The sequence below is a fragment of the Pseudomonas sp. R43(2017) genome (assembly GCF_002112345.1).
Lineage (GTDB): Bacteria > Pseudomonadota > Gammaproteobacteria > Pseudomonadales > Pseudomonadaceae > Aquipseudomonas > Aquipseudomonas kribbensis.
In genome coordinates this window covers 227,379-285,049 of sequence record NZ_NEHJ01000004.1, presented here as the reverse complement: position 1 = coordinate 285,049, position 57,671 = coordinate 227,379, and the positions used below count along the sequence as shown (strand labels likewise).

General features: G+C 60.7%; 41 protein-coding genes (1 of these 41 only partly in view). 15 read left to right on the top strand and 26 right to left on the bottom strand.

The window, feature by feature from the left end:
- A protein-coding gene (locus CAG02_RS13270) for an ATP-binding protein (RefSeq protein WP_085709462.1) crosses the window boundary here: on the top strand, positions 1-520 show its 3' portion. 1,256 nt of this gene lie to the left of the window's left edge; the window shows 520 of its 1,776 coding nt (coding positions 1,257-1,776); its start codon lies beyond the left edge, outside the window; it ends in the stop codon at positions 518-520.
- Positions 510-1,898: a sigma-54 dependent transcriptional regulator gene (locus CAG02_RS13265; RefSeq protein WP_085709461.1), complete on the top strand. Its 1,389-nt coding sequence runs from the start codon at positions 510-512 to the stop codon at positions 1,896-1,898. The genes CAG02_RS13270 and CAG02_RS13265 overlap by 11 nt, the downstream gene beginning before the upstream one ends.
- Positions 1,899-1,935: 37 nt before the next feature.
- Here CAG02_RS13265 and CAG02_RS13260 read toward each other — a convergent pair whose 3' ends face one another.
- Together CAG02_RS13260 and CAG02_RS13255 are read right to left on the bottom strand one after the other, a co-directional pair.
- Positions 1,936-2,601 carry a DsbA family oxidoreductase gene (locus CAG02_RS13260; RefSeq protein WP_085709460.1) on the bottom strand — a complete coding sequence of 222 codons (666 nt, stop codon included), beginning with the start codon at positions 2,599-2,601 and terminating at the stop codon, positions 1,936-1,938.
- A gap of 50 nt (positions 2,602-2,651) precedes the next feature.
- Complete coding sequence (locus CAG02_RS13255; protein WP_085709459.1) at positions 2,652-3,686, bottom strand: alpha/beta fold hydrolase; 1,035 nt, start codon at positions 3,684-3,686, stop codon at positions 2,652-2,654.
- A gap of 210 nt (positions 3,687-3,896) precedes the next feature.
- On the opposite strand from CAG02_RS13255, the gene CAG02_RS13250 reads away from it, so the two are divergent.
- A complete protein-coding gene (locus tag CAG02_RS13250) occupies positions 3,897-9,437 on the top strand; it encodes a dermonecrotic toxin domain-containing protein (RefSeq protein WP_085709458.1) in 5,541 nt (1,846 codons plus the stop codon).
- Between the two features lie 43 nt (positions 9,438-9,480).
- Here the strand turns inward: CAG02_RS13250 and metE are convergent, their stop codons facing one another.
- Positions 9,481-11,793 (bottom strand): 5-methyltetrahydropteroyltriglutamate--homocysteine S-methyltransferase, encoded by a 2,313-nt coding sequence (gene metE / locus CAG02_RS13245; RefSeq protein WP_085709457.1) that lies wholly within the window; start codon positions 11,791-11,793, stop codon positions 9,481-9,483.
- A gap of 111 nt (positions 11,794-11,904) precedes the next feature.
- Here metE and metR point away from each other — a divergent pair, with 111 nt between their 5' ends.
- Entirely contained in the window at positions 11,905-12,822 is a 918-nt protein-coding gene (gene metR / locus CAG02_RS13240) for a transcriptional regulator MetR (protein WP_085709456.1), read from the top strand.
- On the opposite strand, the gene CAG02_RS13235 is transcribed toward metR, so the two are convergent.
- The 4 genes from CAG02_RS13235 to CAG02_RS13220 all read right to left on the bottom strand — a co-directional run bounded on the left by CAG02_RS13235 (position 12,806) and on the right by CAG02_RS13220 (position 15,863).
- Complete coding sequence (locus CAG02_RS13235) at positions 12,806-13,336, bottom strand: GNAT family N-acetyltransferase (protein ID WP_085709455.1); 531 nt, start codon at positions 13,334-13,336, stop codon at positions 12,806-12,808. The genes metR and CAG02_RS13235 overlap by 17 nt on opposite strands.
- 2 nt (positions 13,337-13,338) lie before the next feature.
- Positions 13,339-13,977: a LysE family translocator gene (locus CAG02_RS13230; RefSeq protein ID WP_085709454.1), complete on the bottom strand. Its 639-nt coding sequence runs from the start codon at positions 13,975-13,977 to the stop codon at positions 13,339-13,341.
- Positions 13,978-14,000: 23 nt separating this feature from the next.
- Positions 14,001-14,435, bottom strand: a complete 435-nt coding sequence (locus CAG02_RS13225; RefSeq protein WP_085709453.1) for an NUDIX domain-containing protein — start codon at positions 14,433-14,435, stop codon at positions 14,001-14,003.
- Positions 14,436-14,507: 72 nt separating this feature from the next.
- Positions 14,508-15,863 carry an HD domain-containing phosphohydrolase gene (locus CAG02_RS13220; protein WP_085709452.1) on the bottom strand — a complete coding sequence of 452 codons (1,356 nt, stop codon included), beginning with the start codon at positions 15,861-15,863 and terminating at the stop codon, positions 14,508-14,510.
- Positions 15,864-16,111: 248 nt separating this feature from the next.
- Here CAG02_RS13220 and CAG02_RS13215 point away from each other — a divergent pair, with 248 nt between their 5' ends.
- The 5 genes from CAG02_RS13215 to CAG02_RS13195 are packed head-to-tail and all read left to right on the top strand — an operon-like array spanning position 16,112 to position 24,036.
- Positions 16,112-17,986: a bifunctional diguanylate cyclase/phosphodiesterase gene (locus CAG02_RS13215; RefSeq protein WP_085709451.1), complete on the top strand. Its 1,875-nt coding sequence runs from the start codon at positions 16,112-16,114 to the stop codon at positions 17,984-17,986.
- Positions 17,983-19,857, top strand: a complete 1,875-nt coding sequence (locus CAG02_RS13210; protein ID WP_085709450.1) for a bifunctional diguanylate cyclase/phosphodiesterase — start codon at positions 17,983-17,985, stop codon at positions 19,855-19,857. Before CAG02_RS13215 ends, CAG02_RS13210 begins: the two co-directional genes overlap by 4 nt.
- A 41-nt stretch (positions 19,858-19,898) precedes the next feature.
- A complete protein-coding gene (locus tag CAG02_RS13205) occupies positions 19,899-20,822 on the top strand; it encodes a cytochrome-c peroxidase (RefSeq protein WP_139831878.1) in 924 nt (307 codons plus the stop codon).
- Complete coding sequence (locus CAG02_RS13200) at positions 20,822-22,636, top strand: DAHL domain-containing protein (protein ID WP_085709738.1); 1,815 nt, start codon at positions 20,822-20,824, stop codon at positions 22,634-22,636. The genes CAG02_RS13205 and CAG02_RS13200 overlap by 1 nt, the downstream gene beginning before the upstream one ends.
- Positions 22,633-24,036 (top strand): ATP-binding protein, encoded by a 1,404-nt coding sequence (locus tag CAG02_RS13195; protein WP_085709448.1) that lies wholly within the window; start codon positions 22,633-22,635, stop codon positions 24,034-24,036. The genes CAG02_RS13200 and CAG02_RS13195 overlap by 4 nt, the downstream gene beginning before the upstream one ends.
- A 2-nt stretch (positions 24,037-24,038) precedes the next feature.
- Here CAG02_RS13195 and CAG02_RS13190 read toward each other — a convergent pair whose 3' ends face one another.
- Both CAG02_RS13190 and CAG02_RS13185 read right to left on the bottom strand, forming a co-directional pair.
- Positions 24,039-25,364 carry an APC family permease gene (locus CAG02_RS13190; protein WP_085709447.1) on the bottom strand — a complete coding sequence of 442 codons (1,326 nt, stop codon included), beginning with the start codon at positions 25,362-25,364 and terminating at the stop codon, positions 24,039-24,041.
- 117 nt (positions 25,365-25,481) lie between these two features.
- Entirely contained in the window at positions 25,482-26,303 is an 822-nt protein-coding gene (locus CAG02_RS13185) for a carbon-nitrogen hydrolase family protein (protein ID WP_085709446.1), read from the bottom strand.
- A gap of 125 nt (positions 26,304-26,428) precedes the next feature.
- On the opposite strand from CAG02_RS13185, the gene CAG02_RS13180 reads away from it, so the two are divergent.
- Entirely contained in the window at positions 26,429-27,229 is an 801-nt protein-coding gene (locus tag CAG02_RS13180) for a LuxR C-terminal-related transcriptional regulator (RefSeq protein WP_085709445.1), read from the top strand.
- 38 nt (positions 27,230-27,267) lie between these two features.
- Positions 27,268-28,887, top strand: a complete 1,620-nt coding sequence (locus tag CAG02_RS13175) for an FMN-binding glutamate synthase family protein (protein WP_085709444.1) — start codon at positions 27,268-27,270, stop codon at positions 28,885-28,887.
- A gap of 74 nt (positions 28,888-28,961) precedes the next feature.
- Here the strand turns inward: CAG02_RS13175 and CAG02_RS13170 are convergent, their stop codons facing one another.
- The 8 genes from CAG02_RS13170 to CAG02_RS13135 all read right to left on the bottom strand — a co-directional run bounded on the left by CAG02_RS13170 (position 28,962) and on the right by CAG02_RS13135 (position 38,446).
- Positions 28,962-30,365, bottom strand: coding sequence for a glycosyltransferase family 39 protein (locus tag CAG02_RS13170; protein WP_170931595.1), 1,404 nt, complete (start codon positions 30,363-30,365; stop codon positions 28,962-28,964).
- Positions 30,366-30,410: 45 nt separating this feature from the next.
- The gene (locus CAG02_RS13165; RefSeq protein ID WP_085709442.1) at positions 30,411-31,352 is read right to left on the bottom strand and encodes a lysylphosphatidylglycerol synthase transmembrane domain-containing protein; all 942 of its coding nucleotides are present in this window, start codon (positions 31,350-31,352) and stop codon (positions 30,411-30,413) included.
- Complete coding sequence (locus CAG02_RS13160) at positions 31,349-32,089, bottom strand: SDR family oxidoreductase (protein WP_085709441.1); 741 nt, start codon at positions 32,087-32,089, stop codon at positions 31,349-31,351. The genes CAG02_RS13165 and CAG02_RS13160 overlap by 4 nt, the downstream gene beginning before the upstream one ends.
- On the bottom strand, positions 32,086-33,402 hold the full coding sequence (locus CAG02_RS13155; protein ID WP_085709440.1) for an FAD-binding oxidoreductase: 1,317 nt from the start codon (positions 33,400-33,402) through the stop codon (positions 32,086-32,088). Before CAG02_RS13155 ends, CAG02_RS13160 begins: the two co-directional genes overlap by 4 nt.
- Complete coding sequence (locus tag CAG02_RS13150) at positions 33,399-34,871, bottom strand: UbiA family prenyltransferase (protein ID WP_085709439.1); 1,473 nt, start codon at positions 34,869-34,871, stop codon at positions 33,399-33,401. The genes CAG02_RS13155 and CAG02_RS13150 overlap by 4 nt, the downstream gene beginning before the upstream one ends.
- A complete protein-coding gene (locus CAG02_RS13145; RefSeq protein ID WP_085709438.1) occupies positions 34,868-35,242 on the bottom strand; it encodes a GtrA family protein in 375 nt (124 codons plus the stop codon). Before CAG02_RS13145 ends, CAG02_RS13150 begins: the two co-directional genes overlap by 4 nt.
- A gap of 108 nt (positions 35,243-35,350) precedes the next feature.
- Entirely contained in the window at positions 35,351-36,856 is a 1,506-nt protein-coding gene (locus tag CAG02_RS13140) for a glucosyltransferase domain-containing protein (protein ID WP_085709437.1), read from the bottom strand.
- A 171-nt stretch (positions 36,857-37,027) separates the two neighbouring features.
- Positions 37,028-38,446 (bottom strand): amino acid permease, encoded by a 1,419-nt coding sequence (locus CAG02_RS13135; RefSeq protein WP_085709436.1) that lies wholly within the window; start codon positions 38,444-38,446, stop codon positions 37,028-37,030.
- A 496-nt stretch (positions 38,447-38,942) separates the two neighbouring features.
- Here CAG02_RS13135 and CAG02_RS13130 point away from each other — a divergent pair, with 496 nt between their 5' ends.
- Both CAG02_RS13130 and CAG02_RS13125 read left to right on the top strand, forming a co-directional pair.
- On the top strand, positions 38,943-42,086 hold the full coding sequence (locus tag CAG02_RS13130) for a transglycosylase domain-containing protein (protein WP_085709435.1): 3,144 nt from the start codon (positions 38,943-38,945) through the stop codon (positions 42,084-42,086).
- Positions 42,087-42,236: 150 nt separating this feature from the next.
- Positions 42,237-47,261 carry an NEL-type E3 ubiquitin ligase domain-containing protein gene (locus CAG02_RS13125; protein ID WP_085709434.1) on the top strand — a complete coding sequence of 1,675 codons (5,025 nt, stop codon included), beginning with the start codon at positions 42,237-42,239 and terminating at the stop codon, positions 47,259-47,261.
- A gap of 54 nt (positions 47,262-47,315) precedes the next feature.
- On the opposite strand, the gene CAG02_RS13120 is transcribed toward CAG02_RS13125, so the two are convergent.
- The 7 genes from CAG02_RS13120 to CAG02_RS13090 form a co-directional block, all read right to left on the bottom strand.
- Entirely contained in the window at positions 47,316-48,569 is a 1,254-nt protein-coding gene (locus CAG02_RS13120; protein ID WP_085709433.1) for a hypothetical protein, read from the bottom strand.
- A gap of 45 nt (positions 48,570-48,614) precedes the next feature.
- Positions 48,615-49,118: a CS1 type fimbrial major subunit gene (locus CAG02_RS13115; RefSeq protein WP_085709432.1), complete on the bottom strand. Its 504-nt coding sequence runs from the start codon at positions 49,116-49,118 to the stop codon at positions 48,615-48,617.
- A gap of 119 nt (positions 49,119-49,237) precedes the next feature.
- Positions 49,238-49,738: a fimbrial assembly protein gene (locus tag CAG02_RS13110; RefSeq protein ID WP_085709431.1), complete on the bottom strand. Its 501-nt coding sequence runs from the start codon at positions 49,736-49,738 to the stop codon at positions 49,238-49,240.
- Positions 49,739-49,752: 14 nt separating this feature from the next.
- Complete coding sequence (locus tag CAG02_RS13105; RefSeq protein WP_085709430.1) at positions 49,753-50,496, bottom strand: pilus assembly protein; 744 nt, start codon at positions 50,494-50,496, stop codon at positions 49,753-49,755.
- A gap of 43 nt (positions 50,497-50,539) precedes the next feature.
- On the bottom strand, positions 50,540-51,760 hold the full coding sequence (locus CAG02_RS13100; RefSeq protein ID WP_085709429.1) for a hypothetical protein: 1,221 nt from the start codon (positions 51,758-51,760) through the stop codon (positions 50,540-50,542).
- Between the two features lie 4 nt (positions 51,761-51,764).
- On the bottom strand, positions 51,765-54,287 hold the full coding sequence (locus CAG02_RS13095; RefSeq protein ID WP_085709428.1) for a TcfC E-set like domain-containing protein: 2,523 nt from the start codon (positions 54,285-54,287) through the stop codon (positions 51,765-51,767).
- A 103-nt stretch (positions 54,288-54,390) separates the two neighbouring features.
- Positions 54,391-54,882 (bottom strand): CS1 type fimbrial major subunit, encoded by a 492-nt coding sequence (locus CAG02_RS13090; protein WP_085709427.1) that lies wholly within the window; start codon positions 54,880-54,882, stop codon positions 54,391-54,393.
- 504 nt (positions 54,883-55,386) lie between these two features.
- On the opposite strand from CAG02_RS13090, the gene CAG02_RS13085 reads away from it, so the two are divergent.
- Both CAG02_RS13085 and CAG02_RS13080 read left to right on the top strand, forming a co-directional pair.
- The gene (locus CAG02_RS13085; RefSeq protein ID WP_085709426.1) at positions 55,387-55,962 is read left to right on the top strand and encodes a PadR family transcriptional regulator; all 576 of its coding nucleotides are present in this window, start codon (positions 55,387-55,389) and stop codon (positions 55,960-55,962) included.
- Positions 55,959-56,744, top strand: a complete 786-nt coding sequence (locus CAG02_RS13080) for a siderophore-interacting protein (RefSeq protein ID WP_085709425.1) — start codon at positions 55,959-55,961, stop codon at positions 56,742-56,744. The genes CAG02_RS13085 and CAG02_RS13080 overlap by 4 nt, the downstream gene beginning before the upstream one ends.
- 18 nt (positions 56,745-56,762) lie before the next feature.
- Here the strand turns inward: CAG02_RS13080 and CAG02_RS13075 are convergent, their stop codons facing one another.
- Complete coding sequence (locus tag CAG02_RS13075; RefSeq protein ID WP_085709424.1) at positions 56,763-57,401, bottom strand: Pr6Pr family membrane protein; 639 nt, start codon at positions 57,399-57,401, stop codon at positions 56,763-56,765.
- A gap of 1 nt (position 57,402) precedes the next feature.
- Positions 57,403-57,633: a VF530 family DNA-binding protein gene (locus CAG02_RS13070; protein WP_007956650.1), complete on the bottom strand. Its 231-nt coding sequence runs from the start codon at positions 57,631-57,633 to the stop codon at positions 57,403-57,405.
- Positions 57,634-57,671: the final 38 nt, after the last annotated feature.

Genomic DNA, 57,671 nt, shown 5'->3' with positions numbered 1-57,671 from the left:
CCTGATCACCGAATTTCTCGACTTCGCCAAGCCCAGTGCGCCACTGCGTTCGACCCAACTGGCACGGCCATTGGTGGATGAACTGGTGGGCTTCTGCGCCCCGGAACTGGCCAGCCACAACATCGACGTGCAGATTGAAGACCGCGCGCCAGGTGCGACCCTGTACGCCGATGCCCGGCAACTCAAACAGGCGGGCCTGAACCTGATCGTCAACGCCATCGACGCCATGCCCGACGGCGGCCGCCTGACCCTGGGCATCCACAGCGATCAACACAACACGGTCATCAGCATCAGCGACACTGGCCAGGGCATCGAAGCGGACATGCTCGAGCGGATTTTCACGCCGTTCGTCACCACCAAGGCGTCCGGCACCGGGCTCGGTCTGGCCAAAGTCTTCTCGATCATGGAAAACCATGACGGGCGCATCGAATGCGTCAGCGAAAAAGATGCCGGAGCCACCTTCAGCCTGTACATTCCGGCCAACGGTGAAGATTTCGACGAGGACAGCGATGACGCATAACGTACTGGTGGTGGACGACGAGCCCAAGCTCTGCGACCTGCTGGCATCGGCCTTGAGTCAGAACGACATTGCGGTGTTCACCGCCGGCAACGGCCTGCACGCGCTCAAGGTGCTGGAGTCCGAGGACATCGATCTGGTGATCAGCGACTGGCGCATGCCCGGCATGGACGGCCCGCAACTGCTGGCGGAAATCAGGAATCGTTACCCGCAGTTGCCGGTGATCGTGATGACCGCCTACAGCACGGTGAAGAATGCCGTGCAGTCGATGCGCAACGGCGCCTTCGATTACATCGCCAAACCCTTCGACATCGATGAGCTGGACATCACCGTCAGCAAGGCCCTGCAGTTTCGCGACATCCTCAAAGACAACCTGCGCATGCGCGCCGAACTTGACGAGCACCAGCAGATCGACAGCCTGGTGGGCGACAGCCCGAGCTTTCGCCGGGTCCTGAGCGCGATCGATTCGGTGCGCGAAAGCAACGCCACCATTCTGCTGACCGGCGAAAGCGGCACCGGCAAGGAAATGGTCGCCCGGGCCATCCACAAACACGGCAACCGTGCCGACAAGCCGTTTGTCGCGGTCAACTGCGCGGCGATCCCGGAAGGGCTGCTGGAAAGTGAAATGTTCGGCCACCGCAAAGGCGCGTTCACCGGTGCGGTGGCGGACCGGGTCGGGCGTTTTCAGCAGGCGGACAAGGGCACGCTGTTTCTCGATGAAATCGGTGAAATGCCTTTGGCGTTGCAGGCTAAAATCCTCCGCGCCCTGCAGGAGCGCATCATCGAGCCGGTAGGCGATCCACGCGAGCGCAAGGTCGATGTGCGGGTCATCGCCGCGACCAACAAGAACCTGCTGGACGCCGTGGCCAACAAGGAATTTCGCGAAGACCTGTATTACCGCCTCAACGTGTTCCCGATTCCGTTGCCGGCCTTGCGTGAGCGGGTCGAAGACATTGCCCCGTTGGCCCGGCATTTCGCCCACACGCTGGGCGCTGCGGCGGGCAAGCGCTTCAGCGGTTTCAGTGCCGAGGCGTTGCAGGCGATGGCCCGTTATTCGTGGCCGGGCAACATTCGTGAACTGCAGAACTGCGTCGAGCGCGCCACCATCGTGGCGTCCGGCGCGGAGATTGAAGAACAGGATTTGCCGGCCTATCTGTTCGCCTCACAACCGACCCAGCCGGGAGCGCTGGTCGCCGAAGGCAGCGTGCCGGCGGACCTGGAAGCGGCGCTGGCTGAAGTTGAAAAAGCCTACATCCTCGCCGCGCTGGCCCAGAGCAACGGTGTGCAGGCTGCGGCGGCGCAACTGATCGGGATTTCCGAGCGCAGCTTCTGGTATCGCCTGAAGAAACTGGGGATTCACGTCGACAAGATCGTCCGCTGATCCGGGTTCCCGGGCCGTGCCCGGGAACCTCGCGGCCTCAATTCACCGTGCCGCCCTTCGCCTCGCTCATGATCTGCCGGATCGCCCCGACAAAGGTGTCCACCGGCTGCCCGCCAGTCACCGCGTATTGCCCGTTGAACACCACGGTCGGCACCGAACTCACGCCCCGCGACAGCCACAGTTGTTCTTCCTTGCGCACGTCGCTGGCGAACTCGTCGGACGCCAGAATCGCCTCGGCACGCTGTCGGTCCAGACCCACGCTTTCGGCAATCTGTGCCAGTTGTCCGTGATCCGACGGGTTGCCGCCATCGGTGAAATACGCCTTGAACAGCGCCTCTTTCAACGGCAACTGCAAGCCCTCCTCCCCGGCCCAATGCAGCAGTCGATGCGCATCGAAGGTGTTGTAGATGCGGCTGTTGGAATCGGTGCGGAAGGCGAAACCGACATCGGCGCCACGGGCGCGGATCACTTCACGGTTCTTCTGTGACTGCTCCGGGGTCGAGCCGTATTTTTCCTGGATATGCTCGCCGATGTTCTGCCCTTCGGCGCCCATCTTCGGGTTCAGCTCGAACGGCTGGAAACGGATCTCGGCCTGCACCTCGTCACGCAGAATCTCCAGCGCCCGCAGCAAACCGTACAGACCGACGACGCACCACGGGCAGGACACGTCGCTGACAAAATCGATTTTTAGGGCAGAACTCATGACACACCTCGCGCGTTCAATCGGGGTCAAAGACCTGCACGATACACCCGCTAGAGCAGGTTGCGCTCGCCCACCGGTTCGATCTGCGCCCAGTGCGAGGTGTCTTCACGGTGCTGCTGCAAATATGGCAGCACCGCCGCCAGCAACGGCGCCTTGAACGCCTCCTGAAAACGATGGGCCAGCCCCGGAATCAGCTTCAACTGGCTGCCGCGAATGTGCGCCGCCAGATGTACGCCGTGCATCACCGGCAGCAACGGATCGGCGGTGCCGTGCACGACCAGGGTCGGCACCCGCAACTGGTTGAGCAGCGCGACCCGGCTCGGTTCGGCGAGGATCGCCATGATCTGGCGCTTCACGCCTTCGGGGTTGAACGCCCGGTCATAGGCCACCGCCGCCTGATGCAACAGCATCTGACGATCATCGGTAACCATCGGACTGCCCAGCGCTGCCAGCAAATCCGCCTGTTGTTCCAGCGCCACTTCGCGATTGGGCGCGCCGCGCCGGGACAGCAGTTGCACCAGTGCCGCGCTCGGTGCCGGCAGGCCTTCGGCGCCGGAACTGGTCATGATCAGCGTCAGGCTCTCGACCCGCTGCGGCGCCATGGCCGCCAGGTGCTGGGCGATCATCCCGCCCATGCTCGCGCCGAGCACGTGGAATTGTTCGACGTGCAGCGCGTCCATCAGGCCCAGCGCATCGTCGGCCATGTCGGTCAGGCTGTAAGGCGCCGCCACCGGCAGGCCGAGTTTGTAGCGCAGCACTTCAAACGTCAGGTTGGCTTCGGCCGGGGCCTGGCGCCAGGTCGACAGGCCGACATCGCGGTTGTCATAGCGGATCACCCGGAAACCCTGCTGACACAGAGCGACCACCACTTCGTCCGGCCAGTGGATCAACTGCCCGCCCAGGCCCATCACCAGCAGCAATGCCGGATCCGACGCACGACCGATGCTCTGGTACGCCAGGCTCACCTGCGCCAGATCGACCCGTTCGGTCGGAACATTGACATCACAACGCGACGCCGCAGAAGACGCCGGCACGAAAAAAACCGCGGCCAACAACGCCGCGATTGCAAAAATTCCCTTGAACATGAAAAACACCGAAACGCAGAACCCCAGTAGAGCGCGAGTCTGATGAAGTTTGTTCAAGCGCGCTGCCACAGTTCGATGACAGTTTGATGAAGAGTGCCGAGCGGTCGGCGAAGGGCGGATAACTATGTAACACCGGCGTGCCCGGCGTTGCCCCTTGAATGGCGCGTCTACGGAGCGGATTCCCCGCGCCCTTCTCCGAGTGCCGTTGCCATGGTCGAAAGATCCTTTTTACTGAGCGCCTCTCCCGATTCAATTTCCCTGCCGGTTTTTTCCGCTCTGCCGGCGTCTGTCGACGAAGGCCTGCTGCAAAGTGCGGCAACCCGCCGACAAATGTGCAGCGAAGGACTGCGACAGCTGTGTGCCGGCGTGCCGTCGGTACGCGCAACGCTCAGCCGGTTGCTCCGTCAGGAACTGGGCCTGGACGGAACACAGGCAGGCCTCGCGTTCAATCCCGTCGGCGGCTATCCCGAACGCCGGGTCAGCCTCCTGGAAGCCTGTGCCTACATCGTCCGGCACCCTCAACCGCAAGAGTGGCTCGACAGTCAGTGCCGGGTGACCGGCGTGAGCGACTCTCATGCCTTGTCCGGGCTCCTTCCGTCACAGTTGCTTGCCCGGATCCAGCGCCTCGAACCGGCACTGGCCCTTGACGAGCGCTGGCACCATTACTGGCGCTCCCGGGCGCCCGGCACGCCGCTGTCGCGACGGGACCAGGTCGATCACCTGTACCGCGGGCATATCGAGGCGGCTGCGCAAATGGCTTTCGCCCGCCGCACGGTGACGGCAGAACAGCTGCGGCCACTGTGGTCGCTGATGGGGGAACCCGCTGTGCAACCCACGGCCGGCAATGCCCTGCGGGTCGAGCTGCCAACCCTGCGCCTGACCAGCGGTGTTCGGGTCAAGCCACCGGCGGCCTGGGTCATCAGCCGCAGTGACGACAGCGGACAGTTGCTGTACGTGCCCGGCCTGCCGGATGCCATTCAGGCTTTTTCCCGGCGCAGCGAACTGGACACCTGGCTGACGCGCCGCCCTCTGGTCCCGGTCGGTCTGCCGCTCGACGGCCTTCAGGTCGAATACGCCTCGGCCGGCCAGTCGCTGACCCTGGCGGTCAATGAATGGTTGGTGCAGCAACAGACGGCGCAGGTCGCTGCCTTGCGCAACGGCCCGGACGCCAGGCCCGATCTGGCCGGACAGGGGTCCCACGCTCTGGATGTCGCCGACAGGGTCGACCGGCAGCGTGGCATTGCCGTTTTCTGCGCACCGCCCGGCCAGGACAACGAACCCTCCGGCGCCTCGCCAGCGGACGAGAATGAGGTGTCGCTGTTTGGCAGCCTGCATGCCGATATTCCCGGGACGCTGCGTCAGGCCAGCGTCGCCCGGGCATACGACGCACTGGAATCACTGGCCGATGACGACACGTTGCAATCGCTCAAGACGCTGCAAGCGACGCTGGAAAATGCCCGACAGAAAGCGGACGAGGCCGCACACGCGCTGCTCTATCGCGAAAGGACGCTGGACATGGTCACGTTCAATCGCCAGTTCACCGCACTGCACGACGCGCACAAACAAGGCCTGCGGGCCGAAGCCGGAATGCAGCGGGCGCTGAACCAGCTGAGTGTCGAAGAACATGAGCGGCTCGTCGCGCTGCTGGATACCCCCGACAGCAACGATGCCGATCAACGGGTGAAAAGCCTGACACTGTCGCTGAGCGAGCCTGCGGGAGATACAGTCAGCCGCCAGGAACTCAGCGGTCCGTTCCTGCTGATGCCAGATGCCACAGCGGCCGGGCCGGGCCCGACAGCAGGCCTGCTGCTCTACTGGCCCGGCAGCGGTGGCGGACTCCTGCGATTTGCCGATCGTCAGGCACTTGAACGGCACCTGTTCAAGCTGCAGGCCAGTGACACCCGGCTGACGCTGCAATTGAACACTCTTACTGGCGACCCGTTGCGTCATGCCTTCAATCAGCTGACCGGCGAGTTTGAAACCCGGGCAGCGACAATCCGCCAGTGCTACAGCGCCCCCTCGCAGGCACAGCAACGCGCCGAAGAACTGGAACATTTGCGCCGTCAGACACTTCCCCTGCTGCAGGTGCCGGACAATGCCGCACGACACCTGGCGCTGAACCATCGAATGCAAGAGCAGCGCAGCGCCAGCCTCGCCACGCAGTTGCCGGACTGGCTGCCCCGTCTGAGCGATGGCGAGCGCAATACGCTCAGGGAGCTGATACAGGCGTGGATTGCCGCCATGCACCGCAGTCACGATTTGTTGACCGTCACATTACCGCCCCGGGAGGACTTCACTCGCCAGCATCTGCTCACCCGGCTGCGCCAGGATTTTTCCCTCAAGGGAAATTTTTCGGTGGAACTGGACCTGCCCGATTCCGTGATCCTGCAGAAACAGGCATTCAGTGCCCCCGGGGCGCCAGGCACACCGCAGAAACTGGTGGCGGTTCCCAGCGCATCCCGCAGCCGCCTGTCGCTGGAAACCCTGGCCCAGCTCAACATCGACAATACGCCGTCGATGAATCTGGAACCGCTGCTGATGCGCCTGCGCTTCATGCAGGTTGAAGTCAGTGCCAGCGATGAACGTGAACGCACGGCTCTGAGTACCGGGATCACCCTGCCTTACCTGCGCAGAATCCTGCCGGAACTGGATCTGCCCAAAGCCTACGAACAAAGGATTTACGACACGTTCAAGGGCGCGACCGATGAGCCCGCGTTCCGGCGCGAGCACCGTCGGGAATGCCTGCTCGAACCCTGGCGTTTGATGCTCCGGCTGCAGGGCCGATGTGCCTGGCTGCAACACCAGATCGGCGTCGATGACCTGAGCCTGTTCGACGTTGCCATCGACGCCGACACGGCCGACGCCTGGAAAACCGCTGGCCGGCGCATTGCGCTGTTTCCTGCCTACCTTGCCGCCGGCGGCACCGACACGCCGAATGAAGGCCCCACGACATTGTCCGGAGTAACCTTCATCGAAGAACAGGTCAGCGGCACGACACTGCTGTATCTGCCGGACGCCCCCGATGCGAGCGTTCTGCGCCGGTACGACAGTCTTGAAGCCGCACGCATGGGCCTGTTCAATCGTTGCAGCCAGGACGCAATGATCGGCTATCTGGCCCGCCAGGCTCTGCAAGGCAGCGTGCAAGCCCATGAACGCCGCATGGCGCAGGCAGTGACCAGGCGTTTCGACGCCATGATCGGCGTCGGCCCGCGCTGGCCGGCAAGCACTTCGCTGGCCGCTCATTTGCTCGATGCGCATATGGGGCGCCTGATTGAGGTTCATCGCGGCACCTCGCGCTCCAACGACGCCTTGTATCGGGAACGTTATGCCCTGCAGGGCACACGCGTTTTCGACTACCTGAAAATGGCCCTGGGCATGCTGCCGTTCGTTGGCAGCGCCATCGCCTTGTACGATGCCTGGAACGCAGCCAACCAGGCTGTCGCGGCGCTTCTGCGGGGCAGGGTCGGCGACGGTCTGGCCGAGATCGAATCGGTGTTGCTGTGCCTGATCGACGCCTTGATCGACATCGTGCCCGGTGCCGGCGCGGCTTTGAAGGCTCGATCCGCAACCCGTGCCCGCCTGTTGCGAAACCTGGCCTCGGACGTCGCCACGCTGACCGTTCCCGATACACAGCAGGCCCGGCGAATCGTCGAACGCTTTACCGGTTACGAATATGAGAAACCCGTCTCGCTGGCGGGGCTGCGACCGGCCGAAGGAGGTGTCTGGCGCAACATTTACCGACATGCCGACGGCGATTTCATTGTCCGCCAGGGCCGGATCTACCAGGTCGAATGGAGCACCGACTCCCGCAACTGGCGCCTGCGCGGCACCTCGCAGAATACCTACAGACAACCCATCGCCCTGAACGAGGCCGGAGAGTGGGACACCTGGTTCGGCGTCTACGGCACCACCTTCGAAGGTGGCGGTGCCGGTGGCGGCGGCGTGCTCGGGCATATGGCCGATGTGCTCGAACCGGTCTGGCCACTGGCAATCCGTGACCGTCTTCCGCGCTGGCTGGTCGACCGGGCCTATCGCCGCCAGCATCAACTGACGCTTGAATGTGATGACCTGAGTTACCGCCTGGATCTCCAGATCGAACGAAGCGACGGGGCGATCAGCGCTTACAGCCTGGCTCCCGATGACGCCCGGCTGAGAAGCGTCGCGCAGAAAGCCTGCGAGGACGACATTGCCCTGCTCACCCGGCAGTACCAGACAGCCGCCGAGCTGCGTCCCCTCACCCATGGCAACAAGTTGCGTGCCCTGCTTGAAATACAGAGCCAGGACGCCGCACGGGTGACCGACCGGTTCAAGCACCGTATCTATATGGCCAACCACCGGATTTATAAATGGCTCGACGAGATCGACACCCGGCACGCGACCCTCGATGCACTGCCGGAGAATTCGATTGCCGAACGCCTGGCTCTGCTGCTGGAAATGCGCAGATTGCGCGTCGATGTGACCACCGCTATCGAAGAGCTCGAAGCGCTCATGGGCGAACTGAACCGCTGGTACGCACTGATCGGAGTACGTGCCGACAAGGCCAGACTGACCGAGGCGGTCACCTATCTGAACGGGCGCATGAACGACTTCAACCTGGGTTACCTGAAAACCGCCAATCGCCTGGAGTCCATCAAGAACTTCGAAGACACCGGTGATGTTTCCTGGCTCTACCTGCAACGACGGGCCTTTCAACTGCGCGTGGACATGGACCGGGCCCTCTACACTCAGTTCAGCCTGTCCGAAGTCAGCGCCAACCGGGCGCAGCGCATGCAGATCCTGGGCAACTGCCTCGAGACCTACGCCCGATACTGCCGGGAAATGAACCAGTGGACGGCCAGCTATCCGCAGTACTTTCACATGGAAGAATTCGAACCGCTGATGACCGGCATCGAAGCCATGGCCGAACGCGCCAGGAAGGCCATCGATCATCCCGCACCGCCTCGTACGACGGGACCAAGCGAGAAGAAGATTTTCCAGACCGAAGACCAGCAATGGCTGATCGGGGTGGAAAACTGGGAGCCAAGAACCCGCAAGCGGCAGTTCGTCCTGAACCACGGCAAGGCAGGCCGGGAAGTCTGGGAGCAGGCTGACAACGGCAAGTTCCGCCTGCTGACGGTGAACGCACCGCCGCAGCCCGCGCCTTTGCGCAACCTCGCATCGCTGCTGGCCGATGCCCGCAAGCGCCTGGACGGTCAAGCGGCCTATCAGGCCAAAGTGCAGGGACACGCTGAGCGCGACATGCTCCCGGTGGATCTGGAACACATGATGATCAGTGAAGCCGATGACCTGAGCCGTCGGGCCAGCGACATTGAAGCGATGTCGGCAGAAAACCCGATCATCAGTGAATTGAAAACGAAGGCCGACGAATTGCGCCTCACCGGGCGGCAGTTGCGTACCCGGCAAACCCTGATGAGTCGAAAACCCACCGACGGCATGCTCGATGACCTGCTGCGGCAGAACGCCGTGGAAGTGCGCAAGGTGGCCCTGATGAAACAACTGCGCAATCGCGCCGACGGTCGTCCCGACCATATGCAGGAATATGAAATCCACGACCTGAGTGCCCGACCGCCGCGTCTGCTGTGGTATGCGCATTTCCACTACAACAAACCCAGGCCGTCATTCGCAGAGTTCGAGAAAGCGCACCTGAAACTGCCGGAGCACCGCTACCTGACTCACGCCGACAATGCGGCGCTGCCGTATGCCGACATCGGTAAACGCTCGGCGGTCCTGCCCTGGTTCGAAGCGTTGTAAAACAAAACGGGGAGCGGTTGGCCGCTCCCCGTTTTGCTGTGCGTCAAGCCTGCTGACTGCGCAGCTGCCGCGCTGCCGCCACCATGTTGACCAGCGCTGCTTCCGTCTCCGGCCAGGCACGGGTTTTCAGCCCGCAATCGGGATTGACCCACAACCGTGCTGCCGGAATCCGTTTCACGGCCTTGCTCATCAGCTTGACCATTTCCGCCGTGTCCGGCACCCGTGGCGAGTGGATGTCGTAGACGCCCGGGCCGATGTCGTTCGGGTAGTCGAACGCTTCGAAGGCATCGAGCAATTCCATGTCCGAGCGCGAGGTTTCAATGGTGATCACGTCGGCGTCCATGTCGGCGATGGCCTTGATCACATCGTTGAATTCGCTGTAGCACATGTGGGTGTGGATCTGGGTTTCGTCCTTCACGCCCGAGGCGGTCAGGCGGAACGCTTCCACCGCCCAGTCCAGATACTCCTGCCACTGTGCGCGGCGCAGCGGCAAGCCTTCGCGGAACGCGGCTTCGTCGATCTGCACGATTTTGATCCCGGCGTTTTCCAGATCAACCACTTCATCCCGCAGGGCCAGCGCCAGTTGCTGCGCCTGAACCTTGCGCGACACGTCTTCGCGAGGGAACGACCACATCAGCATCGTCACCGGGCCGGTCAGCATGCCCTTCATGACCTTGTCGGTCAGGCTCTGGGCGTAAATGATCCAGTCCACGGTCATGGCGCTCGGACGGCTCAGGTCGCCATAGATCACCGCCGGTTTCACGCAGCGGGAACCGTAGCTCTGCACCCAGCCGAAACGGGTGAACAGGTAACCGTCGAGTTGCTCGGCAAAGTACTCGACCATGTCATTGCGTTCGGCTTCACCGTGCACCAGCACATCCAGGCCCAGACGCTCCTGGACTTGCACCGCATGGCGGATTTCGCTGCGCATGGCATCGTGGTAATCGTTGGCCGACAGCTTGCCCTGCTTGAACGCCTGGCGGGCCAGACGGATCGAACCGGTCTGCGGGAACGAGCCGATGGTGGTGGTCGGGAACGCCGGCAATTTCAATCGCGCCTGTTGCGCGGCGATACGCTTGGCGAACGGCGAATGACGCTGGCTGTCGCGAGCATTGATCGCTTCGATCCGTGCCTGCACTTCGGCCTTGTGAATACGCGGCGAGCGGGCACGACTTTCCTGAATGGCGCGGCTTTCGGCCAGTGCGCTTTGCACCTTTGGGGCTTGAGGATCGTTCAGCGCATCACGCAGCACGGAGATTTCGGCGCACTTCTGCACGGCGAATGCCAGCCAGCTTTTCAGTTCTGGATCGAGCTTGTCTTCGCGCTCGACGTCCACCGGGCTGTGCAGCAACGAGCAGGAACTGCTGACCCACAGATTGTCGCCAAAGCGCTCCTGCGCCGGTTGCAACTGCGCCAGTGCCTGCTCCAGCTCGCAGCGCCAGACATTGCGGCCATTGACCAGGCCTACCGAAAGAATCTTGTAGGTCGGCAGGCGATCCAGCACCTGACCCAGTTGATCCGGCGCACGCACGGCATCGATGTGCAGGCCTTGTACCGGCAGGCCGACGGCGAGGCCGAGGTTGTCTTGCAGACCGCTGAAATAGGTCGCCACCAGTTTCTTCAGCGGCGAGTACTGAAGGATGTGATAGGCGCGTTCGAAGGCGTTTTTCCAGGCCTGCGGCAGGTCGAGAGTGAGGATCGGTTCGTCGATCTGCACCCATTCCACGCCCTGTGCGGCGAGACGACCGAGGATTTCGTTGTACACCGGCAGCAGGCGCTCGAGCAGTTCGAGCTTGTCGAAATCGTTGCCTTTCGCCTTGCCCAGCCACAAGTAAGTCAGCGGGCCGATGATCACCGGTTTGACGTTATGACCGAGGGCCTTGGCTTCTTCGACTTCATCGAACAGCTGTTCCCAGCTCAGCTTGAACTGTTGATCCGCAGTGAATTCCGGGACCAGATAGTGGTAGTTGGTGTCGAACCACTTGGTCAGCTCTTGAGCGTATTGGGTCTTGCCGTGCTCACCGCCGCAGCAGGATGCCGTGGCGCCACGGGCCATGACGAACAGGGTGTCGAGGGTCGGCAGGCCACGCTCGTCGCGCACACCATCGAAGCGCTCCGGGATCACACCGAAGGTCAGCGAGTGGGTCAGCACCTGGTCGTACCAGGCGAAGTCGCCGACCGGCAACAGGTCGATGCCGGCGTCTTTCTGCAATTGCCAGTGTCTGGCACGCAGCTCACGGCCGACCTGATTCAGGGACGCCTGATCGAGATCGCCTTTCCAGTAGGCTTCGAGGGCTTTTTTCAGTTCGCGGTCGGCGCCGATGCGCGGGAAACCAAGGGTGTGGGCCACGGCCATGTCGAGTGTTCTCCATTGCGTAAAAGATGGCGCCATTGTCGACAGTCAACCCAACATGAGACAAACTCAACCTTTTCGTGTTGATCACAAATTTTCCTCATGGAGCCCGCGGTGCTTGAGATCCGTCACCTGAAAACCCTGCATGCCCTGCGCGAAGCCGACAGCCTGGTGGATGCGGCCGACCGCCTGCACCTGACCCAGTCGGCGCTGTCCCACCAGTTCAAGGAACTGGAGGAGCGCATGGGCATGCCGTTGTTCGTGCGCAAGACCAAACCGGTGCGCTTCACCAGCGCCGGCCTGCGTCTGCTGCAACTGGCCGACGCGACCCTGCCGCTGCTGCGCGCCGCCGAACGGGACATCGGGCGTCTGGCCGGTGGCACCGCCGGGCGTCTGCACATGGCCATCGAATGCCACAGCTGCTTTCAGTGGCTGATGCCGACCATCGACCAATTCCGCGATGCCTGGCCGGAAGTCGAACTCGACCTCGCTTCGGGATTCTCGTTTGCCCCGCTGCCGGCGCTGGCTCGCGGTGACCTGGACCTGGTGGTGACGTCCGACCCGCTGGAAATTGCCGGTATCACCTACGTGCCGCTGTTCACCTATGAAGCCATGCTTGCGGTCGCCAACCAGCATGCATTGGCAAGCAAACCGTACATCGTCCCCGAAGACTTGCTGACGGAAACCCTGATCACTTATCCGGTGGAACGCGACCGCCTCGATATCTTCACCCGCTTCCTCGAACCCGCCGACATCGAGCCGGCGCAGGTACGCACCTCGGAACTGACGGTGATGATGATGCAACTGGTGGCCAGCGGTCGTGGCGTGTGCGGCATGCCGCACTGGGCGCTGCATGAGTACAGCTCGCGGGGCTACGTGAAGGCCAAGCGGCTGGGGGAGAAAGGTCTGTTCGCGACGCTGTACGCGGCGATCCGCGCCGACATGCTCGACGCGCCGTACATGCGCGATTTCCTGCTGACGGCCAAGGACACGTCGTTCTCGACGCTGGATGGGGTCAGCGCGGTTCGTTGAGGCTGGCGGATGGCACCAGAGGCGCGCACCACATGTGGATCTTGTCGAAGTAGTCCTCGCCGACCCGCACCGCCATCGGTTCCAGACCGAACTGGATGAAACCGCAGCGCTGGTACAGCTTGAACGCGGCTTCATTGCCGGCGGTGACGGTCAGTTGAATGACTTTCAGCGCCGGATGCTGCTGCGCTTCTCCCAGCACCGCTTCCATCAACTTCAGGCCCAGCCCGCGCTGACGAAATTCAGCCGACACATACATCCCGAATATGGTTGCCTTGTGCCGGGCCTTTTCCCGAGGCTCGAACGCCAGGCCGACGATACCCGCCAGGCGGCCTGCTTCGAACGCGCCAAACACCGCGTCGAGCTTGCCGGTCAGGCGCGACTCCCACCAGCTCAGCGGCATCGCCGCGCGCTCACGCACGCTGGAGGTGAAGGCCTGCGGATGCCGGTCGTATGCCTCCAGCATCAACTCCCGATAGGCCAGCGCGTGGCTGGCGTCCAGTCGTTCGATCCACATGCTCAAGCTGCCTTGCGCTGCTCAAGCATCAGCCGCACCGCCAGACCACCGAGCACGAAGCCCATGAAATAACGCTGCGCCGCCAGCCACGTCGGGTTGCTGGCGAACCACGAGGCAATGCCCGCCGCCGACAGGGCAATCAACAGGTTGACGCTGAAACTGACGCTGATCTGGGTCAGGCCGAGAATGATGCTCTGGCTGAACACCGAGCCGTGCTCGGGCGTGATGAACTGCGGAAACACCGAGAGGTAGAACACCGCGATCTTCGGGTTCAGGGCGCTGGTGAGAAAGCCCATGGTGATGAGCCTGCGCGACGAGTCCGCCGGCAATGCCTGCACTTCGAACGGCGAACGCGCACCGGGTTTCACCGCTTGCCAGGCCAGCCACAGCAGGTACAGCGCACCGGCCCACTTCAACACTTCATAGGCCATCGGCACCGCGAGAAATACCGCCGTCAAACCAGCCGCCGCCGCGAACATATGCACGAAAAACCCGGCCACCACGCCGAGCAGCGACGTGACCCCGGCCTTGCGCCCCTGACAGATCGATCGCGAGATCAGGTAGATCATGTTCGGCCCCGGCGTCAGTACCATCAACAACGCGGCAGCGGCAAAAATCAGCAGGTCTTGAAGCGGGATCATGACGAAGTCCTTTGCACGAATGATCAGGCGATCGCAGTCAGCGAGGCTCGATAAAACGGCAGGATCAGGTCGCGTGTCAATGGGGCGAGAACCACATCGCCGTCGGTGGCCGGGTCGATCCAGATCACCTCTTCGATCTCGGCCGCCGGGGAGACATCGGCGTCGATGGTCAGCTGAAAGATCTCGGCCTGCACGACAAACCCCGGCTCGTTGGCGGCCGGTGCCGAGAACTGACCGAGAAAACTCGCCTGCGCCAGATCGATCACCAGCCCCAGTTCTTCTTCCAGCTCGCGGGCCAGGGCATGCACCGGCAGTTCATGGGCCTCGATCTTGCCGCCCGGTTGCATGAACGCCGTGGTGTCGCGCTTGCGCACCAGCAGGGTCTGGCCTTCGGGGTTGAGCAGCAGCGCGGCGGCAATACGAATGGTGCGGGGGGAAACAGCGGATACAGAGGTCATGGGTCAGCCACCGGCCTTGGGAAAAACCGCAAGGATCCCATGCCGGCGGCGCCAGCGTCACCTCGTGCGGCCTCAAGGACCGGCCAGCAGCGCCGCCTCGCCCTCCTCCGGCACTTTCACGAACACCTTGTATTTGGCCCCCTCCATGGCTTCGAAACTGATCAGTTTGTCCACCAGCAGCGCACTCAGCACCTTGCCGGCATTGAGCAGCAGCATGCCGTTGTCGGCATTGAGGTTGCGCGCCAGGATCATCCCCGCCGCCAGCTCCCGGGTGCCCAGCACCTTGACGCTCGGATCGGTCAGGGTGATGTCGCTGACCATCGCGCAGACCTTGATGAAATCCTCGATCAACTCGGGATCGTAAAGCCTGCCGGCGTACTGGCGCAGGTACAGCAACGCCTCGTCGCTGTTCATCTGCCGTTCGAGAATCAACCCGCGCTGCAACTCGACGAAATCCACCGCCAGTTTCAACAGCCGCGAGCCCAGGGGAATGGCCTCGCCCTTGAGCCGGTCGGGGAAACCGCTGCCGTCCCAGTGTTCCTGATGGTGCAGGATCAGCCGTGCGGCATCCTTCATCGGGTCCAGGGTCATCAGCAGTGACTCGCTCTGTTTCGGATAACCCCGATAGCGGTCGCGGTCAGTGCTGTGCAACAGGTCCGAAGGGGTGGTCATCATGCTGTCGGTCCAGCTCAGCTTGCCGATGTTGTACAGCGCGGCGGCCATGGTCAGGTCGCGGCTGGCGGCTTCGTCCAGCCGATGCACCTTGCAGTAGCCGCGCACCAGTTCGATGATCTGCCGGTTGGTCTGCTTGGCCGGCGGCAGGCGCAGGTTGGCCAGCAGCGAGAACACTTCGGTGCCGGTCACATAGCTGTGCTTGAGCTCCTCGTAGGCCAGATCGAGCATGTCGGCGGTCTGCTGCAACTCGGCGGTACGGGCGCTGACATGTTTTTCCAGGGTGCTGTTGAGCAACTTCAACTGATCGTTCTGCACCCGGGTCAGTTGCTCCAGACGCTCGCGCTCACGGGCCAGATGCTGATGTTCCAGGGCCTGGCGCAGGATCAGCAGCATCTCCTCGTCGTTCCAGGGTTTGCTGATGTAACGGTCGATCTGGCCCTCGTTGATGGCCTTGATGATCGCCGAAGGGTCGGCATAGCCCGTCAACATGATCCGCGTGGTCGCCGGATACAGCTGACGAACGCTGGCCAGCAGCGTGGCGCCGTCCATATTGGGCATCCGCGCGTCACTCATCACCAGATCGACCGGACGTTGCGCCAGCATTTCCAGCGCCTGGGCACCGCTGCTGGCGAGCAACACCTCATAGGGCTGGCCCCGCAGCAGGCGGCGCAGGCTGTTGAGGATCGACTCCTCGTCATCGACCAGCAACACGGCAGGCCGATGGGCCGGAGTCGGGGCGGATTGCTCTTCCATGGCGAGGCCTCGCGAATGACGATGGACGTGGCAGGCGTGTCGACAGACCTCCTCCCTTGCCCGCGCCTGAGTGACAGGCTAGATGATTTTTGCGCCGGGACCGCGCAAGCCATCGGGTAAGGCGAAGTACCCACAGGGCAACTATGCTCAAGTCGCTGGACGACACCATCCGCCTGCGCGCAGGCCTGTGATGAGGGGAAAAGGATGCTCCCGATGACGATCGTGCGTGAACTTGCGGGCAGGGCGCCATGAGTGCGCCACCTGGTCCCATCAATCGCCGTGTGCTGATCGTCGACGATACGGCATCGATCCACGACGATTTCGCGAAAATCCTCAAGTCATCCGCGATTGAAGACAATCGTCTGGGCGAAACCGAAAGCCTGCTGTTCGGCACCCCGTCCGCCGCGCCTGCCACACAGAACGAAATTTTCGAACTGGATTCGGCCTTCCAGGGGCGCGAAGCGCTGGACAAGGTCGAAGCCGCGCTGGCCGCCGGTCGCCCTTACGCCATGGCCTTCATCGACATGCGCATGCCGCCGGGCTGGGACGGCCTGGAAACCATCGAGCGGCTCTGGCAGGTCGATCCCAAGCTGCAAGTGGCCCTGTGCACCGCTTATTCCGATTATTCCTGGGAAGAGATCGATCAGCGGTTGCCGCTGAATGATCGCCTGCTGATCCTGAAAAAACCCTTCGATGCGATCGAAATCCGCCAGATGGCCAGCGCCCTGACGGTCAAATGGCAAATGACCGAAGACGCCGCGCTGAAAATGAATCAGCTGGAACAAAAAGTGACCCTGCTGGCCCGCACGGACGGCCTCACCGGGCTGGCCAACCGCGCCACGCTGATCGAGCGTCTGCACCAGGCCTTCGCTGCCGCGCGCCGGGGGGCGGCGCCATTCTCGGTGTTTTACCTGGACCTGGATCACTTCAAACGGGTCAATGACACCCTCGGTCATCCGGTCGGCGACCTGCTTTTGCAGCAAGTGGCACAACGGATCAAGGCCGTGGTCCGGGAGAACGACGTGGTGGCGCGTCTGGGCGGCGATGAGTTCGCGATCCTGCAACTGGACGTCAGCGAACCGACACAGTCCGCCGCCATGGCCAGCAAAATCCTTGAAACACTGCAGGCGCCCTTCCAACTGGGCGGCAATGCCGTGCGCATTTCGGCCAGCATCGGCATCAGCAGCTATGCGCCCGTCAGCTTCGATGCCGACAGCCTGTTGGGGCAAGCCGACATGGCGCTGTACCGCGCCAAGGAGTCCGGACGCGATCAGTTTCACTTCCACTCGGAGGACATCACTCGGGAGGTGGCCGAGCGCATGGTCCTTGCCGAGGAGTTGACCACGGCCCTCACCCAGGGAGGACTGAAGCTCGATTACATGCCGGAAGTGGACCTGCACAGCGGCAGGATTCTCGGCATGGCCGCGCAGGTCAGCTGGCAACACCCCAGGCTTGGCCTGCTGCCGGCGTCAGCCTTCGTTCCGGCGGCGGAAAAGACCGGCGCAATCATTCCTCTCGGGCGCTGGATTCTGGATCAGGCCTGCTGGCAGATGCACCGGTGGCAAAACGACGGGGTGGCGCCTCCGGTGATGGCGATCAAGATTTCCCTGGCGCAGCTCAAGTCCGGCCCCGAACTCATCTACGACGTGTTGCGCACCACGGCGCGCTGGGAGCTGGCGCCATGGGACCTGCGCTTCGATGTCACCGAAGCCACCCTGGCCCAGACCCAATGGACCCACAATGATGCGTTGCCGCGCCTGCGCGAGCTGGGCGTGACCATCGCCATCGATGATTTCGGCACCGAATACTCATCGTTCGATTACCTGAAAACCTACCGGGTCAATCACCTCAAACTCGCCCAGTCCCTGATCGACAATGCGGCCCGGGATGAAGACGGCGCCAACCGGCTGCGGGCGATCGTCAATTTCGCCCGGGACCTGGCCATCGACATCAGCGCCGAGGGCGTCCGGCCGGACGCTCAGGACGCCGCCCTCGTACCCGGCGCACCGTTGAAAAACGTGCAGGGCTTTTGCCTGAGCGCGGCGGTCAGCCCGGAACAGGCCGCCCGACTGCTGAAGGACGCCAGCGCGGCCACTCCGCTGCCCAGGGAGGATGAAGGATGAAAACGCCTTTCCCCCAGACCAACCGGCGCATTCTGATCGTCGACGATACGCCGGCGATCCATGCCGATTTCCGCAAGATCCTCGCCCCCGAGACGGCGGCTGAAGCGGATCTGAGTGGTCTTGAACAGACGCTGTTCGGCACCCGCCAGTCGCCGCACCTGACCTTTCAGCTCGATTCCGCCTATCAGGGCCAGGAAGCGTTGAAACTGGTGCAACACGCGCTGGACGAAGGTCGCCCCTATGCCCTCGCCTTCACCGACATGCGGATGCCGCCCGGTTGGGACGGCCTGGAGACCATCGAAAAACTGTGGGAGGTCGATCCGAACCTGCAAATCGCCTTGTGCACCGCCTACTCCGACTACAGCTGGGAAGCCATGGCCGAACGGCTGGAATTCGGCGATCAGTTGCTGATCCTGAAAAAGCCGTTCGACACCCTGGAAATCCGTCAGATGGCCAATGCCCTGACCTGGAAATGGCAACTGGCCCAGGACGCGGCGCTGAAGTTGCTCAGCCTCGAGCAGACCGTCGAAGCCCGGGTGCATGAGCTGCTCAAAGTCTCGCGCCTGTTGCAGTACGACAGCCTCACGGGCCTGCCCAACAGCACCTTGCTCGGTGACCGTCTGACGCAGTCACTGGCCGCTTGCCGGCGCCATGACAAACAACTGGTGGTGATGTTTCTCGGCCTGGATCGCTTCAAGCGCATCAACAATGCCCTGGGCCATCCGGCGGGCGACGAGATGCTCAAACGGGTCGGCCAGCAACTGCTGGCCTGCGTGCGCGAATCGGACTCGGTGTTTCGCTATGGCTCCGACGAGTTCGTGGTGATGCTCAGCGACATCAATCACCCGCAGCAGACCCGCAGCATCGCCGAAAAACTGCTGGCGGCCATCCGTGAGCCTCAGACGATTGTCGGTCATGACGTCAGTGTCACCGCCAGCGTGGGCATCAGCCTTTATCCGGACGACGGGCTGGAAGCCATCGACCTGATCAAAAAAGCCGAGACGGCCATGCGCAATGCCAAGGAAAGCGGTCCGAACGAGATCGGTTTCTTCATCGAGGCCATGAACCAGCGCGCCCGGGAACAGCACGGCATCGAGTCGGGCATTCGCCTGGCCCTGCAACGGCACGAATTCGTCCTGCACTACCAGCCGAAAATCGATCTGGGCAGCGGCCGGGTGGTGGGCGCCGAGGCACTGGTACGCTGGCAGAAACCGGGGCATGGCTGGGTGTATCCATCGGAGTTCATCCCCGTGGCCGAAGACAGCGGCCTGATCGTGCCGCTGAGCAAATGGGTGCTGGGTGAGGCGTGCCGTCAGACGCGGGACTGGCAAAAAGCCGGGTTGCCGCCGATCCGCATGTCGGTCAACACCTCGGCCATCGACTTTCGTCAGCGCCTGTTTGTCGAGGGCATCGAACAGGTGCTCAAAGAGACCGGGCTGGATCCCGCCCTGCTGGAGCTGGAGATCACCGAAGGCGTACTGATGCAGAACGTCGACGCGACCATGAGCGCGTTGAACCGGCTAAAGGCCCTGGGCGTCAGACTGGCCATCGATGACTTCGGCACCGGCTATTCCAGCCTGAGTTACCTGCGGCGGTTCCCCATCGATGTGCTGAAGATCGATCAGTCGTTCATTCGCGGCCTGAGCCATGACAGCAGCGATGCCGCGCTGGTCGGTGCGATCATCAGCCTGGGCAAGAGCCTGAACCTGAACGTCATCGCCGAAGGCGTGGAGACTGCACAACAACTGGCCTTTCTCAGGGCCCACGACTGCGAGGAGGGCCAGGGTTTCCATTTCAGCAAAGCCCTGCCGGCAGACGCCTTCGCCCGCCTGCTGGTGGCCGGGGTGCCTGGTCCCTGGAGCGTTGCATGAACACGCCGACGACAGGCCTGTCGCGCAGTGTTTTGTTCCTGATGCTTTTCGCGCCCTGCGTCGAAATTGTTGCCGCGCCGCTGGACGAGCCGCTGAAACCGCTGCCCGACATTCCGAAACAGGATCCGAAACGCGTCGAGCTGGGCCGCCGGCTTTTTCTCGATCCACGGTTATCGGCCAACAACACCCTGTCCTGCGCCAGCTGCCATCAACTGGACAAGAACGGCGCTGACAGCCGGTCCCTTTCCCTGGGCTTCGATGGCCAGCCGGTGGCGGTCAACACCCCGACCGTGCTCAACGCCAGCCTCAATTTCCGCCAGTTCTGGGACGGGCGCGTGGAAACGCTGGAAGAGCAGACCAGCGGCGTCATCACCAGCCCCCACGAAATGGGCAGCGACTGGAACACTGTCGTGCAGCGGATTGCCGACGATTCCGGCTATCGCCAGTCTTTCAGTGCCGCCTACCCGGATGCCGTGACGCAAGCCAATATCCAGAACGCCCTGACGAGCTACGAACGCACGTTGCTGACACCCGGCTCTCGCTTCGATCAGTACCTGCTCGGCAACACCGAGATCCTGACCCTCGATGAGAAATACGGCTATCAGCGCTTCAAGGACTACGGCTGCATTGCCTGCCATCAAGGCGTAAACATCGGCGGCAACATGTACCAGAAGTTCGGAGTGTTCGGTGACTACATCGCCGATCGCGGCAACCCGACGCTGGCGGACCAGGGCCGGTTCAACGTCACCGGTGACGAAAACGATCGGGCCGTGTTCAAGGTGCCGAGCCTGCGCAACGTCGCGCTGACCGCTCCGTACTTCCACGACGGTTCGGCGCCCACTCTCGAACGGGCGGTGGACGTGATGTTCCAGTATCAGTTGGGGCGCATGCCGAGCGAGGAAGACAAGGCGCTGATCATCGAGTTTCTCAAGACCCTGACCGGACACTGGGAGGGTCAGTCATGATGAAAACCGTCTCGGGGCGGCTCAGCCTGCTGTTGCTCAGCCTCCTGGCCGTATTGCTGGCCTCGGTCCTGGTGTTTCTGTACCTCAAGTCCAGTTCCGAGCAGACCACCACCTACACCGAATCCCGGGACCTGATCCGTCAGATCAAGCAACAGGATTCGCAGTGGGAAAGTGAAGTCCTCAAGGCCCGGGTGGCGATCACCCACAATTACGACCCGCTGGTCTCGCCGATGAACGAGATGAATCGCCTGTGGGCACGTTTCGAATCCATGGAATCCGGGCATGGACGCGGCGAATCCACACAATGGGACCATGCCCACGAACGCTACCTGGACGCCATGCAGGAAAAGACCCGTCTGGTGGAGCAGTTCAAGTCGCACAACGCGTTGCTGCGCAACTCCCTGGCGTTTCTGCCCAGCGCCGAAGATGACATTCAGGCGCAACTGGCCAATCTGTCCGACCTCGACAAGATTCAATTGCAGAACATCGTCACCGACACCTATGACCTGTTGCTCAGCGCACTGGAGTTCGCCCAGGTCGCCTCTGATGACAAAGCCTCCGACATCGAGGTGGGCCTGAACAAACTGGCGGTGAACGCGCAACGTCTGCCGGCGGATTTTCAGACTCCGATCAGGATCCTGAGCAATCACATTGCGCTGATCCTGCGCGAGCAACCGATCGTCAACCGCCTGCTCGATCAGATTGAGTCGATCCCCGTGGCCGAGCGCCTGGACACCATCACCAACATGCTCGACCTGGATCAGCAACAGGCCGAACGCACCGACCAGAAATACCATTTCTACCTGCTGCTGTTTTCCGTCCTGCTGATGTTGTCGCTGCTGTGGCTGGCCATCCGCCTGATCCGCAGTTTTGCTGAAATCAACCGGGTCAACGCGGCCCTGCAAACCGCCAACGATGTGCTCGAGCAACGGGTCGACGAGCGCACTCGCGAACTGAAGAACGTGCAGAGCGAATTGCTCGATGCCGCGCGCCAGGCCGGCATGGCGGAAATCGCCACCAACGTGTTGCACAACGTCGGCAACGTGCTCAACAGCGTGAACATTTCCTCCGACCTGATCTCGCGAAAACTGCGCAGCAGCAAAGCCTTGGGGCTGGGCAAGGCGATGCAGTTGATCAACGAACACCCGGACGACCTCGGGCCGTTCCTGACCGAGGATGCCAAGGGCAAGCTGCTGCCGGGCTACCTCAACCAACTGGTGGGCGCCATCGCCCAGGAACAGCAGGAAATGGCCGACGAACTGGCGCAGATGAACAAGAGCGTCGATCACATCAAGGACATCGTCGCCACCCAGCAATCCTATGCCGGGGCCAACAGCCTGACCGAGCCGCTGTACATCAACGAACTGCTCGAAGACGCCCTGCGCATGAACGCCGGCGCGCTGACCCGGCATCACGTCACGGTGGTCAAGGATTACGGCGACGTGCCCCAGGTGATGGGCGACAAGCACCGTCTGCTGCTGATCCTGATCAATCTGATCAGCAACGCCAAGTACGCGATGTCCGACCTCAGCAACCGCCCGCGGACCATGACCCTGGGCGTGAAGATCGTCGATGAAGGCTTTCTGGAGATCAGCGTCCGGGACGATGGCGAGGGCATCGCCCCGGAAAACATGACGCGGATCTTTGCCCACGGCTTCACCACCCGCAAGGATGGCCACGGCTTTGGCCTGCACAGTTGCGCCCTCGCGGCCATCGAGATGAACGGCCATCTCACCGCCCACAGCGACGGGCCGGGGCTGGGTGCGCTATTCACCTTGCAGATCCCGCTGATCACGGTAACGGAGAACGCATGAGCGAACTGTCGAACCGCCGCATCCTGCTGATCGATGACATGCCGTCGATCCACGAAGACTTTCGCAAGATCCTCACCCCGAACCGGGCGCAGTCCGCGGAACTGGACGAGATGGAGGCGGCCCTCTTCGGCGCCCCCGCCAAGCCCCGGCGGGCGATGTTCGAACTGGACTCGGCGTATGGCGGCGAGGAAGGCCTGGCCAAACTCAACCTGGCCCTGCAGGAGCAATGCCCCTACGCCCTGGCCTTTGTCGACATGCGCATGCCCGACGGTTGGGACGGAGCGAAAACCATCGAGCAGTTGTGGCTGCAGGATCCGCAATTGCAGGTGGTGGTCTGCACCGCGTATTCCGATTATTCCTGGGATGAACTGCTGGATCGCCTGCACGCCCATGACCGGCTGCTGATCCTGAAAAAGCCGTTCGACAACATCGAAGTCCAGCAAATGGCCAACACCCTGCTGACCAAATGGCAGATGACCGAGCGCGCCTCATTGCAGATGCATCACCTGGAACATCTGGTGGACCAGCGCACCGCCCAGTTCAAGCAGGCCAGCGAAGCGTTGCAGCGAGAGATCGATGAGCGCAAGCAACTGGAAGGCCAGTTGGTGCAGTCGGAAAAACTCGCCTCGCTGGGGCAACTGGCCGCCGGAGTCGCCCATGAAATCAACAACCCGATCGGCTTCATTTCTTCCAACCTCGGCACCCTCGACGGCTACTTCCAACAGTTGCTGGCCATGCTCGGCGCCTATCACGTCGCCGGGCAGACCCTGGCGGCCGAGCCTGCCGCGCAGTTGCAACAACTGCGCGAGCACCTCGAAGTGGATTTTCTGCTGGAGGACATTCCGGTGCTGATCCGCGAGTCCAAGGAAGGCATCGGCCGGGTCGGGCAGATCGTCAAGGACCTCAAGGACTTTTCCCGGGTCGACACCCAGCAGCAATGGCAGTGGGCGAACCTGCAGCAGGGCATCGAGTCGACCCTGAACATCGTCGCCAGCGAACTCAAGTACAAGGCCGATGTGGTCAAGGAATACCAGGACATCCCGGAGATCGAATGCCTGCCCTCGCAGATCAATCAGGTCATCATGAACCTGGTGATCAACGCGGCGCAGGCCATGGGTGCCGAGCGCGGCACCATCACCCTGCGCACTGCGGTGCAGGGCGAGTCGGCGATCATCGAAGTGGCCGACACCGGCTCGGGCATTGCCCCCGAAACCCTGCAGAAAATCTTCGACCCGTTTTTCACCACCAAACCCGTAGGCCAAGGGACAGGGCTGGGCCTGTCCCTGTCCTATGGCATCGTGAAGAAACACGGCGGGGATATTTCAGTCAGCAGCACCCAGGGCGTTGGCACCACATTTCGCGTGAAACTGCCATTGCGCCAGACCCGGCCTGCGGCCTGAGCTCAGGTCGCTTCCTGGAAATCCATTTCCGGTGGCTGGCGACGGAAACCGCCGGTCAGCACCGCCAGATACACCACACCAATCGCCAGCCAGCTCAGGCCCAGATACACCGCCAGGTGATCGAGGCTGACCATCAGCCACAAGTCCGCGACCAGACCGATGAACGGGAACACCAGAAACAGCACCAGCTCGCGCAGGCCTTTTTTCTCGCCACCGATCCAGTAGTGAAAAATCACTGACAGGTTGACCAGGCTGAAGGCCAGGAACGCGCCGAAGTTGATGAACGAGGTCGAGGTGGTCACGTCGAGTTTCAGCGCCAGCAATGCCACCACGGCGCAGAGCAGGATGCTGTTGAGCGGCGTACCGAAGCGCTCGTGCAAGGTGCCAAAAAATGACTTCGGCAACACGCCGTCACGGCCCATCGCAAACAGCAGCCGCGAACCGCTGGCCTGCGCCGACAGACCCGATGCGAACTGACCGACGATCAGACCGATGAGGAAGATCGACACGAACAGATCGCCACCGATGTTGCGCGCAATCTCGTAGGCCGCCGAGTCGACATTGTCGAACTGAAACGACGGATGAGCGATCTGCACGAAGTACGACACGCCGACGAAAATCAACCCGCCGATCAGAGTGATCAACATGATCGCCCGAGGGATGGTGCGACGTGCATCGCGGGTTTCTTCGGTGAGGGTGCTGACTGCATCGAAGCCGAGGAACGAGTAGCAGGCAATGGCCGCACCGCTCATGATCAGCGGCATCTGCATGTCGCCATTGAAGAACGGTTTGATCGACCACAGCGGCGTGCTGGCGTCGCCGCCGACGTAATGCACGCACAGGGCGACGAACGCGACCAGTACCAGAAACTGCACCAGCATCAGCAAGGCGTTGATGCCATTGGCGAGCTTCAGGCCGATGATGTTGATCGCGCTGGTGATGCCGATGAACGCCAGCACCCAGATCCATTGCGGGATCGACGGGAAGGCCGAAGCGAGGTACGCGGCGCCGATCAACCAGATCGCCATCGGCAGAAACAGATAATCGAGCAGCACGGCCCAACCGGCGATGAAGCCGAGTTTCGGGCTGATGGCCTTGCGCACATAGCTGTAGGCCGAGCCGGCCACCGGGAACGCGGCAGCCATGCGGCCATAACTCATGGCGGTGAAGAACATCGCCACCAGCGCCGCCAGATACGCGGCGGGCACCATGCCGGCGGTGGATTGGGCGAGGATGCCGAACGTGCCGAGGACAATGATCGGCGTCATGTAGGCGATGCCGAACAGCACCACCGACCCCAGCGAAAGGGTGCGTTGCAAACGAGCCATGGGCGACTTACTCCGGATTTTATTGGATTTATGGCAGAGGCCGAGTTCGGCGAATGTTCCGGGTGTTGCTGATCGTTCCCACGCAGAGGGTGGGCACGATCGGATATCTCTTGTTCTTTAGCGCGAAGGAATCAGCAGCTCTCGTACTCCCGAGGCGTGTTCAACCACCTCCCCCGGCAACCTCAACCGCTGATCATCCAGATACCGATAATCCTTGCGCGCCAGCTCCAGCTGACCGAAATCCAGCTCGACACTGAACCGCCCCTCCTCACGCCCGGCCTCGAACAGCACCGCGCCCAGCGGATCCACCAGCGCACTGCCGCCGGCGAACATCAGCCCGTCATCCCCCGCTTCCACACGGTTGACCATCAGCGCAAACGCCTGGTTTTCCTGAGCCCGGGCCATGATCGCGGTGCGGTGGGTCGGGCCATAGGGATCCATGTTGCCGTTGGTGACGATCAGCAACTCGGCGCCTAGTTGCGCCAGGGCACGGGCCGACTCCGGGAATTCGATGTCGTAGCAGATCAGCAGACCGACCCGCACGCCGTTCCACAGGCACGTGGCGTAACGGTCACCGGCCTCGAAAACACCGCGATCCGAGGCCCAGAGGTGGGTCTTGCGATATTTCAGGGCGATGCCTTCGGGGGTGATCAGCAGCGTGGTGTTGTAGAAGCGGCCATTGTCGTTTTCGGCCATGCCGATCACCACGGCGACATTGCGTTCGCGGGCAGCGGCCTGCACCGCGCTGACGGTCGGGCCGTCCAGCGGCTCGGCGATTTGCGCCACGGTGTCGGCGGTCGGGAAGCCCATCAGGTGGGTCTCGGGGAACACGATCAGTTGCGTGTCGGCCGGGCACGCAGCAATCGCTGCCAGGGCGCGTTCGAGGTTGTACGCCGTGTCTTTGTCACGGCCCGCCAGTTGGGCGAGTTCGACTTTCATGGGGAGTCCTTGTTATGAGCGCCGGGCGCCGAAAGATTGCCCGGCGGCTGTCTGTGGGCCAGTATGCTCGGCATTCGACCGGCCAGGGAATTACGCGGCCGGGGTAACCCGATAGGGGTAGAGGCATGACTGTTTCGTTTGACGACATCACCTGGCACCGCGCCGTCGGGCAGTTGATCGACGCCCTCGACAAGCCGAATTTCTGGGCGCAACTGGTGCGCCTGCTCGACCAGTACGTCACGTTCGATAGCTGGGTGGCGCTGCTGTTCAGTGCCGACCGTCACCCCCAGGTGTTCGCCGAATGCCCGGGCGAAGACGGCAGCCCCGACCAGTTGTTCCAGGATTATCTGCGCGGGTTGTACCTGCTCGACCCGTTCTACATCGCCTGCCGCGAGCAATCGCGCACCGGGTTGTACCGCCTGTCGGAGGTCGCGCCGGAGCATTTCGAGCTGACCGAGTATTACCAGCGATACTTTCGTCTGAATGTGGTGGCCGACGAAATCCAGTTCAATTGCCAGCTCGAAGGCGACCGCACGCTGTGCCTGTCACTGGGCAGCAAACAGCGTTTCAGTGGCGAGCAGATTGCGTTGCTGTCGCTGATCCAGCCGTGGGTGCTCGGCCTGCTGCGCCAGCGCCTGCCCTACGAAATCAATGAAATCGTCGCCCTCGCCCCGTCGCCGGCACAACCGGACTGGCGGGTACAGCTTGAAGCGTCGGTGCAGCAACTCAAGGGCGCGCAACTGACCGCCCGGGAACTGGATGTCGGGCGTTTGATGCTCAGCGGTTGCTCCAGTAAAGAAATCGCCCGTAAGCTGGAAATCTCTGTTGAAACCGTGAAAGTCCATAAGAAACACATGTACAGCAAGCTGGGGATCAAGTCCCAGTCGGAGCTGTTTTCGATCTTCCTGCAGGCGCAGAACGCCTGACTGCCGCAAAAAAAATCTGTCCGAACCAAGGAAACCGTATGAGCCTGTCACTCCTGAGCCGCTACGCCTTCTTTGCCGTCTGCGTGATTTTCACCCTCGCCAGCCTGCCCTTCCTCGAACACGACTGGCTGTGGCCGATCACCGCCGTCACCGGGGTGCTGAGCCTGCTCGGTCTGTTCGACCTGATGCAGAGCCCTCACGCGGTGCGCCGCAACTACCCGATCCTGGGCAACATCCGCTATCTGGTCGAGGGCATTCGCCCGGAAATCCGCCAGTACCTGCTGGAATCCGATAGCGACGCCCTGCCCTTCTCCCGTGCCCAGCGTTCGCTGGTGTACTCGCGGGCCAAAAACGAAAGCGCCGACAAACCGTTCGGCACCCTGATTGACGTGTATCAATCCGGTTTCGAGTTCATCGGCCACTCGATGCGCCCGGCGCCGCTGAGCGATCCGAACAGTTTTCGCGTAACGGTTGGCGGCCCGCAATGCACCCAGCCGTACTCGGCGTCGGTGTTCAACATCTCGGCCATGAGTTTTGGCTCCCTCAGCGCCAACGCGATCCGCGCGCTGAACCAGGGTGCGAAACTCGGCAACTTCGCCCACGACACCGGCGAAGGCAGCATCAGCCCCTATCACCGCGAACACGGCGGCGACCTGACCTGGGAGCTGGGCAGCGGCTACTTCGGCTGCCGCACCAGCGACGGCCGTTTCGACCCGGAACGCTTCGCCGCCCAGGCACAGACCCCGCAAGTGCGGATGATCGAAATCAAGATGAGCCAGGGTGCCAAACCCGGCCACGGCGGGATTCTGCCCAAGCACAAGGTCACCCAGGAAATCGCCGACACCCGCGGCATCCTGATGGGCGAAGACTGCATCTCGCCGTCCCGCCACAGTGCGTTCTCCACGCCGATCGAAATGATGCATTTCATCCAGCAACTGCGCGAACTGTCCGGCGGCAAACCGGTGGGCTTCAAGTTCTGCCTCGGCCATCCGTGGGAGTTCATGGGCATCGCCAAGGCCATGCTGGAAACCGGCATCCTCCCGGACTTCATCGTGGTCGACGGCAAGGAAGGCGGCACCGGCGCTGCCCCGGTGGAGTTCACCGACCACATTGGCGTGCCGATGCGCGAAGGCCTGCTGTTCGTCCACAACACCCTGGTGGGCCTGAACCTGCGCGACAAGATCAAACTCGGCGCTAGCGGCAAGATCGTCAGCGCCTTCGACATCGCCAGCGTGCTGGCCATCGGCGCCGACTGGGCCAACTCGGCGCGCGGTTTCATGTTCGCCATCGGCTGCATCCAGTCGCAAAGCTGCCACACCAACAAATGCCCGACCGGTGTCGCCACCCAGGACAACCTGCGCCAGCGTGCGCTGGTGGTGCCGGACAAGGCCCAACGGGTCTACAACTTCCACCGCAACACGTTGAAGGCGCTGGCGGAAATGCTCGCCGCCGCCGGCCTCGATCATCCGTCGCAACTGTCGGCCAAGCATCTGGTACGGCGCATGTCGGCCACCGAGATCAAACTGTTCTCGCAGTTGCATGTGTTCCTGAAACCGGGGGAACTGCTCACCGGGGAAGTGAACGGCGAGTTCTATTCGCGGATGTGGCAGATGGCGCGGGCGGACAGTTTTGAGCCGCAGGATGGGGTGGCGGCCTGAAAATCACCCTGGCGCAGCCCCTCCTTTACAGGCGTTGCGCCGGGGGCACTCTGGCTAGGCAGGTCATGCATTCGTCAACGCGCAGGACCGCAATCCGATACACCCTTGGACTTCAAAAGCGCGATCGAGCTTTGTTGATATTCGTATTTTTCGACGACCATCGCTTCCAGCTGTTTTGAGTCATCATCTGACGTGTCCATATCAATGACGTAAAAACAGGGTGCCGTGTTACCTGTTTTCAGATCTGACGCCAACGCCTCAACAGGTCTTGCACGAACAGGCGAACCCAGGATTTTAAAGTAATCGGAATAATCCCAGTCGGCATAGACAGGTAACCTTCTACTGTCCTCCATGGCTTTTTTCACGGGTGATCGCAAATCCTGTTCAATCCTGAACTGGCTACAATCCGGATCACTCAGAATAAATGATACAGATACGACACCAACGAACATCAGCATCGTCCACCTGACAAAAGCATCGCGTACCAAATCGAACCCATACGAAACAAGAACGACCGACAGCGGAAGAAACACAATCGTATTCTTCAATGTGAGGACGGGGGTAAAAAGGATCGAGCGGACATAGGCCACCCCCATACCAAAAAGCCAGCAGAACAATAAAGTCTTCAAAACATCATTCCTGTCCTCCAGCCTGAATAACTTCGTCAACGCAAGAATCAACACAAGCAGACAAAGCAACACTACCGGCAAACTGCCAAACTGTACGACAAACATGTCTGCAAAGAAGCTGTCCACGGGTTTCGTTATCCAGGTATCTTTTTTTCCAAGATTGATCAGCAAATACCCAAACAGCGGAATCAATGAAAGACCTATCAACAGGCCAGCGATACAGCCCGCCGCGATCAGGCGCCGGTCAAGGCCTGCCCGAAACGAAAAATAGATCAAAAGGACGAATTGGGCCGCCACCGGTAAAAAGCCAAAGTAATGGGTATTCACCAGCATTGACGCAACTACCGAATACAACAGGACCGTCTTGACGTTTTGCGTCTCACGCAACTTGAAGAACATCAGGAGTGACCAGGTCGACAGCAACACCAGAAAACTGTAGGACCTTATCTCCCTTGCCTCTATGACCGGCATAAAGCTCACCGCGCTCAAAAAAGCCGCCACAATGCCGACCCGGCGATTGAACAAGGTTTTCCCCAAACAATACATCGAAGGAATTAACGCAACACTCAAGATCAACGAGAAGACCCGCCCCCCCCGCTCGCCATAACCAAATACCTTATAAAAAAGCCACAGTAAGATCTGATAGAGCGGAGGGTGAACATCTTCCACCGTCTGTTTGAAAACGCTATTCAAACTATGAGCCGGGTCACTGACACTGACGCTGAACACCTCATCAGTCCAAAGACTTCGATCAAACAGGCCATGACCTCTCAATGCCGCTCCAAACACAATGACAAGTAGCAGCGTAACCCATTCCCGCGACACTGGATCATTGCGCTTAAGAGCCATGAACCGTCTCCTTTCATTCATGATCAATGCCTGTGACTGAACGATTCATCGTTTGATATGCATGAACATCCCGACCCCTAGGCCGACCGCAAGCCACAGTGTGGTCAATCGCAGCAACAGCGTCGCCGCAATGGCATCCGGTAAATATCCCCCCCCGGCAACCAGCAATGCCACCATCACGGTTTCGGCACTGCCCAGCCCTCCGGGCATGAAACTCAATGCACCGGCCAACATGGAAACGGCATAAATAAACACTGCCGATGTCAGGGTGATGTCCACCTTCATCGCCATCAAAATCCAATAAAACGCCAGCCCTTCAAGACTCCAAGCCATGACGCCCAACAGCGTCGTACCGATCTGACGACTAGGGGTCTGGCAGATGCGCGACAAGTTCAACACCTCGAGAACATGGAGTAGTGGACGGGATATCCAACTGCGCCGGGAATCAATCCACTGACTGAAAGCCCCCACGAATCCTGGCCGGAACACCAGCAGCATGCAGCAGGCCAGCAGCACAAGACCGGTGACAATCATGGATAACCATTCGGGATGCTCAACCAGAGCGAACAACGCCACCCCCACCATGGCCAGCAAGTCCGAAAGCCGCTCACTGAACAACACCGCAAAACTGTGTACGTAAGGCACATCCCGACGCTTGAGCAAAACCCCACGCAACGCCTCGCCAGCCTTGCCAGGGGTGGTGGTCAGGGCGAATCCGGCCAGATAGATTTTCAGACTGGGCCACCAGGGCACCGCATGGCCCAGGGCCTTGAGGTAAACCTGCCAGCGCCAAAAACGCAGACCGTAGCCGAGCAAGACCAATCCGACGACTTCCGCTCCTGACCACCACCCCACCTGATGGATTGCTGCGACTACGTCAGGCCACCCGCCCCACAGGGACACAGCGATATAGGCGAACGCGGAACAGACTACCGATCCGACCATTGCCCGATAACGCCACCCGGAAAACATCAGGACCTGGCTCATAGATTCAGCCTCTTGAAGAGCGGCTGTGGAATCGCCCTTATCAAGCACATGATCCACGCCCAGAATCCGGGCACGTAGAGCACCGAGGTCTTGCGCTCTATACCCGCAACGATGCGTCGGGCGACGGCTTCCGGTTGCGCAACCAGCATCGCTGGCAACCTCAACCCCCGAGTCATCGGTGTATCGACAAATCCGGGCTTGATCGTGATGACATGCACGCCCGTCTTGAACAAACGTGCGCGCAAACCTTCACAAAATGTTGAAACTGCTGCCTTGGCCGAACCGTAGACATAGTTGCCGGGCCTCCCGCGATCTGCGGCAACGGAAGAAATGACCGCCAGCGTGCCGCTGCGCTGGACAGCCATCCGGTTGGCCAGCAGCGTCAGCAGGGCAATCACCGAAGAGCCATTGGTGACGAATGCCTCCAAAGTCAGCTCGACGCTTTGTTCGCATGCCTGTTGATCTGGCAGCGAACCAAAGGCAATCAGACAAATATTCACCGTCTGCAATCTCTTCAGACAGTTCTCCAACATCATCGAGTGCCCGGCGATTTCGTTGACGTCCATCAAGTATGGCGTCACTGCACGCGCACCCCGTGCCTGCAGATCGGCACAGGTCTGCTGCAGCTTTGGCCCGTCCCTGGCGACCAGAAAGAACTCGCTTCCTTCAGTCGCCCATTGTCGTGCGCACTCGCTGGCGATGGCCGAGGTGGCCCCCACGATGAGAACTTTTTTCATTGAATGACTCGCTGCCAGAAGCGGGAAATCAAGGCAGGGTCGCGCATCGCTTCCACTTGTTTCCAGGCGGGATAGGCCCGGCGAAAATCACTGCCGCTCATGTGGGCGTCCTTTGCCGGATACAAACGTCCACCCGCTTCCCTGACGATGGCATCGAGGCTTGGCAGGAGTGCTTTGCTCAGGGTTCTGCTCTGGGGGAAATCCAGCGCCAGCGAAGTACCCGGCATGGGAAATGACATAAGCCCCGGCGATGGGATATCGCCGCAGCGCTTAAGGACTGCGAGAAAGGAACCGCTACCGCTGCGAGCAATGGATTTGAGCAGCTCGGCCAGCGCCGCCGGCGCCTCCCCGCTTGGCAGGACACACTGAAATTGCTGGAACCCCTTACGCCCGTACAGGCGGTTCCAGTGTTCGATGCGATCCAGGGGATAGAAAAACGGACGGTATGCGAGCATCCGATAATGCCCGGTTGCCGGTTGTCGACTCCAGTAACAATGATTGAACAGTTTCAAGGTGCCAGGATTGATCAGCGACACCGGCAACCGAATTGGTAAACGCAGCGAATGTGCAGAGGCGATCTCAATCGGACCCGTTTCGTGATGATTACCGGCCGTGTAAACACCCCGCCCACGTGCTCGCCCCCTGGCCTGGCAATCGATCCACGCGACACTGTATTCGTGCCGGTTGTCCAGTTCGTCAGACAAGTCAAAAAAATCCTTCAAGCCGTCAAAGCGCACCTGCAGCGTATCGATCAGACTGGACTGGATTCTACGCAAGCGCAGGCTTACCCAGGTAATGACCCCCGTCAGCCCCAGACCTCCGATTGACGCGGCGAACCACTGTGGATTTTCCGTCGGGCAACAGACCATCGGCGGCTCCATGGATCGTTGCAAACCGAAACTCACCACCGAATGGGCAAACGTGCCGCAGCGGTGATGATTCTTGCCGTGCACATCATTGGCCACCGCCCCGCCCAGCGTCACATGCTGTGTTCCGGGTGTGACCTGCAAGAACCAGCCACGCGGGATGGACAGTTGCAGGATCTCGCCCAGAGTGACTCCCGCCTCGGCACAGATGACGCCGCTCTCCCAGTCGGCATCTATCCAGCGATCCAGCGTACGTAACTGCAACACATGATCACTGGCGGCCAGACAGCTGTCGCCATAACTGCGGCCATTGCCGAACGGCAAGGTCGAACCATGGAGGGCGACCAGTCGTTGCAACTGCGGTCCGACTTCGCTTTGCCAGCGGCATGGATGGCCGCTCTGCAAGAAATGTGGATAGTTTCCCCAGGAAGTCAGCGAAGCCTTCATGACGCCACCCAGAAGATCGTACAAAACACCGCGCCCATGGCCAGACTCAAGCGATCACGCAAGGCAAAGACCACCGGATCTTCATTCATTCGGCCACGATGGGTCAGCAGCCAGATCCGGGTAATCCACAGCAATAGCACCGGGCAGGCAAGCCAGATCCAACGGGGGTGCGCATAAAGCACGGTGGTCGCGCTGTCATGGATATAAAGTGCCAGCACCATGACAGCCAGGTAACCGGATGCAGCGCCCAATGAGGAAAGCATTGCCAGATCGGCGGGAAAGTAGTCCCGCCCGCCGGTTTTCCCGGTGTTGCCGCTGTGCAGCGCCAACAACAGTTCGGCGTAGCGCTTCACCAGCGCCAGACTCAAAAACATAAACATGGAAAAAGCCAGCATCCAGCCCGTCAGTTCCAGTTCGAAAGCGGCGCCGCCGGCAATGATGCGCAGGGTATACAGAAGGGCCAGGGCAATGACATCGAGCGCCATCAGCCGCTTCAGCACCAGCGAATAAATCAATGTCAATCCGTAATAACAGGCGAGGACGCCCACGAATTGAAACGGCAGCCATATCCAGGCCCCCGTGAAGGACACCAGCAACAGCAAGGGAAAAGCCATCAACCCGGACTTGATCGACAACGCCCCGCTGGCAAAGGGCCGATTGCGTTTGGTCGGGTGTTTGCGATCTTCAGCAAGATCGAGAAGGTCGTTCAGGACATAGACACCCGATGCACATAACCCGAAAAACACGAATGCCAGCACGCCATGCCACAGCGGCAGCGGATTGGCCAATTGATGCGCGGCCAGCAGAGGGACAAAAATCAGCGTGTTCTTCGCCCATTGATGCATGCGAAAAGCTTTGTACCAACTCCTGAGGTTCGCAGCGTGCGGGCGAACTACCTGTACGACGTTGCCCAACTTCCGGGTAGCATGCTCGACGCCCGGTGATGGATTGACGACATAACCAAGCCTGGCCGAACGCCAGATCGGCAGATCGTCAAACGAGTTGCCGATGTAGTCGAATCCCCCGTCACCGTACAACTGCACCAACAAATTACGCTTATGCTTGCCTGACAGATTGCGCTCGAGGGTAGTGGCCAAAACTTCATCGAACACCTTCAAATATTCGGCGATGCGTGCCGCCAGGGAGTGATGACTGGCCGTGGCCAACACTATTTTCCGGCCGCTGTTGCGTTGCGCCTCGATCATCCAGAGGACATCCGGGTTATAAGGCAATGTCGCGACATCAATGGTTGTTGCCTGCGCCAGGCGTTCTTTCAAATATGACCGACTCCGACCGAGCCAGACCAAAGGTTTGTAACAACACAAGGGAGCCTTTCGGACAAAGGCCATTGCACATTCGAACAGCAGATCCGTCTTCAAAAGCGTTCCGTCCAGATCGACGACAAGAGGTCCCGTCGGCGCACAAGGAGGGGGCTTTGAGGAAAACGCTTCCGGCAGCGATACATTCATGCCAGTCGCCCCCGAAACAATACAAACCGGAAAAAACAGTACCCCAGCAACAGATTCAACAGCGAAAACACAGACAGCATCGCCAGCCCCGGCAAATTCCGCGCATCACCGAACACACCTGTGCCATAACTCAAAACACCCATCACGCCCATGAACCCCAGATACGCCAACACAGACGTTCCGGTCTCGAACGTGTAGAGCGCGTTCATGTAAAACGAGAAGGCGGCGGCGATGCAAAACGCGGCGAAGTTACTCGCCGACTGAGTCGCCTGAACGGCGCTGGTCAATACGAAAAAGATCTGCCAGTGAATCAGCGTGCCGGCAAGGCCGATTGCCGTTTGTGCGGAAAACCCTTTCCACAAGATTCTCATCGCCAATCCTTTCTGTCGCGGCAACCGTCGAGCGTTTCAAGTTAAGGCAGCGCGTGGGCGGGGTCTACTGTCAGAAATTACAGGTCGAAGGTGGTTTCAGACCAACGGTCACCATTGCAGCAACCGGCCGTGAGGCGGCTCTTTCATGACGATGAAACCGTAATCGCCGATCAGGTAGATGCGGTAATAGAGGCTGTCCACCAACGCGGGAAAACCCTGATAGCCGACGCGGGTGGCGTTGCGCCGCTCGCGTTCGGCGACCACGTTGGTGATGCCGGCGGACGGCAGGTTTTCCGCGAGCATGAAGTAGTCGATGTTCAGCAGGTAACGCAGTACCGGCAGCTGTTTGAAGGTGCCCGTCGCACTCGCCAGCCAGCGGTCGGAGTAAGTGACTGACAGATAAATCCGCTTGGCGTCGTGCAATTCGCGATGGGAAGAAATGTCGTGGCTGAGGCTGTAGAGAGCACTGCTGGCGAAAGTTTTTTCCATCGTCAGCACCCGCCCGTACGCAAAGGACAGCGACAGCGTTGCCAGAAGCGGAATCGCCAACAACAGGGGCAGCCGCGAGTGCAGCGACGTCAATCCGATACAGGCCAGATAGAACAGCAACATCAGCAGCACGCCGAACCCCATCAGGGTTCGCGCACCTTCGTTGAAGTCGCGAAACAACAGTGTCATGCCCGGCACCAGCAGCACAAGCAGCGGCAAAGTCAGCAGACAGCCACAGCTCAGGAGCAGGCCGTTTGTGGGTGGTTCCCGGCGCAGGCGAATCTGCCGTCCCAGTTTCACACCACCGAATAAAGCAGAAACCAGCAACACGACGAACACCGCCGTGTAGCCACCGTGAAACAGCAGCGCCACCTTCTCCAGGACCCGGCCAGAATTGATGCTGATCTGCAACAGTGGATCAGCACTGAAGTCGAGCAATTCGGTGCGTGTTGAATCCGTGAACGGATAGGCCGTGACTGCATAGATCGACACGCCCAGCGCCAGTTGCGCCAGCTTCCAGCCCGCCAGTTGCCAGAGCTCTGCCCAGGGCAGACGTCGATGAACAGCCCTGAGCAATTCCACACAACACAGTCCGAGAAACACGTTGAGGCTGATCTGATACAGCCCGATCGCCAGCGCCAGCAACACCGAAGGCACCAGCCATCGCTGTATCCGGGAAGTGCCGCAAAAAGTGATCGCGTAAATCACCGCGACCAGACTCAGGGCCATGCCGGCCCCGTCGTATTGATAGGACAGGTTCTGCAACAGGAACGGGTTGTACCAGAGCGGCAAGGGCACCAGACAACAGGCCAGGGTCGGTTCGGGGAAATAGTGAAAGGTCAGTCGGGTCAGGGCCAGTGACATGGCCAGCGTGGCGAGCAGCAGCGGCAAGGGAAAGATGTTCGGCGCAGCGCCAGTGAACGTCAGCGCTTTATACAGCCAGTCCATGAACAGGCGCCCCTGCCCGGCCCACACATTGCCGGCAGCCAGGGTGCGCCAGTTGTCGTCGATGTAGGGGAAGTCGGCGAGGAGCAGCGGCAGGATGTACAGCATCGTGGCGAACAGGAAAAACAGCACGACCTGACGGCGGCCGAGTTCTCGTACGAGAAAATCGCTCATCCTCATACCGGCGCCTCTGTGCACTGCTGCGCGGGAAACTGCGTCTATAAAGCTTGGAACATGGCACGAAGCCAGAGGTCGTTTTTTACGCGGGTTTCAGACAAGCGGCCTCAACCTCCCGCCCACAAAAAAGCCCCGGCCAATCGACCGGGGCTTTCAGGTTTCAGCAATGGTGATTTACGACGCCGAACGCACCGCGCCTTGCGACGCATCGGTCGGTTGCAGCTTGAACACGTAGAACAGAACGGTCAGCAGCACCAGGAACGCCGGGCCGACATACAGCGCCACGCGGGTATCCGGGAAGTACGCCATCAGGCCCACCACCAGCACCAGGAAGGCCAGCGCCAGATACGAGCTGACCGGGAACAGCCACATCTTGTACTTCAGGCCGGCGCGTTCGCTGGCGCTCAGGCCTTTGCGGAATTTCAGCTGGGCCAGCAGGATCATCACCCAGGTCCAGATTGCGCCGAAGGTGGCGATCGAGGTCACCCAGACGAAGACTTTTTCCGGCACAAGATAGTTCAGCAGTACGCCCAGCAACAGGGCGAAGATCGACAGCAGCAACGCCCGACGCGGCACGCCGTTGGAGGTCTTGGCGAAGGCGGCAGGCGCCTGGCCGTTCTGCGCCAGGCTGTAGAGCATGCGCCCGGTGCTGAAGATGCCGCCGTTACACGACGACAACGCAGCGGTGATCACCACGAAGTTGATGATGCCGGCGGCGGTCTTGATGCCCAGACGTTCGAAGGTCATCACGAACGGGCTGCCCTGCGTGCCGATTTCATTCCACGGGTAGATCGACAGAATCACGAACAGTGCGCCGACGTAAAACAGCAGAATCCGCCAGAACACCGAGCCGATGGCACCGGGAATGGTCTTCTGCGGGTTCTTCGCTTCACCGGCGGTCAGGCCGATCATCTCCACGCCCAGGTAGGCGAACATCACCATCTGCAGCGACATCAGCACGCCCGTCACACCGTTGGGCATGAAGCCGCCATGGGTCCACAGGTTGGAAATTCCCAGCGCCACACCGTCGTTGCCGAAACCGAAGGCAATGATGCCGATGCCGCCGAGCACCATGGCGATGATAGTGACGATCTTGATCAGGGCAAACCAGAACTCGAATTCACCGAAGGCCTTCACCGCGATCAGGTTGATCGAGCCCATGCTGACCAGCGCCGCCAGCGCCCAGATCCAGCGCGGGACATCGGGGAACCAGATGCCCATGTACACCGCCACCGCGGTGATTTCCGCGACGCAGGTCACCAGCCACAGGAACCAGTAGTTCCAGCCGGTGAGAAAGCCTGCCAGCGGGCCGAGGTAATCCTGTGCGTAACGGCTGAAGGAACCGGCCACCGGGTTGTGCACGGCCATCTCGCCGAGGGCGCGCATGATCACCAGGATCGCCAGACCACCGATGATGTAGGACAGCATGATTGCCGGGCCGGCCATTTCGATGGCCTTGGCCGAACCGAGAAACAGACCGACACCGATACAGGCGCCGAGCGCCATCAGACGGATATGCCGTTCGCCGAGTTCGCGTTTGAGTGGACCGCCGTTCGCGGTCTCGCCATGGGGCGGGTGATTGCCGACTGGCATGGGGGACTTCCTCGTCTTGTTATTGGATAGACCACCGAGTGTCGAAGCGTCGGCCGATAAGCCCTGGCTTCCCGACACCGCATCGGCCTCGTGGGCGGACGCGTCCTTCAGGTCCGGGCCTGAGGATCAGCGGGGCTGGCAGTATAAAAAGCTTCCAGCAGGATAATTCACTCTAAAAACCGACTTATTCAGCGACAAGCATCGTTATAAATCGGCATTTCGAGATAAACACTCCTGAAAAAACCGGATTATTCACTGCCGAAATGGGCGCCGAGTATTGCACAGCAATGGTGCAGCGTCATGCCCCTACCCAAGTCGTATTTACCCGCGAACCGCTCTGATCCGCCCTTTTCAAGGGCCTGCGCACGCGTCGCTGCCGGAGTGCCCACTGCGCAGATTTGTTCAGGGTCGAAGCTTCACAATTTTTTCACCCGCGCCAACCACCGACTAAGCTTCAGTCAAGTCCGATCAATCTGCGTGAATGGATCAATCGACTATGGGCGCTTTGTGGCAAACCGATTCGAGTGAAAAAGTGGTTCCGACTGAACGTGTGGATGAAGCGCCTGTCCCTGAGAAACCCCGTCGCAACCGGCATGGGTGGAAGGCTTTCTGGCTGTTGCTGGTGATCATTGCGATTGTGGTGGGCCTGGCCGCGATGAAGGAAATGCGCACTTCGCGTTTTCAATCCCGCGAGGTCAGCCAGTACGCCGCCAAATTGACCTATGAACTGCAACCTGGCCCCAGCGAAGCCATTCGTTATCCGGGCAACGGACCATTCGATCTGCGTCTGGGCTACAGCTCGCTGGACGAGTTTTTGCCACGATTGCTCAAGCGCAATTACGTGATCACCGAACAGACGCGCTTCTCGCCAGCGCTGCTCGGCTATACCGACAAGGGCCTGTTCGTGCCCTACTCCGAGAAAATCCAGGCCGGGCTGTCGATTACCGATTGCCGCGCCGCGCCGTTGTATCAGTACAACTATCCACAGCAGCTGTATTCGAGTTTCGAGTCGATCCCGCCGGTGGTGGTCAGCAGTCTGTTGTTCATCGAAAACCGCTTCCTGCTCGACCCCAAACAACCGCTGGCCAACCCGGCGGTGGACTGGCCGCGCTTCGGCATGGCCGCGTGGTCGCAGGTTGCCAAGTTGCTGCACTTGCCGGGACAGTCGGCGGGCGGCAGCACCCTGGCCACGCAACTGGAAAAGTATCGCCACTCGCCCGACGGACTGACGGTCAACGGTGCCGAGAAAATCCGCCAGATGATTTCCGCCAGCGTGCGCGCCTATCAGGCCGGCCCGGACACCTTGCCGGCGCGGCGCAACATCATTCGTGACTACCTCAACAGCGTACCGTTGTCGGCGGTGCCGGGGCACGGTGAAGTCCACGGCATGGCCGAAGGCCTGCGGGTCTGGTACGGCGCCGATTTCAATGAAGCCAACAAGACGCTCGCCAGTTCCGCGACCGATCCCAAGACCATGGCGGACAAGGGCCTGGCCCTGCGCGAAATGCTCTCGCTGATGATCGCCCAGCGCCGTCCTTCCCATTACCTGACCAAGGGCCGGGAAGAGCTGGCCGATCTCACCGACAGCCATCTGCGGCTGCTCAAGCAGAATGGCGTGATCGACAACGCGCTGGCCGATGCCGCTCTGGCCAGCAAGGTCACCTACCGCGACTGGCAGACCCAGCCGACCATCCAGCCGATCGAGACCAACAAAGGCATCAGCGTCGCCCGCAGCCGTCTGGCCTCGATGCTCAACCGTCCGCTGTACGACCTTGACCGCCTCGACCTCTCGGCCACCAGCACTCTGCAAGGCGAGCTGCAAACTCAGGCCACCGCCTACCTGAAAAAACTCGCCGACCCGGCCTACGCCGCCGAAATCGGTCTGCTCGGCGAACGCCTGCTGACGCCCACCAGTACCACCCAAGTGCGCTACAGCTTCACCCTGTTCGAGCTGACACCGGACGGTTCGCGGGTGCGGGTGCAGACCGACAGTACCGACCAGCCGTTCGACATCAACGAAGGCAGCAAACTGGAACTGGGCTCCACGGCGAAGATGCGGGTGCTGACCACCTACCTGCAAATCATCTCCGAACTGCACGACAAGTACGGCGCCATGACCGTGCCGGAACTGAAGAAAGTCGACGTGCCGGATCAGGACCGCCTGACCCAGTGGGTGATCGATTACCTGATCCAGAACAAGGATCACGATCTGTCGAAGATGCTCGGCGCCGCCCTTGACCGCAAATATTCCGCCAGCCCCGGCGAGGCGTTTTTCACCGGTGGCGGCCTGCACGTGTTCCACAACTTCCGCAAGGAAGACAACGGCCGCATGCCGACCCTGCGCGATGCCCTGCGCGAGTCGATCAACCTGCCGTTCATTCGCCTGATGCGCGATCTGGTGCGCTACACCACCTACTCCGGCCCCAACAACAGCGCCGAGCTGCTCAAGGATGATCGCGACCCGCGGCGTCAGGAATACCTGGCCTCGTTCGCCGACCGCGAAGGCACTTCGTTCCTGCTCAAGTTCTGGAAGAAGTACAAAAACAAGGACACCCAGGCCCGCCTCGACACCTTTCTCGACAGCATGCGCCCGACGCCGATCCGCATGGCCGCCGTGCACCGCTACCTGCTGCCCAACGCCAGTCAGGAAGACTTCAACAGCTTTGTCCGCTCACATCTGAAGGGCGTGAAAATCACCGAGAAACTCACCGACGAACGCCTGGAGCGCCTCTACCTCGCCTACGGCCCCGGCACCTACGACTTGCCGGATCAGGGCTTCATCGCCAAGGTGCATCCGCTGGATCTGTGGCTGATCGGCTACCTGCTCAATCACCCGGACGCGACCTGGAGCCAGATCGTCAAGGCCAGCCAGTTCGAACGTCAGGAAGTCTACAGCTGGCTGTTCAAGAGCAAACACAAGGGCGCCCGGGACAGCCGAATCCGCACCATGCTGGAGATCGAAGCGTTCCTCGACATCCATCAGCGCTGGCAGAAGGTCGGTTACCCGTTCGATCACCTGGTGCCGTCGCTGGCCACCGCCATCGGCAGCTCCGGCGACCGCCCCGCCGCGCTGGCCGAGTTGATCGGCACCATCCTCAACGACGGTGTGCGCATGCCGACGCTACGCATCGACAGCCTGCACTTTGCCGCCGGCACGCCTTACGAAACGAAACTGGTCAATGATCCCCATGTCGGCAAACGGGTGATGCCGTCGGAAGTGGCCACCGCCATGCGCGAGGCACTGTCGCAAGTGGTGGACTCGGGAACCGCCAAACGTGTTTCCGGCAGTTTCAAACTGAACGATGGCACACCGCTGACCATGGGCGGAAAAACCGGAACCGGCGACAACCGCATCGAGGCCATCGGTTCCGGCGGGCGCATTTTGAGTTCCAAGTCGATCAACCGCACGGCGACCTTCGTGTTCTACATCGGCGACCACCATTTCGGCACGCTCACCGCGTTCGTTCCGGGGCGCTCGGCGGAAAACTTCAAATTCACCTCGGCCCTGCCGGTGCAGGTGCTCAAGGGCATGGCACCGATCCTGATGCCGTATCTGCAGCCGGGCAGCGATTCGCAATGCCGACCACCGCAGGCTCCCCAGGTGGCTCTGATGAACCTGCCAACGCGTAACGCTGATTGAAGTGGTGGAGGCAATAACTAATTATTTTATGCATTCCAATATTCAATCTTTCACCTGCCTGGTTCGCACTCGAGAAACAGGCTTTTGAACTAATCCTCTGCACTCTTGAACGTTAGGCTCAATACTCCTGACTTATTCAAGGCTGTACCCATGACCGCAACAACTGAATACAAAGGGCAACACTACGACATAATCAAAGCGCGGATCGATCCGGTATTTACCGATATGAAGCTGCATCACGGCGAAGCATTGAAAAAGATCAAACCGCGCCGTGAATCCTGGATGGTGCCGCAACTGGCCAGCGTCAACCGAAGCGCCTGGTCAGCCCGCAACGCTGCCGACAGGGCACTGGCCCGACTGAAAGACATTCACTCGTTTGCCGAACCGCTGCTGAAGGCCCGTTTGCTGGAACAAACCGGCATCGATGTCGATATCAGGAACACGTTTCTGATGCTGTACCGCGAAGCCAAATCACCCTGGTACGTGACAGAGACATTAAGTGGTTCAACCACAAGAAAAGTGTCATTGCTCGAAGCCGCACTGAACAACTTTTCCCATAACGAAACTTACGCGCCGAACTCCGCGTTTCTCGTCAAAAGAGAACATGTGAATGATCAGTACGATATTTCGCCACTGGATCGACTGATGACCGTTGCCCAGTTCCAGGCCCTGTGTCGCGAACTGGATATCGGCAGGCTTTATCAGGCACATCTTCAGGACATGCTGTTGAACGACGAGCCGACCGCACGCAGCTACGTGCAGTCACTGGTGGTGCAGAGCCAGAAGGCCGCACTCCGGGCGGCCGCACACATGGCGCTGGCAAAGCAAGACATCGACCGGGAAGGCCTGCAATTGATTCGTGCCCTGCTCGACGGTCGCGTGGCACTCAGGCTTGGCCGGCAGCCGATGCAAGCCTGCGAGCTGACCATCATGGACCTGAAGATTACCGGCATCCTGATCCTGCGCCCCGATCCGGAGCAACCACTGTCCTCGTCACGGATCATTGCCTACGTTCCGCACGACCCCGAACATCCGTTGAAGGAGTACGCCTCCCACTTTGAATTTCTCACGGAGCTGACCCGCCAGTTGCAGAAGAACGACACGCTGCCGTCCACCGGGGGCAGTTACTGGCAGTTCTTCAGCCAGTTTGTCGATCACCACCAGCGCGGGCATTTCTTCGCCGACCTCAAGCAGCGTCTGCTGCATGTGAAATGGTATCCACACGAACGCGGCGATCCACGACCTTCCTGGCGCGAAACACCGGTCAGCAACCCCAACCTGCAATACGGTGCGACACCGGTCAGCGGAGCCTTGTGGGACACGCTCTATCAGCGCCAGCTCGACAAAATCCTCAACGATGCGCGCAACATCGCCGTACCGACCGCGGACGCTGACCAGAACGCTCGCGCCGACTGGTGGGCAAACGTCTTCAGGATCGTCCAGGACATCCTGAACGTGGCAGTGATGGTGGTCGCGCCATTCACTCCGGTTGTTGGCCTTGCGATGCTGGGCTACACCGCCTGGCAATTGACCAACGAGGTCATCGAAGGGGTGGTGGATCTGACACTGGGCCATTGGGAAGAGGCGGCGGAGCATGTGGTGGGGGTGGTCAACGATGTCCTGCAACTGGCGGCTTTCGCCAGCGGCGCCCTGGTCGCCAGGCCGTTGCTGCTGAAGTTGTCGCCGCTGGTTGAAAACATGAAAGCCGTACGCTCGTTCGATGGCAGCACGCGCTTGTGGCACCCGGATCTCAAACCGTACGAGCAGTCGCAACTGACGCTACCGGGTGGATCAAAACCTGATGCTCTGGGCCTGCATCAACATGCGGGCAAGACCGTTCTGCCGTTGGAGGGCAAGCACTATGCGGTCAGGTTTGATCGCAACAGTGGTCACTATCGTGTCGAGCACCCTTCCCGACCGCAGGCTTACTCACCACGACTGCAACACAACGGTCGGGGAGCCTGGATTCACGAGGCCGAGTCGCCCCATGAGTGGGAAGGCGCGCGCCTGATGCGCCGGATGGGTCACTCGGTCGACGGTTTGAGTGACGCCGAGCTGGAACGAATACGCCGCGTCAGTGGCACGCCGTTCGACGCGCTGCGCCGGATGCATGTGGAAAACAGCCCGCCACCGCCGTTGCTGGACGATACGCTCACTCGCTTCAAGACCTGGCAGGAAGCCAAAAACGTCGGTGAGCTCATTCGTACCGGGCAACCGCTCTATCCAGAATCACACTGGTTCGACCGGATAGTCCCTGACATGCCTGGCTGGCCTGCCGACAAGGCCCTGAAGGTCTGGCAAAACAATGATCTGACCGGCGCCTACCGGCAATACGGCAATTCCCAGGCTTCTGACGGTCAGACACTGTCCATCGGCATTGCCGATGTAATGGACAACAAACTCGCTGAACGGCTGGTGGACTTTCTCGGTGATGCCGACATGCAATCCCTGCTCGGCGGGAACTACCCGAAAGCCCGACGGGCGCAAATCTTGCGCAACCACCTGGCCGATATCGTGCGAACCCGTGAACACGACATCTTCGATTATCACTACCGCTTCAAGAATCGCACTGTCGATACGCTGGCCCAGTTGATCCAGCGCCGGTTCCCGCACTTGTCCGCACGGCTTGCCGATTCGGTGGCCAGCGAAGCGACAGCTGCCGAACACAGCATCATGACCGAGCAGCAACGCATTCCCCTGCGTCTGAAAAGTCAGGCTCGCGAAATCGACTTCGAGGTTCTGGCAACCCGGGCCAATGAGGGCGTACAGGACCCTGCATTGTTTACTCCCGACACCGAACGGCTCGTCCTCAATACCTTGAAGGTTTACACCAACGCCTTCGAAAACTTGCGCATCGAGGTGCGAGAAGGTACTCACAACGGCCCGTTGCGGTGCAGCGCCGGCCGAGAGGATGCCGCCACGATGCACAGGCTGATCAGGAATGAACACGGCCGTTATGAAGTGCATGACCGCGCCGACAACAGGCTCCAGGAGGCCAGCGATTTCTATGAAGCCGTTCTGTCGGCCATTCCCGAAACCAGGCGCACGGCATTGGGCTACCGCACAGGTCAAGGGAGAATGCTCAAGCGATGGGTGATGGAGTTGACCGAGACACCAGCCGAGCGTCGGATTGTGCTGGCGAGCCCTCCCATCCGCCCGTTCGTGCCGCTGGAAACCGAATTGTTGTTGCGTGGCCCGAGACTGTCCAAGGCACCGCTGACCGTGGAAGAGAAAGTCAGAAACCTCTACCCGCATTTCAGTGAAACAGAGGTGGCGACGTTCACCCGGTCATTGCACGGCACCGGGGATGCCCACTGGAAAGTCGAACGGTTGGAGCATGAACTCAAAAAACTGAAGGAAATACTCGAATCCTGGGAACATAAATTCCGGGCAGAAGGTGCGCCGGTTGACTTCGAAAGCATGGGGGTGCCGCAAACCTACTGGGAATATCGACGCAAGGGCGGGCGCTTCGTCGCCGACCGTTTGCTGGAGTGTTTCGAACGCAGATCCGAGGTGTTCCAGGAGCGCAGCACCAGCCTTGAGAGCGGGTACGCGCTGGACTTGTCGAAAGAGATGCTGCCCCATGACCTACAACACTGGTGGGGGCAGTTGCCCGACGGCCTCAAACCCTGGCTCGATCAGGTCACGACATTGAACCTGGACGGTCAGAGGTTCTCTTCGGCCTCCAACGGGCTGTTGAAAGATTTCCCTCAGTTGCGTCAACTGAGCGCCAGACACTGCGACCTCAAGACCCTGCCGGCCAGCATCGGGCAGATGCCGCGTCTGGAAACCCTGCGCCTGAGCAACAATCAGCTGCAACTGACGCCCGCCAATGCGCAGCAGTTGAACACACTGACACGCCTGGAAACCCTGCGTCTGGACAACAACCCCGTCAGCATACCCCTGTCGGTCGGGCGCATGCCGAGGTTGCGTGTTCTGAGTCTGATCAATACGCAGATCGACGCCTGGCCACTGGGCCTCTTCGATGTACCCCGCTCCCGAGGATTCTTTCTCGATCTGGGCAACAATCCGCTCAGATATATCCCCGAAGTACGGCCCGGTTCCAATGAGGCTTACCTGATCGCACGCACGCGTGTTCACCTGGAGCAACTGGCCAGACGGGCACGCTCCACTTACGAAGGCTATCGCAGATCCGTCGGGCTGCGTCCGTCACAGAGTTACGCGACCGTTGCCGAAGACTTGCTGGAACAATGGCCCGTTTCCGTGGACACCGCACTGGCTGATGAAACGCCCGGCATCGGGGCGCTTCGTCCGGAATCGTGGCACGATCTGGCAAGTGAACCCGGCTCCGACGGATTCTTCCAGGTACTGCAGGGGCTGACCCGTTCTGCCGATTACGAACAGGGCGGCGAGGCACTGGATCAGTTGACCGACCGTGTCTGGCGAATGATCGACGCCATGGACATCGACACCCGACTGCGCGAAGAGCTGTTCCTGATGTCGACCGATCCCGAAGGCTGCGAAGATGCCGGGGCACAGTTGTTCAACAGCATGGGAATACGCGTACTGGAGTCGGAGGCACGTACTTTTTCCAGTTCTCCCGAGGAGCTTGAACGCCGATTGGTGACACTGGCCAAAGGTGCTGCGCGACTCAGGCAGGTCAATGAGATTGCCCGGGCCGATATCGCCGCCCGGCAGGGCGAACCCGACGAGGTGGAAGTCCATCTGGCCTATGAGACCGGCCTGGCCAGACGGCTTGAACTGCCCTGGCAATCCGAAGCGATGAGATTCCGTCAGGTCGCCGGGGTCAGCGATGCAACCATCGATGCCGCCTACGACCGGATCATCGACGATGAAGCCGGCGACGGACTGGTGGAGCAGATGCTCGAACAGCCATTCTGGGATCGTTATCTGCGGGAAACCTGGTCCGGGGAGCTTGCGGCCAATACCCGCCGGTTTCAGGAAAAAGCCGATCTGCTGATCGACCTGCAAACAGCCCAGGAGCGCTGGGTCGAGTCGGCCGACCGTTCACCGCCACTCAGGCAGGCACTCGCCGAACTGGCGCGTCGGCTGTCCATACCGGACGCTGTCGTCTTCACGCCGGAAAAAATGAGCCAGCAGACCTTCGACCGGTTGCTGGAGGACTTGGGCAAGCAGGAGAAAGCGTTGAACAGAAGGTTGACACGCGAAGCGATGACACGCGCAGGCATCTGACCCCTGGAATGGCATCCTGAAGACAATCCCTCCTGGTTGTCTTCAGGACTTGCGCTACACCTCCGAATCCCAGATCACCGTGACATTACCGGCGTAACGTCTGGCCTGGCCGGGCTGCAGCATCTGTTCGACGTAGTCCCTGGGGATTTCGAAATGCAGCGTGCCCGGCGCCCGGTCCAGAAACCGGCCCGGCTGAAATCCCGGGACATTCGGACTTGCCGACAACGGCCGACGGCGCACCGGCTGGCCCGCACTGTCGGTGATGCTGTCGGGCAGACTGATGCTGACGAATACCTGCGCCTGCGTGGCACCGCCCTCCGAATCCCGTAACCCGCAGGACTGTGCACCGCCGTACTGACATTCCAGGAACATCTTGAACCGCGACGAGGAAGAAATATTGAAGGTCTGGTCGCGAAACAACCGCGCCGGTTTTCGCCCCTGCTGCAACCAGGCCAGCCAGCCGCCCTCGGGCACCAGCACCACTTTGTTGCCGCCGGGGGGAATATCGACTTTCAGGACATGCTGGACATCCAGCACGAATCTGAAGGTCACGTCCGAGCCGTCCGGGAGCAGATTGTCACCGGCGTCGATGTCCATGCCCGGCCCGACACCGTAAGCCAGCTGACCGGTGTACAGGCCGGCGGACATCTTCAACGGGTCCGGCATGCGCAATTCGTAGCCCACGTCCAGGTAGCCATAGGACATCCAGGGAATCATGAACGCGGCCCGTTTGGCGCAGATGCCTTCGGCCGGCGTCTTCCAGAAGAAGCGGAAAAAGTCCGGTCCGTGAGACGGCATCGCCCCGGGCCGGCAAGGCAGCGGCGCGACGCCCCAACTGGTGCCCCACAGTTTGTAGTGCGCCTGTTGGTCGTCGGTTTCGCCGGTCAGGTTGGCGGCCGTGTCGCTCAGTACGTACTGGGAACCGAACCCGCCGATGCGCATGTCCACCGTCGCGGTCTCGCCGGTGAAGACGTTGGTGACCATCAGGCTGCGCCACTGCGCCGGCATGTTGAACATCGCGCCGTTGCGCTCGGATGAACCCGGCTCCAGTGCCTGTACCGAAGCGAACCGCAGCGGCAGGCGAACGCCCGACAACGGCTTGCAATCATTGGGATAGGTGGCGCAGTAACCACTCTGCGGCGTCTGGTTGATGAACGCATTGGCCTGCGGATTGGCAGGGTCCGGAACGTAGACCGCCCTGATCTCCTGAGTCACCGCGCATGCGGTCGAACAGATGAACCAGCCGTAAAGGGCGACCGGCCACTTTGCCTTGCTTGATGTGTTGGATGTTCGCAGCCCTGAAACCATTACCAGCTCCTTGCTCAGCAATCGGTCTTGTTGTTGGTTCAACGATCACCCCGTCGGGGCTGCCACATTGAAAATGATGTTGACGGTGCCGTAGTAGTCGCCCGGTGTATAACCGTCGGGATGGACCCGTGGCTCGATCTCCAGGCGCACCCTCTTGCCCGCTACGGCCTCCTCGCGGGACACCACCGGAATCGGCACCGGATGATGGCTCAGCTCCGTGCCGTTGAAGGTGACACGCAGGCTGATGTCATCCCGCGAATCCTGGCCGCTGGAGAGAATGGGGAAACTTTCGAGACGGGCTTCGATGGCACTGCTGTCGGTGCGTACATCGAAGTTCTTGCGCAAGCCGCCAAGGGTCGAAGTGGCAATGTCCCAAGGCAGTGTCTGCTGATGATGTATCCAGTCCGGTTCGCTCGGTATCACATAAAATTCCAGGGTCGGAATGTCCACCGAGACTTCAAAGATGTGTTTCTCCTGCGCCGCGAAGGCTCCGCCGGTCATCGGCACCGAGACGCCCACGGACACGGCAATCACCGCTTGCTTGATCATTTCACTTCCCTTTGCTTCGATAGAAAAGCCGCCTCCCTGACGACTGTGCGGACCGGCGACGGTCGCGATCTTTCCTTGTATCCATCCGCAAACGGATACCGATCAACGACCGCCTCTTGTTACTCTCCCGGGGCTCTGGCGTTGAAAAGCACCAGAACGTTGCCGAAATACTCTCCTGCCTTGTAACCGCCGACGGGTTTGACCGGATCGATCTCCAGCGGCACTCGCTTGCCTGTCGCGGCTTCCTCTTTCGACAGCACCTGACGGAACGAGGGGTCGGCACTCAGCTCTACGTTGTTGAAGCGTACGCGCAGATCGATGTTCTCTCCGGGCCTGCCCGTCGACAGGTACGGCGCACTTTCCAGACGTGCTTCGATGGCGCTGGTGTCATGCCGCACATCGAAACTCTTGCTGAAACCGCCGAGGCTCGAATCCGGGTAGTTCCAGAGCAGAACCTGAGGTCTGTGGATCCAGTCCGGTTCCGACGGCAGGATATAAAACGACCGACTGGGGATCGTCAGCGTGACTTCGAATTCCAGCGTTTCCCGCGCCGCCCAGGCGATGCTCACGTTCAATGCGCTGATTGCCGCCAGAACGGCAACTACAAAATGTCTGTTCATGGGGGTTCCGTTTGTCAGCGGCTGACGACCTTGAGATCCTGCCTGCGCTCGCCTTCCACGAGTTTGAAGCGATATTCGCGGCCCTTCTCCTTGTCGAAGGCAAACGTGCGGCCGGCCATGACGTGGTGTTTGACGGTCGCACCGCAGTCGGTTTCCTTGTCCAGCGAGCAGCTCTTGAATTCATCGACCACGACCACCGTGTTGCCGTTGTTGCGCACTTCATACCGATTGCCGGTGTCGTTGAGGACAGTGTCGTAGCGGGCATCTTTCGGCCGTACAAAAAACACCGTGCCGAATCCGGTCATCACGTTGACGCCCGCCGAGAGGGTCTTTTTGTAGTCCTCGCGCTCTTCGCCGGAGACCACGAAATCGTCTTCCTTCTCCGGCACCACCGGCACGAAACGCACCCGGAAATAGCGCTCCCGTTCGCGCTCGCCCATGTACAGCAGACGTGTGCCCTGCATGCCCTGGGCCGGGATGATCAGTCGCGCGGGACTGGCCATCAGGCCGTTACGCGACGCACCATCGGTGGCGGTGGCAACCGGAATTTCTTTCGGCTGGCCTTCGCCGTCGTAGACAATTTCCAGCACGTTGACCTTGACGAACGCAGTGCTGTCACCGCTGTTGAACACCCGTTTCAGATAGGTGCTTTTCTCGCCGTCCAGGTAGTCGTACACCGTGCCCACATTGATCTGCGGCCCGGCCTTGGCGGTAGTCCAGAGCCCTGCGCACAGCAACAGCAAAATCAGACGTGTCATCGTTTCAACCTCATGAAAATCGAAATGGCCCTGTGACAGGTGCTCATACTTCCGAATCAAAAATGATCGTGGCGTTACCCCACAGCGTGCCGTTCATGCCGGGTTTGAGAAAATCCAGATACCTGGGGGAAATGAAGAAGCGCAACATGCCCTGCTTGCGGTCGATGTAGCGGCTGGGTTCAAACGGGCCGAGCCAGGTGTTGTACTGAAGTGTGCCCGACCAGCCGTCGGTATTTCCGGGGCCTACGATGCCCGGCGGCATCGTGATTCGGACCTGAAACATGGAGTAGCCCACCTGATTGTTGCCAATACTGCAGTCCGAACCTCCCAGGGAACTGCAATGCAACATCACCTTGAACCGCGATGACGACGACAGGAAAAACGGTTGATTGCGAAAGATGTCGGTCGGCCTGCGACCATCGTTGATCCAGCGCTCCCAGCCGCCCGCCGGTTCCAGCGCAATCTTGTTTCCGCCAGGGGGCAGTTCGACTTTCAGTGTGTGCTGTACGTCGAGCACGAAATCCAGGGTCAGATTGCTGTCGTCCGGCACCATCATCGGGCCCATCTGGAAATCACCACCGGGACCAAGGGTGTAAGAGAGAGAACCTGTATAGAGCCCGGAGGACATGCCCAGAGGATTGGGTGTACGCAACTCGTAGGCGAAGTCGAGATTGTCGAAGGACATCGACGGAATCCGGTACGCCGCCACCTTGGTACACCATTCCTCTACGGGGGCTTTCCAGAAGAACTGGTAGGTGGTGGCCGAATAGAATCCCACTCCGCTGTACCGACAGGGAGCCGGCGCATAAACCCAGCTGTTGTTGCTCCAGAGTCTCTGGTGTCCCTCTAGAATGTCCGTCACTCCGACCAGGCTGGCCGCCGAGGCGCTCAGGGTGAACTTCGAGCCGATACCGGTGATTCGCACTTCAACGGTTTCCGACTCGCCCGTATCGCGATTGGTGACCGCCAATTGCCGCCAGTTGGCCGGCACCTTCAACATCATGGCGTCTGCGGGGGCACCGGGAACGATCGGACGGGTGGACTGGAACCGCACCGGCAACTGGATACTGAACATACCGATGCTTGCGCACTCATTCGGATTGATCGTGCAATACCCGCTGTTCGGGGTTTTGTTGACGAAGACATTTTTGTTCGGCTGCGAGGAGTCCGGCTGGAACAAGGCCCGGATTTCCTGGTTGATCGCCTGGGCCGACGACAGGTTCAGCAACGCGAGCAGCCCCAGCCAGTACGAAGTCTTTTTCATGGTCTCAACCCGCCTTCTGTTCGGTGGATGCGAGATCGGCCAGGGTGTCCGGCGTGCAGCGCAGGTCACCGATCATCAGCACATTGTTTTCGCTGCGATGGTCTTTCTCGTTGAGGCGGAACTGACACAGCAGGCTGTTTTCCCGACGCACTTCAAGGGTCGGGGAGCCGGCGTTCATTTCCATCGAGAAGAACCCGTCGACCTCAGTGACCCCGCGACTGGCGTGGTTGATCACGTGATGCCCTCGAAGCGGCCGGCCCTGTGCATCCACCAGACGGCCGAGCACAGTGAGGGTCTTCATCACCCGGATGTGCCGGTAGTCCACGCCGCCCTTGTTCAGGTGATAGCGGGTACGGGCCGGGGCGATGGTCGCAGCGGGCACATGGTTGCCCTCGAAGTCGAAGCTCACTGAGCTGTTCTGGTAAGCAGTCAGCGGGATGAAATTGCGCCCCGGCTTCAAGGCGGCACCGCCGCCACTGAGGTCGTCTGCACGCAGGGCGATGCCGTCGATGTCCGACTCCACATCGACGATCATGCCGGCCCCGCGCATCTCGTATTCGCTGGTCATCAGCATCTTTTCTCCGCCCATCACCAGAGTGCTGTCGAGGTTGAGGCCGCCGGTCAGCTTGTTGTTATAGGACGAACGCTGGACGAACCCGTCGCCATTGACCGTGTCGGTGCGGAAGTTGGCCAGACTAGACAGGCCCATCCCATAGGTGTCGGTCAATGCCGTCACCGAAACGTTTTGCAGCACGTGATCCTTGAAGTCCTTGCGCCAGCCCAGCGAGGCGTTGTTGTCGCGGCCGCCATCGCGATCGGTGCGCGAACCGATGCTGCCGGTGAGTTGCTGACCCGGCCCGCCGATGGCCAGGTTCAGGCTCAGATCGACACCACGACTGCGATCGTCTCCGCTGCTGAAACTGCCCGGCCGGTCGAACAGCGACAGGCGCCAGTTGGCGTCGTTGCCGAACAGCACCGCACGCCGGTTCCAGCCCAGATCCACGCCGACGCCTTCGACATTGCCCTCACTGTGGGCGACCCGCGCATTGAAAGAGTTGCGTTGATCGAGGCGATGGTTAATCGCCAGCGACGAGTTGCTGGTCTGGCCGACGAACACATTGCGTTGGCGCACGCGCGTACCGTCGGGCAGGGTGTCGTATTGATAGGTGGTGTCCAGCCAGCTGCGGTTATGGCTGAGGATCAGGCTGCCGGCGCCGTAGTTGTAGAGGCTTTGCAGATCCAGCCCCGTGCCGTAATCCCGGGTCTGGTAGACGTTGGCATACAGACTGAGATGGTTGGCCAGGGTCCAGTCGATGGACGTGCCGTACTGCAGTTTTTCCCGGATCTGGCGTGCCGACAGCCCAAGAATCACCCGCGGATGCGCCAGGTAGTTGATAGACGCGCCTGCCGTGGGACTGCCGCTGGCCTGTTGATCCCAGTTGCTGAGCAGCTTGCTCTCTTCACCGGCGAACAGGTTGTAGCGCCAGCGCTCGTCGAGGTTGCGCCAGTTGTTCGGTTTGTAGACCAGCTCCTGGGTAGTGGAGGTGACCTGTCCGTCTTCGATCAGCCGCACTTCCACTTCATAGATACCGCCAGGCAATGGCCGGGTGTCCAGGGTCTGTAACCCGGCGGGCACCGACTGGGTATTGATCAGCAGGCCGTCACGATAGATTTCCACTGAACCCTGACGGTTGGCGGTGACATAAATCGGGTAGACGCTGGGCATCGCATTGTTGATGGCCAGACTGTCGGAGCTGCCGTACATCACACCGACCGCCGTATCGGGGCTGGTGCCGAATGTGCGCGGCTGACGGGTCAGACCTTCGGAATTGGGGGTGAAATAGCCCAGGCGAAAGAAGCTGCCTTGCAGCTCGCGCTGGGTGTAAAGCTCGTGCACGGCGTGGTACAGCTTGTCGTCGGGGCCACCCATGCGCGCCAGTTGCATGTTGAATGTCTGACTCCAGTTGCCCAGGCTGCCACTGGCCTCCAGGCCATAGCGCCCGCCCAGGTCCTGATCCTGACCACCATTGAGGTTGAGCTGGTTGCGCACCATCAGGCCGCTGCTGCCTTCCAGAGGCTGATCGTGAAAACGCTTGGCCTCGAGATCGCGCTCGGCATGGCGGGTGAGGATCGAGACCAGGGAGCTTTCCAGGTTGTAATGCACTGCCAGCACGTCATTCGGGCACGTACCGCTGCAATCGCCCAAGGGCACGCCGGGCTTGAGATACGCCGCCCATTGCTCCCGCTCGGCCGGGCTGTAGCGGTTTTCGCTGGTATCGGTGAATTCGAGCAGGGTGATGCGGTCATCGCGTGACAGCACCACCAGAGCTTCGCCCAAAGGCTGCTGGTCAAGCTCGACCCGCACGGCCAGGGGTACGTCAAAGAAATGCTCCTCGAAATCCGCCGGCAAACCTTTGGCTTGCGCCAGCAGACTGCGGGGTGTCGAACCCGCGGAAACAGGGGCCGCCGTCGCACCGGTACAAAACAGCAGCGCAAGCGCGACCGCGATGGGTGTCATCGGGAACATGAACTCTTACTCTGATTGCGAACAAGTTGAAGTCCGGCGGGACATTCGGGGAATGGTTGTCCCGCCGGGAAACGCTACCGGGCAGTCAGCGCGGATCGCCCGATCAAGGCGTGAGGACGGGTGGTACGGCGTCGAAGGTCATCGCGACAGTACCAGTGTAATCACCCGGGTTGAACGTGGTGCCCTTGGCGCTGATCTTCAGCGGTGCGCGATAGTTCACATCGGACTCGGACTCTCCCACGACCATTTGCGGAGTCTGGGTCAGAACCTTGTTGTTGAACGAAACTTCCAGCGCGATGGTGTCGCTTCCGTAGATCAATTGCGGAACACTTTCCAGGCTGGCGTGAACCGAACCGTTGTTGTTGCGCACGTCAAAGAAGCCGTTGATATCACGCATCTTGCCGGTGCTTGGCTGATAGCTCATGTCCTGGTCCTTGTTGACCAGATCCGCATCGGTCGGCACCACGTAGAAACCATTGGTCGGCACATGGGCGATGAGGTTGATGGAGTGGCGCGCTTCACCGGCAGCGAAGGTCACGGAAGAGCCCAGGGCCAGGGCGGCGAGAGAAGCGGTGATTGCGATTTTCTTGAACATCGATCAGTACCTGTTTTCTTTTTAAGGAATCGAAACATTGAAGTTCAGGTCACACCGGCCGATTAGGCCTGAAACACGGAAGTTCAACGCCGGGGCATGATCAACGCTTGCCAACAGGATGTAAGCAGGCAACTTCCCACGAACTTGTAGTTCAACAACCTCGCAACTCGAAAGAAAAAACATCGAAAAACACGAATTTTAAAAAGTGACTGTAAGCAATACCTTACCCACAGTTTTAAAGAAAAAACGTTACAGCACTTTCAACAACATCAGCCGGTACTTTCTCTGCTTTTTAGAATATAAGCTCGACTATCAATAGAGTGATAGCTTTAACTTCATGGTTATTCTTTTCTGGATGAGTCAATCCTCCATTTTCATGCCGCTGCCCTCCTCCCGCGCTCGCTGACCACTCGTCAGCTGCCATTTCCTCTCGGGCAAAAAAGCCTTGCCCAGTCGTAAAGATATATCTTACGTTGTATCTAAACATGACGAGAGAAGACTGAAATGAGAGACCATCATTCCCCCCTCCGCGACCACGGCGACAGCCGGGACGGCTTCGAAAAACGCCACGGCCGCGAGCGCGGCGGACGCGGCCCGCGGGTATTCGCCCCCGGCGATCTGAAATTGCTGCTGCTGGCATTGATCGCCGAGCAGCCATGCCACGGCTACGACCTGATCCGCCAGATCGAAACCATGTTCGATGGCGCCTACAGCCCCAGCCCCGGCGTGATCTACCCGACCCTGACGTTCCTCGAAGAAAGCGAAATGATCACCGGCGATGCCGAGGGCGGCAAAAAGCGTTACGCAATCACCGATGCCGGTCGCCAATCGCTGAGCGAACAAGCGGTGGCCCTCGACGGCGTGCGCATGCGTATCGACGTCAGCAAGCGCTCATTGCGCGGCCACGACCGGCCGCCGGAAATCCATGAAGCGGTGCACAACCTGCGCCACGCCTTGCAGATGCACCACGGGCGCTGGAGCCCGGAAGAAATCCTGCGCGTTCGCGACCTGCTCAACGACACCGCCAAAGCCATCGTCGACGGCCCCGCCGTTCAACCTGCTCCGGAGAAAGCCGAATGACTGAAGTCCAGACCCAAGGCATCCACCGTGTGATGCATGAAATCAAACGCCGCCGACTGGAAGTTTTGCGCGTGGTCGACCTGACCCCACGCATGCGCCGCATCACCCTCGGCGGGCCGGAACTGGCCGGGTTCGTCAGCCTCGGCACTGACGACCACGTCAAACTGCTGTTCCCGCAGAACGCCGAACAGGCTGCCGCGCTGGAAACTCTGGTGCTCGGCGCCGGCAAGAGCGACGTGCCATTGCCCGAGATGCGCGACTACACCCCGCGTCGCTATGACCTCGACAAACTTGAACTGGACATCGACTTCGTCCTGCACGGCGACGGCCCTGCCTCGACCTGGGCCGAACAGGCGAAACCGGGGCAGTTCCTGCACATCGGCGGCCCGCGCGGCTCGATGATCGTGCCGGATATCTTCGACAGCTACCTGCTGATCGGCGACGAAACCGCCCTGCCCGCCATCGCCCGCCGCCTCGAAGGCCTGGCGGCCAATCGCAAGGCGCTGGTGGTGGTCGAAGTGGAAAACGGCAAGGAGCAGCAAGCGCTGGAAAGCGCGGCACAGGTCAACGTGATCTGGGTGTTGCGCGGTGCGAACAAGGACAGCCTGCTGACCACCGTGAAGCAGTTGCAGGTGCCCAAGGGCAATCTGTATGCGTGGGTCGCGACGGAAACGAAAGTCTCGCGGCAGATCCGCCGGGTGCTGCTCGATGAGCACGGGCTGGACGAGCAGTTCGTCAAAGCCGTCGGTTACTGGCGAGCCGAAGGCTCCGAAGAAGAGTGAATAGGAGCGGCGGCGCTGCTAAAGGCGCCGCCCTTGCCAACGATCAATCCCGATCACCAGCAACGCAATCAGCACAAATCCCGCCAGAATCCCCCCGGCATTGACGAACACCTGTGGATAACCCAGCAGCGCCACGTCAATGAACGGGTAGGCGTATGCCCCCAGCAGATGCCCGCGCAACAGCGCATAAGCGAAGTACACCAGCGGATAGATCAGCCACAGCGGCAGGTGCTTCAGACGCAAGCTGCCCTTCGGCACGCACACCCACCAATAGGCCAGAAACAGCAGCGGCATCACGTCGTGGAGCAATTCGTCAGCGATAAACTGCCAGCCCTGCGGATGCCACAGATGTCGCAGCAGAATGCTGTAGGCCAGGCCCACCACGGCAATGCTGACGGCAATCCCGCTGCTGACCCAGGGTTGCAGAAACCAGCGCCGTGCAGCGGATTCGCGATCCGTCACCGCGCAGGTCAGCACCACCGCCACCAGGCTGTTGGTGATCACGGTGAAGTAACTGAAGAAACTCACCAGCCCGCCCAGCAGACTGGCGCCGACACTCAGGCGTGCGAAGAAAATCAGGTACAGCTGAATCCCCAGCCCGGCCCAGCCCAGCACCGCAACTGAAGTGATCAGGCGTCGCCGCAGCACGGCGTTCATCTCAGAGCGGACGCTTGGTGCGCATCAGCTTCACGTACAGACGCTCGACCTTTTCCCGCGCCCATGGCGTCTTGCGCAAAAAGGTCAGGCTCGACTTGATGGTCGGATCGCTCTTGAAGCAGCGGATGTCGATGCGTTCGGCCAGGCCCGACCATTCGTAGTGGGTCACCAGTGCATTGAGGATCTGTTCGAGGGTCACGCCGTGCAGCGGATCGGGGTTGTGGTCGTTCATGCCGGGCCTTTGGGCGAAGTGAAAATGCAGAAGCCGCG

Excerpts from the sequence above, each read along its gene's own strand:
- CAG02_RS13140 (WP_085709437.1), bottom strand. The coding sequence starts at position 36,856 with ATGAGGATGAGCGATTTTCTCGTACGAGAACTCGGCCGCCGTCAGGTC.
- CAG02_RS13225 (WP_085709453.1), bottom strand. The coding sequence starts at position 14,435 with ATGACCTCTGTATCCGCTGTTTCCCCCCGCACCATTCGTATTGCCGCC.
- CAG02_RS13205 (WP_139831878.1), top strand. The coding sequence starts at position 19,899 with ATGCTTTTCGCGCCCTGCGTCGAAATTGTTGCCGCGCCGCTGGACGAG.
- CAG02_RS13085 (WP_085709426.1), top strand. The coding sequence starts at position 55,387 with ATGAGAGACCATCATTCCCCCCTCCGCGACCACGGCGACAGCCGGGAC.
- CAG02_RS13260 (WP_085709460.1), bottom strand. The coding sequence starts at position 2,601 with ATGAGTTCTGCCCTAAAAATCGATTTTGTCAGCGACGTGTCCTGCCCG.
- CAG02_RS13155 (WP_085709440.1), bottom strand. The coding sequence starts at position 33,402 with ATGAAGGCTTCGCTGACTTCCTGGGGAAACTATCCACATTTCTTGCAG.
- CAG02_RS13105 (WP_085709430.1), bottom strand. The coding sequence starts at position 50,496 with ATGACACGTCTGATTTTGCTGTTGCTGTGCGCAGGGCTCTGGACTACC.
- CAG02_RS13115 (WP_085709432.1), bottom strand. The coding sequence starts at position 49,118 with ATGATCAAGCAAGCGGTGATTGCCGTGTCCGTGGGCGTCTCGGTGCCG.
- CAG02_RS13135 (WP_085709436.1), bottom strand. The coding sequence starts at position 38,446 with ATGCCAGTCGGCAATCACCCGCCCCATGGCGAGACCGCGAACGGCGGT.
- CAG02_RS13095 (WP_085709428.1), bottom strand. The coding sequence starts at position 54,287 with ATGTTCCCGATGACACCCATCGCGGTCGCGCTTGCGCTGCTGTTTTGT.
- CAG02_RS13200 (WP_085709738.1), top strand. The coding sequence starts at position 20,822 with ATGAAAACCGTCTCGGGGCGGCTCAGCCTGCTGTTGCTCAGCCTCCTG.
- CAG02_RS13255 (WP_085709459.1), bottom strand. The coding sequence starts at position 3,686 with ATGTTCAAGGGAATTTTTGCAATCGCGGCGTTGTTGGCCGCGGTTTTT.
- CAG02_RS13125 (WP_085709434.1), top strand. The coding sequence starts at position 42,237 with ATGACCGCAACAACTGAATACAAAGGGCAACACTACGACATAATCAAA.
- CAG02_RS13265 (WP_085709461.1), top strand. The coding sequence starts at position 510 with ATGACGCATAACGTACTGGTGGTGGACGACGAGCCCAAGCTCTGCGAC.
- CAG02_RS13120 (WP_085709433.1), bottom strand. The coding sequence starts at position 48,569 with ATGGTTTCAGGGCTGCGAACATCCAACACATCAAGCAAGGCAAAGTGG.
- CAG02_RS13090 (WP_085709427.1), bottom strand. The coding sequence starts at position 54,882 with ATGTTCAAGAAAATCGCAATCACCGCTTCTCTCGCCGCCCTGGCCCTG.
- CAG02_RS13130 (WP_085709435.1), top strand. The coding sequence starts at position 38,943 with ATGGGCGCTTTGTGGCAAACCGATTCGAGTGAAAAAGTGGTTCCGACT.
- CAG02_RS13170 (WP_170931595.1), bottom strand. The coding sequence starts at position 30,365 with ATGGCTCTTAAGCGCAATGATCCAGTGTCGCGGGAATGGGTTACGCTG.
- CAG02_RS13145 (WP_085709438.1), bottom strand. The coding sequence starts at position 35,242 with ATGAGAATCTTGTGGAAAGGGTTTTCCGCACAAACGGCAATCGGCCTT.
- CAG02_RS13160 (WP_085709441.1), bottom strand. The coding sequence starts at position 32,089 with ATGAAAAAAGTTCTCATCGTGGGGGCCACCTCGGCCATCGCCAGCGAG.
- CAG02_RS13195 (WP_085709448.1), top strand. The coding sequence starts at position 22,633 with ATGAGCGAACTGTCGAACCGCCGCATCCTGCTGATCGATGACATGCCG.
- CAG02_RS13230 (WP_085709454.1), bottom strand. The coding sequence starts at position 13,977 with ATGATCCCGCTTCAAGACCTGCTGATTTTTGCCGCTGCCGCGTTGTTG.
- CAG02_RS13075 (WP_085709424.1), bottom strand. The coding sequence starts at position 57,401 with ATGAACGCCGTGCTGCGGCGACGCCTGATCACTTCAGTTGCGGTGCTG.
- CAG02_RS13150 (WP_085709439.1), bottom strand. The coding sequence starts at position 34,871 with ATGAATGTATCGCTGCCGGAAGCGTTTTCCTCAAAGCCCCCTCCTTGT.
- CAG02_RS13190 (WP_085709447.1), bottom strand. The coding sequence starts at position 25,364 with ATGGCTCGTTTGCAACGCACCCTTTCGCTGGGGTCGGTGGTGCTGTTC.
- CAG02_RS13070 (WP_007956650.1), bottom strand. The coding sequence starts at position 57,633 with ATGAACGACCACAACCCCGATCCGCTGCACGGCGTGACCCTCGAACAG.
- CAG02_RS13215 (WP_085709451.1), top strand. The coding sequence starts at position 16,112 with ATGAGTGCGCCACCTGGTCCCATCAATCGCCGTGTGCTGATCGTCGAC.
- CAG02_RS13210 (WP_085709450.1), top strand. The coding sequence starts at position 17,983 with ATGAAAACGCCTTTCCCCCAGACCAACCGGCGCATTCTGATCGTCGAC.
- CAG02_RS13175 (WP_085709444.1), top strand. The coding sequence starts at position 27,268 with ATGAGCCTGTCACTCCTGAGCCGCTACGCCTTCTTTGCCGTCTGCGTG.
- metE (WP_085709457.1), bottom strand. The coding sequence starts at position 11,793 with ATGGCCGTGGCCCACACCCTTGGTTTCCCGCGCATCGGCGCCGACCGC.
- CAG02_RS13185 (WP_085709446.1), bottom strand. The coding sequence starts at position 26,303 with ATGAAAGTCGAACTCGCCCAACTGGCGGGCCGTGACAAAGACACGGCG.
- CAG02_RS13110 (WP_085709431.1), bottom strand. The coding sequence starts at position 49,738 with ATGAACAGACATTTTGTAGTTGCCGTTCTGGCGGCAATCAGCGCATTG.
- CAG02_RS13180 (WP_085709445.1), top strand. The coding sequence starts at position 26,429 with ATGACTGTTTCGTTTGACGACATCACCTGGCACCGCGCCGTCGGGCAG.
- CAG02_RS13235 (WP_085709455.1), bottom strand. The coding sequence starts at position 13,336 with ATGTGGATCGAACGACTGGACGCCAGCCACGCGCTGGCCTATCGGGAG.
- CAG02_RS13250 (WP_085709458.1), top strand. The coding sequence starts at position 3,897 with ATGGTCGAAAGATCCTTTTTACTGAGCGCCTCTCCCGATTCAATTTCC.
- CAG02_RS13220 (WP_085709452.1), bottom strand. The coding sequence starts at position 15,863 with ATGGAAGAGCAATCCGCCCCGACTCCGGCCCATCGGCCTGCCGTGTTG.
- CAG02_RS13165 (WP_085709442.1), bottom strand. The coding sequence starts at position 31,352 with ATGAGCCAGGTCCTGATGTTTTCCGGGTGGCGTTATCGGGCAATGGTC.
- CAG02_RS13100 (WP_085709429.1), bottom strand. The coding sequence starts at position 51,760 with ATGAAAAAGACTTCGTACTGGCTGGGGCTGCTCGCGTTGCTGAACCTG.
- CAG02_RS13080 (WP_085709425.1), top strand. The coding sequence starts at position 55,959 with ATGACTGAAGTCCAGACCCAAGGCATCCACCGTGTGATGCATGAAATC.